53 protein-coding genes, 1 pseudogene and 1 riboswitch (2 of these 55 cut by a window edge) are annotated in these 56,156 nt (G+C 74.0%); of the genes and pseudogenes, 33 read left to right on the forward strand and 21 right to left on the reverse strand.

The window, feature by feature from the left end; all coding sequences use genetic code 11:
- Positions 1-338, forward strand: the end of a protein-coding gene (locus ACLJTM_RS24935; RefSeq protein WP_411105946.1) for an aminotransferase class V-fold PLP-dependent enzyme. It extends 1,069 nt beyond the left edge of the window; 338 of the gene's 1,407 nt are visible here — the last part of the coding sequence; the start codon falls outside the window, past its left edge; it ends in the stop codon at positions 336-338.
- 70 nt (positions 339-408) lie between these two features.
- Here the strand turns inward: ACLJTM_RS24935 and ACLJTM_RS24940 are convergent, their stop codons facing one another.
- Both ACLJTM_RS24940 and ACLJTM_RS24945 read right to left on the reverse strand, forming a co-directional pair.
- Positions 409-690, reverse strand: coding sequence for an Lrp/AsnC family transcriptional regulator (locus ACLJTM_RS24940; protein WP_008738815.1), 282 nt, complete (start codon positions 688-690; stop codon positions 409-411).
- Positions 687-1,409 (reverse strand): rhomboid family intramembrane serine protease, encoded by a 723-nt coding sequence (locus ACLJTM_RS24945; RefSeq protein ID WP_411105947.1) that lies wholly within the window; start codon positions 1,407-1,409, stop codon positions 687-689. The genes ACLJTM_RS24940 and ACLJTM_RS24945 overlap by 4 nt, the downstream gene beginning before the upstream one ends.
- A gap of 135 nt (positions 1,410-1,544) precedes the next feature.
- Here ACLJTM_RS24945 and ACLJTM_RS24950 point away from each other — a divergent pair, with 135 nt between their 5' ends.
- From ACLJTM_RS24950 to ACLJTM_RS24980, 7 genes are all read left to right on the forward strand, one after another.
- Positions 1,545-1,784, forward strand: coding sequence for a hypothetical protein (locus ACLJTM_RS24950; protein ID WP_008738811.1), 240 nt, complete (start codon positions 1,545-1,547; stop codon positions 1,782-1,784).
- A 40-nt stretch (positions 1,785-1,824) separates the two neighbouring features.
- Positions 1,825-3,189 carry an NYN domain-containing protein gene (locus tag ACLJTM_RS24955; protein WP_411106248.1) on the forward strand — a complete coding sequence of 455 codons (1,365 nt, stop codon included), beginning with the start codon at positions 1,825-1,827 and terminating at the stop codon, positions 3,187-3,189.
- A 252-nt stretch (positions 3,190-3,441) separates the two neighbouring features.
- Positions 3,442-4,467, forward strand: coding sequence for an NlpC/P60 family protein (locus ACLJTM_RS24960; RefSeq protein WP_411105948.1), 1,026 nt, complete (start codon positions 3,442-3,444; stop codon positions 4,465-4,467).
- 253 nt (positions 4,468-4,720) lie between these two features.
- Positions 4,721-5,770 carry an NlpC/P60 family protein gene (locus ACLJTM_RS24965; protein WP_411105949.1) on the forward strand — a complete coding sequence of 350 codons (1,050 nt, stop codon included), beginning with the start codon at positions 4,721-4,723 and terminating at the stop codon, positions 5,768-5,770.
- A 40-nt stretch (positions 5,771-5,810) separates the two neighbouring features.
- Positions 5,811-6,929: a hypothetical protein gene (locus ACLJTM_RS24970; RefSeq protein WP_411105950.1), complete on the forward strand. Its 1,119-nt coding sequence runs from the start codon at positions 5,811-5,813 to the stop codon at positions 6,927-6,929.
- Between the two features lie 24 nt (positions 6,930-6,953).
- The gene (locus ACLJTM_RS24975; protein ID WP_411105951.1) at positions 6,954-8,096 is read left to right on the forward strand and encodes a glycosyltransferase family 4 protein; all 1,143 of its coding nucleotides are present in this window, start codon (positions 6,954-6,956) and stop codon (positions 8,094-8,096) included.
- Positions 8,097-8,259: 163 nt separating this feature from the next.
- Entirely contained in the window at positions 8,260-9,879 is a 1,620-nt protein-coding gene (locus ACLJTM_RS24980) for a GMC oxidoreductase (RefSeq protein WP_411105952.1), read from the forward strand.
- Between the two features lie 28 nt (positions 9,880-9,907).
- Here the strand turns inward: ACLJTM_RS24980 and ACLJTM_RS24985 are convergent, their stop codons facing one another.
- Positions 9,908-11,704 carry an AMP-dependent synthetase/ligase gene (locus ACLJTM_RS24985; RefSeq protein WP_411105953.1) on the reverse strand — a complete coding sequence of 599 codons (1,797 nt, stop codon included), beginning with the start codon at positions 11,702-11,704 and terminating at the stop codon, positions 9,908-9,910.
- A gap of 228 nt (positions 11,705-11,932) precedes the next feature.
- On the opposite strand from ACLJTM_RS24985, the gene ACLJTM_RS24990 reads away from it, so the two are divergent.
- The 6 genes from ACLJTM_RS24990 (at position 11,933) to ACLJTM_RS25015 (ending at position 16,899) form a co-directional block, all read left to right on the forward strand.
- On the forward strand, positions 11,933-12,718 hold the full coding sequence (locus ACLJTM_RS24990; protein ID WP_411105954.1) for a metallophosphoesterase family protein: 786 nt from the start codon (positions 11,933-11,935) through the stop codon (positions 12,716-12,718).
- A 107-nt stretch (positions 12,719-12,825) separates the two neighbouring features.
- Positions 12,826-13,269 carry an SRPBCC family protein gene (locus ACLJTM_RS24995; protein ID WP_411105955.1) on the forward strand — a complete coding sequence of 148 codons (444 nt, stop codon included), beginning with the start codon at positions 12,826-12,828 and terminating at the stop codon, positions 13,267-13,269.
- Positions 13,270-13,271: 2 nt separating this feature from the next.
- Positions 13,272-14,489, forward strand: coding sequence for an ArsA family ATPase (locus ACLJTM_RS25000; RefSeq protein ID WP_411105956.1), 1,218 nt, complete (start codon positions 13,272-13,274; stop codon positions 14,487-14,489).
- A 74-nt stretch (positions 14,490-14,563) separates the two neighbouring features.
- Entirely contained in the window at positions 14,564-15,064 is a 501-nt protein-coding gene (locus ACLJTM_RS25005) for a DUF5304 domain-containing protein (RefSeq protein WP_411105957.1), read from the forward strand.
- Positions 15,065-15,125: 61 nt separating this feature from the next.
- Positions 15,126-16,067 (forward strand): ROK family glucokinase, encoded by a 942-nt coding sequence (locus ACLJTM_RS25010; protein WP_411105958.1) that lies wholly within the window; start codon positions 15,126-15,128, stop codon positions 16,065-16,067.
- A 76-nt stretch (positions 16,068-16,143) separates the two neighbouring features.
- Positions 16,144-16,899, forward strand: coding sequence for an endonuclease/exonuclease/phosphatase family protein (locus tag ACLJTM_RS25015; RefSeq protein WP_411105959.1), 756 nt, complete (start codon positions 16,144-16,146; stop codon positions 16,897-16,899).
- A gap of 32 nt (positions 16,900-16,931) precedes the next feature.
- Here ACLJTM_RS25015 and ACLJTM_RS25020 read toward each other — a convergent pair whose 3' ends face one another.
- Complete coding sequence (locus ACLJTM_RS25020) at positions 16,932-17,609, reverse strand: hypothetical protein (RefSeq protein WP_411105960.1); 678 nt, start codon at positions 17,607-17,609, stop codon at positions 16,932-16,934.
- Positions 17,602-18,381, reverse strand: coding sequence for an alpha/beta hydrolase (locus ACLJTM_RS25025; protein ID WP_411105961.1), 780 nt, complete (start codon positions 18,379-18,381; stop codon positions 17,602-17,604). Before ACLJTM_RS25025 ends, ACLJTM_RS25020 begins: the two co-directional genes overlap by 8 nt.
- 166 nt (positions 18,382-18,547) lie before the next feature.
- Here ACLJTM_RS25025 and ACLJTM_RS25030 point away from each other — a divergent pair, with 166 nt between their 5' ends.
- From ACLJTM_RS25030 to ACLJTM_RS25050, 5 genes are all read left to right on the forward strand, one after another.
- Entirely contained in the window at positions 18,548-19,318 is a 771-nt protein-coding gene (locus ACLJTM_RS25030) for a lysophospholipid acyltransferase family protein (RefSeq protein ID WP_411106249.1), read from the forward strand.
- A 33-nt stretch (positions 19,319-19,351) separates the two neighbouring features.
- On the forward strand, positions 19,352-20,569 hold the full coding sequence (gene macS / locus ACLJTM_RS25035) for a MacS family sensor histidine kinase (RefSeq protein WP_411105962.1): 1,218 nt from the start codon (positions 19,352-19,354) through the stop codon (positions 20,567-20,569).
- Positions 20,566-21,264 (forward strand): response regulator, encoded by a 699-nt coding sequence (locus tag ACLJTM_RS25040; RefSeq protein ID WP_411105963.1) that lies wholly within the window; start codon positions 20,566-20,568, stop codon positions 21,262-21,264. Before macS ends, ACLJTM_RS25040 begins: the two co-directional genes overlap by 4 nt.
- 163 nt (positions 21,265-21,427) lie before the next feature.
- Positions 21,428-22,456, forward strand: a complete 1,029-nt coding sequence (locus ACLJTM_RS25045) for a 6-phosphofructokinase (protein WP_411106250.1) — start codon at positions 21,428-21,430, stop codon at positions 22,454-22,456.
- A 72-nt stretch (positions 22,457-22,528) separates the two neighbouring features.
- Positions 22,529-23,518, forward strand: coding sequence for a 2-hydroxyacid dehydrogenase (locus ACLJTM_RS25050; protein ID WP_411106251.1), 990 nt, complete (start codon positions 22,529-22,531; stop codon positions 23,516-23,518).
- A gap of 21 nt (positions 23,519-23,539) precedes the next feature.
- Here the strand turns inward: ACLJTM_RS25050 and ACLJTM_RS25055 are convergent.
- Positions 23,540-25,440, reverse strand: a pseudogene (locus tag ACLJTM_RS25055) (anthranilate synthase family protein).
- Between the two features lie 319 nt (positions 25,441-25,759).
- Between ACLJTM_RS25055 and ACLJTM_RS25060 the strand changes: the two are divergent.
- A complete protein-coding gene (locus tag ACLJTM_RS25060) occupies positions 25,760-27,115 on the forward strand; it encodes a class II 3-deoxy-7-phosphoheptulonate synthase (RefSeq protein WP_411105964.1) in 1,356 nt (451 codons plus the stop codon).
- A gap of 169 nt (positions 27,116-27,284) precedes the next feature.
- Positions 27,285-27,548 (forward strand): bacterioferritin-associated ferredoxin, encoded by a 264-nt coding sequence (locus tag ACLJTM_RS25065; RefSeq protein ID WP_411105965.1) that lies wholly within the window; start codon positions 27,285-27,287, stop codon positions 27,546-27,548.
- Positions 27,549-27,591: 43 nt separating this feature from the next.
- On the opposite strand, the gene bfr is transcribed toward ACLJTM_RS25065, so the two are convergent.
- Entirely contained in the window at positions 27,592-28,068 is a 477-nt protein-coding gene (gene bfr, locus ACLJTM_RS25070) for a bacterioferritin (RefSeq protein ID WP_411105966.1), read from the reverse strand.
- A 174-nt stretch (positions 28,069-28,242) separates the two neighbouring features.
- Here bfr and ACLJTM_RS25075 point away from each other — a divergent pair, with 174 nt between their 5' ends.
- Positions 28,243-28,875 (forward strand): sulfite oxidase-like oxidoreductase, encoded by a 633-nt coding sequence (locus ACLJTM_RS25075; protein WP_411105967.1) that lies wholly within the window; start codon positions 28,243-28,245, stop codon positions 28,873-28,875.
- A 9-nt stretch (positions 28,876-28,884) separates the two neighbouring features.
- Here the strand turns inward: ACLJTM_RS25075 and ACLJTM_RS25080 are convergent, their stop codons facing one another.
- The 5 genes from ACLJTM_RS25080 to thiO form a co-directional block, all read right to left on the reverse strand.
- Positions 28,885-29,781 (reverse strand): deoxyribonuclease IV, encoded by an 897-nt coding sequence (locus ACLJTM_RS25080; protein ID WP_411105968.1) that lies wholly within the window; start codon positions 29,779-29,781, stop codon positions 28,885-28,887.
- Positions 29,782-29,787: 6 nt separating this feature from the next.
- Positions 29,788-31,695 (reverse strand): Stk1 family PASTA domain-containing Ser/Thr kinase, encoded by a 1,908-nt coding sequence (gene pknB / locus ACLJTM_RS25085; protein WP_411105969.1) that lies wholly within the window; start codon positions 31,693-31,695, stop codon positions 29,788-29,790.
- Positions 31,696-31,839: 144 nt separating this feature from the next.
- The gene (locus ACLJTM_RS25090; RefSeq protein WP_411105970.1) at positions 31,840-32,673 is read right to left on the reverse strand and encodes a thiazole synthase; all 834 of its coding nucleotides are present in this window, start codon (positions 32,671-32,673) and stop codon (positions 31,840-31,842) included.
- 1 nt (position 32,674) lies between these two features.
- Positions 32,675-32,875: a sulfur carrier protein ThiS gene (gene thiS / locus ACLJTM_RS25095; RefSeq protein ID WP_411105971.1), complete on the reverse strand. Its 201-nt coding sequence runs from the start codon at positions 32,873-32,875 to the stop codon at positions 32,675-32,677.
- Positions 32,872-34,044: a glycine oxidase ThiO gene (gene thiO, locus ACLJTM_RS25100; protein WP_411105972.1), complete on the reverse strand. Its 1,173-nt coding sequence runs from the start codon at positions 34,042-34,044 to the stop codon at positions 32,872-32,874. The genes thiS and thiO overlap by 4 nt, the downstream gene beginning before the upstream one ends.
- A riboswitch (TPP riboswitch) is annotated at positions 34,042-34,154 on the reverse strand. Its footprint overlaps the gene before it by 3 nt.
- 99 nt (positions 34,155-34,253) lie before the next feature.
- Between thiO and ACLJTM_RS25105 the strand changes: the two genes are divergently transcribed.
- The 5 genes from ACLJTM_RS25105 to ACLJTM_RS25125 all read left to right on the forward strand — a co-directional run bounded on the left by ACLJTM_RS25105 (position 34,254) and on the right by ACLJTM_RS25125 (position 38,647).
- Positions 34,254-35,456 carry an NAD(P)/FAD-dependent oxidoreductase gene (locus ACLJTM_RS25105; RefSeq protein WP_411106252.1) on the forward strand — a complete coding sequence of 401 codons (1,203 nt, stop codon included), beginning with the start codon at positions 34,254-34,256 and terminating at the stop codon, positions 35,454-35,456.
- Between the two features lie 96 nt (positions 35,457-35,552).
- Complete coding sequence (locus ACLJTM_RS25110) at positions 35,553-35,918, forward strand: Rv2175c family DNA-binding protein (RefSeq protein ID WP_031148455.1); 366 nt, start codon at positions 35,553-35,555, stop codon at positions 35,916-35,918.
- A gap of 86 nt (positions 35,919-36,004) precedes the next feature.
- Positions 36,005-36,673: a thiamine phosphate synthase gene (gene thiE, locus ACLJTM_RS25115; protein WP_411105973.1), complete on the forward strand. Its 669-nt coding sequence runs from the start codon at positions 36,005-36,007 to the stop codon at positions 36,671-36,673.
- Positions 36,674-36,773: 100 nt separating this feature from the next.
- A complete protein-coding gene (gene metF, locus ACLJTM_RS25120; protein ID WP_411105974.1) occupies positions 36,774-37,688 on the forward strand; it encodes a methylenetetrahydrofolate reductase [NAD(P)H] in 915 nt (304 codons plus the stop codon).
- A 41-nt stretch (positions 37,689-37,729) separates the two neighbouring features.
- Positions 37,730-38,647, forward strand: coding sequence for a hypothetical protein (locus tag ACLJTM_RS25125; protein ID WP_411105975.1), 918 nt, complete (start codon positions 37,730-37,732; stop codon positions 38,645-38,647).
- Between the two features lie 49 nt (positions 38,648-38,696).
- Here ACLJTM_RS25125 and ACLJTM_RS25130 read toward each other — a convergent pair whose 3' ends face one another.
- From ACLJTM_RS25130 to ACLJTM_RS25150, 5 genes are all read right to left on the reverse strand, one after another.
- Positions 38,697-40,118: a phytoene desaturase family protein gene (locus ACLJTM_RS25130; RefSeq protein ID WP_411105977.1), complete on the reverse strand. Its 1,422-nt coding sequence runs from the start codon at positions 40,116-40,118 to the stop codon at positions 38,697-38,699.
- Positions 40,119-40,173: 55 nt separating this feature from the next.
- A complete protein-coding gene (locus ACLJTM_RS25135) occupies positions 40,174-40,800 on the reverse strand; it encodes a DUF4126 domain-containing protein (RefSeq protein ID WP_411105978.1) in 627 nt (208 codons plus the stop codon).
- A gap of 139 nt (positions 40,801-40,939) precedes the next feature.
- Positions 40,940-41,344 carry a DUF3040 domain-containing protein gene (locus ACLJTM_RS25140; protein WP_411105979.1) on the reverse strand — a complete coding sequence of 135 codons (405 nt, stop codon included), beginning with the start codon at positions 41,342-41,344 and terminating at the stop codon, positions 40,940-40,942.
- Positions 41,345-41,620: 276 nt separating this feature from the next.
- Positions 41,621-42,379, reverse strand: a complete 759-nt coding sequence (locus ACLJTM_RS25145; protein ID WP_411105980.1) for a methyltransferase domain-containing protein — start codon at positions 42,377-42,379, stop codon at positions 41,621-41,623.
- A gap of 94 nt (positions 42,380-42,473) precedes the next feature.
- Positions 42,474-42,992: an SAV_6107 family HEPN domain-containing protein gene (locus ACLJTM_RS25150; RefSeq protein ID WP_411105981.1), complete on the reverse strand. Its 519-nt coding sequence runs from the start codon at positions 42,990-42,992 to the stop codon at positions 42,474-42,476.
- 200 nt (positions 42,993-43,192) lie between these two features.
- On the opposite strand from ACLJTM_RS25150, the gene ACLJTM_RS25155 reads away from it, so the two are divergent.
- Genes ACLJTM_RS25155 through ACLJTM_RS25165 form a run of 3 tightly spaced genes read left to right on the forward strand, consistent with a single transcriptional unit; the run spans position 43,193 to position 46,864 of the window.
- Entirely contained in the window at positions 43,193-44,149 is a 957-nt protein-coding gene (locus tag ACLJTM_RS25155) for an ATP-binding cassette domain-containing protein (RefSeq protein WP_411105982.1), read from the forward strand.
- A complete protein-coding gene (locus ACLJTM_RS25160; RefSeq protein ID WP_411105983.1) occupies positions 44,121-46,208 on the forward strand; it encodes a YhgE/Pip family protein in 2,088 nt (695 codons plus the stop codon). Before ACLJTM_RS25155 ends, ACLJTM_RS25160 begins: the two co-directional genes overlap by 29 nt.
- Before the next feature lie 29 nt (positions 46,209-46,237).
- A complete protein-coding gene (locus ACLJTM_RS25165; RefSeq protein ID WP_411105984.1) occupies positions 46,238-46,864 on the forward strand; it encodes a TetR/AcrR family transcriptional regulator in 627 nt (208 codons plus the stop codon).
- Positions 46,865-47,229: 365 nt separating this feature from the next.
- Here ACLJTM_RS25165 and ACLJTM_RS25170 read toward each other — a convergent pair whose 3' ends face one another.
- The 4 genes from ACLJTM_RS25170 to ACLJTM_RS25185 all read right to left on the reverse strand — a co-directional run bounded on the left by ACLJTM_RS25170 (position 47,230) and on the right by ACLJTM_RS25185 (position 52,733).
- Positions 47,230-49,647: a transglutaminaseTgpA domain-containing protein gene (locus ACLJTM_RS25170; protein ID WP_411105985.1), complete on the reverse strand. Its 2,418-nt coding sequence runs from the start codon at positions 49,645-49,647 to the stop codon at positions 47,230-47,232.
- Positions 49,644-51,035: a DUF58 domain-containing protein gene (locus tag ACLJTM_RS25175; protein ID WP_411105986.1), complete on the reverse strand. Its 1,392-nt coding sequence runs from the start codon at positions 51,033-51,035 to the stop codon at positions 49,644-49,646. The genes ACLJTM_RS25170 and ACLJTM_RS25175 overlap by 4 nt, the downstream gene beginning before the upstream one ends.
- On the reverse strand, positions 51,035-52,045 hold the full coding sequence (locus tag ACLJTM_RS25180; RefSeq protein WP_411105987.1) for an AAA family ATPase: 1,011 nt from the start codon (positions 52,043-52,045) through the stop codon (positions 51,035-51,037). The genes ACLJTM_RS25175 and ACLJTM_RS25180 overlap by 1 nt, the downstream gene beginning before the upstream one ends.
- A 136-nt stretch (positions 52,046-52,181) precedes the next feature.
- Complete coding sequence (locus ACLJTM_RS25185; protein WP_411105988.1) at positions 52,182-52,733, reverse strand: beta-class carbonic anhydrase; 552 nt, start codon at positions 52,731-52,733, stop codon at positions 52,182-52,184.
- A gap of 463 nt (positions 52,734-53,196) precedes the next feature.
- On the opposite strand from ACLJTM_RS25185, the gene rsmH reads away from it, so the two are divergent.
- From rsmH to ACLJTM_RS25200, 3 genes are all read left to right on the forward strand, one after another.
- Positions 53,197-54,126, forward strand: coding sequence for a 16S rRNA (cytosine(1402)-N(4))-methyltransferase RsmH (gene rsmH / locus ACLJTM_RS25190; RefSeq protein ID WP_411106253.1), 930 nt, complete (start codon positions 53,197-53,199; stop codon positions 54,124-54,126).
- On the forward strand, positions 54,123-54,776 hold the full coding sequence (locus ACLJTM_RS25195; RefSeq protein ID WP_411105989.1) for a hypothetical protein: 654 nt from the start codon (positions 54,123-54,125) through the stop codon (positions 54,774-54,776). Before rsmH ends, ACLJTM_RS25195 begins: the two co-directional genes overlap by 4 nt.
- Before the next feature lie 75 nt (positions 54,777-54,851).
- A protein-coding gene (locus tag ACLJTM_RS25200) for a peptidoglycan D,D-transpeptidase FtsI family protein (protein WP_411105990.1) crosses the window boundary here: on the forward strand, positions 54,852-56,156 show its 5' portion. 705 nt of this gene lie beyond the right edge of the window; only the first 1,305 of its 2,010 coding nucleotides appear in the window; the start codon lies at positions 54,852-54,854; its stop codon lies off the right edge, out of view.

The raw sequence follows: 56,156 nt of genomic DNA on the forward strand, positions 1-56,156 counted from the left end.
GGGTCGGGGTCATCTCCTTCGTCGTGGACGGCTGGAACAGCTCGCACTTCGCGGCGGCCCTGTCCGCGGAGTACGGCATCGGCGTGCGCGACGGGCTGTTCTGCGCCCACCCGCTGGTGCGCACCCTGCTCGGGAGCGAGCCGCAGGCCCAGGGGGAGTGCGGTGCGCCGGAGGCCGCGCCGGGGGAGCGCTCGCTGAATGCGATCCGGGTCAGTTTCGGTGCGGGGACGCCGGACGAGCACGTGGAGCGGTTCGTCCGCGCCGTGAAGGAGCTCGTCGCGGACGGCGCGAAGTGGCAGTACCGCACCGAAGAGGGCCGCTGCGTCCCGGCCGTCTGACCCGGCGCCCCGCGCCCCGCGCCTCGACCCCCCGGCCGCCGCCGGGCGGGTCCCCCGGGCGGGGCCGGGGTCAGGCGTCCAGGCCGATGGCGAAGGCGGCTTCCAGGTCGTGCTGCGAATAGGTGCGGAAGGCCACGTGGGTGTCCGTGGCCTCGACGCCCGGGATCTTGCTGATGCGGCCGGGGATGATGTCCGCCAGGTTCTCGTGGCGGGCCACGCGGACCAGCGCGATGAGGTCGTACGTGCCCGTGACGGAGTAGACCTCGCTGACACTGTCCAGCGCGGCGATGGACTCGGCGATCTCGGGGATGCGGTCCACGCTGGTCTTGATGAGCACGATCGCGGTGATCACGGCTGGCTGTCTCCCTCGGTGGCCGTCGCTGGTCGCCTCACTCTAGTCGTACCCCGGTACCGCACCCAGGCGTAGGCGAAGCCGAGGGAGAAGCCCACCAGGTGGGCCAGGTAGGCCACCCCCGGGCCGCTCTCCGCGCGCTGCGCGGCCACCCCCTGCAGGGCGAACCAGAACAGCAGCACCATCCACGCGGGGAACCGCAGCGGCAGGAAGAACAAGAAGGGGAACAGGCTCGTCACCCGCGCCCGCGGGAGCAGGCACAGGAAGGCGCCCAGCACCGCGGAGATCGCCCCCGAGGCCCCGACCAGCGTCTGGTCGGACCCGGCGTTGGCCGCCGCGTAGGCCGCCAGCGCCAGGTAGCCCGTACAGACGTAGAAAGCCAGGAAGGCCGGCCGGCCCATCCGCTCCTCCGTCATCGCGCCGAAGACGTGGAGGAAGAGCATGTTGCCGAGCAGGTGCAGCCAGCTCCCGTGGACGAACAGGGCCGTCAGCGGGGTGAGCCAGGCGCGCGGGGCGCCCGTGAAGAGCTCGTCCGGGACCACGCCCCACCGCCGGAAGTACGCCGTCCCGGCGGACAGCAGGCTTTCGCCGGTCCCGTAGGCCGGGTTGAGACCCGAGGCGGGACCGAGGACGAACACCACACAGCAGCCGGCGATCAGCGCGCGGGTGACCACCGGTCCCCGCGCGGCCTCGCGGACGGCCCGCCACCTTACGATCATGCGACCGAGCATGACTCAACGGGGCCCACCTGAAGCGGTGGCAGGCCGTAGGGTTACGAGCTGCGGTCCCGGAGCGACGCATACGGCCCCGCGGACGGCTTTAATTGAAAGAGCTACGAAGGAGAGAGCGGCCTGATGACGGTTCCCCTGCCGACCGACACCACCCGGTGGCGCTGCACCCTGTGCGGCAACCTCACGCGCTTCGACGTCACCCGTTCGTCGAAGGTCGTGGAGTACGTCCACCTGGACCTCGCCGGGGAGCCCAAGGTCGAGGAGCGCGAGGTGGTCAATGAGACCATCGAGTCGGTCCGCTGCCGCTGGTGCAATGCAGTGGACCAGATCGAGCTCGTGGACAGGCCGGGCGCGGACTCCTGAGGGAGGAGCGCCCACAGGTAGATCACGGTAGGGGTGACGGATTGTGGAGCCAGCAAGCGGCGCTGAGCCGGCCGACGCGGCCGGCGACGCCGCCGAGGTGCTCGACCGCCCGCTGCCGGAAGGCGTGCGGCGCCGGGTCGTCGCGCTCGTCTCGGACGCCTTCGGCGGGCTGACGGTCGCGGACCTCCCGGCGCAGCTGCGCCAGTACGCCCGGTTCACCCCGACCCGGCGCGCCAAGTTCGCGGGCACCGCCATGGCCGCGGCGGTGGAGACCGACCCCGTGTTCCGCGGGCGGGTCGCCGAGAAGCTGCGCGAGGCCCAGGTGGACCTCGCCGGGGCGGTGGAGGCCGGTGCGCCGCCCGCCGCCGCGGACCCGCTGGACGTGGCGGCCGCCGCCTACGTGCTGCGCCCGGCCGGCTGGGTGAAGCTGGTCGCGGCCGCGGGCGAGGAGGCGCAGCGCGCGGACGCCGAGCGGGTGGGCGAGGAGACCCGCCGCGAGCTGGACCGGCTCCGCGAGGAGCTGGACCACGTACGGGACCTGCAGCGCACGGGCGGCGAGCAGGTGCGGGCCGAGCTGGAAGGGGCCCGCAAGGAAGCCGAATCGCTCCAGCGCAAACTGCGCAGCGCCCTCAGCGACGTCAAGCGCGGCGAGGCGGCCCTGCGCAAGCTGAACGCGGAGGTCGACGGGATCCGGCAGGACGCCGCGACCCGGGTGGCGGCCGCCGAGAGCGAGAGCCGGCGGCTCAGGTCCCGCCTCGCGGAGGTGGAGACGGCGCTGGAGACCTCGCGCCGGGCCACCCGCGAGGGGCGCAGCATCGAGGACATGCGGCTGCGGCTGCTGCTGGACACCGTGCTGGACGCGGCGCAGGGGCTGCGCCGCGAGCTGGCCCTGCCGCCGGTGTCGACCCGTCCCGCGGACACCGTGGAGGCGGTGGAGCCGGGCCGGATGACGCCGAAGGACATTGCGGCCCGGGCCCTGTCCGAGACCGATCCGGCGCTGCTGGACCAGCTGTTGGCGCTGCCGCAGGCCCATCTGGTGGTCGACGGCTACAACGTGACCAAGACCGGCTATCCGACGATGCCGCTGGAGAAGCAGCGGCTGCGGCTGCTGGGCGGGCTGTCGATGCTGGCCGCGCAGACGGGCGCCGAGATGACCTGCGTGTTCGACGGGGCGGAACTGGCGGCCCCGGTGCTGCTGGCGCCCCCGCGGGGGGTGCGGGTGCTGTTCTCCAAGGCCGGGGTGACGGCGGACGAGCTGATCCGCCAGCTGGTGCGCGCCGAACCGTCCGGCCGGCCGGTGGTCGTGGTCTCCACGGACCGGGAGGTCGCCGACGGGGTGGCCAAGGCCGGGGCGAGGCCGGTGGCGTCCGCCTTGCTGCTGAAGCGGCTTTCGCGTGTTTCGTAACTCCTGTGCCTGATGTCGGAATTGGCAGGACCTGTGGAGGACGCACCGTCAACTGCCCCGCACGGAGCGTGCGCTGAAGGTAAAGAAGCTGGTGGGGCGGCGATTTTTTGCCCGGCAGGATTTGAACTGATCACAGCTCGGTCACTAGGGTCTGCTCAAACCTTCGTGCGGTAGATCACCCATTCGGGGTGGCAGCGGAGGTGCTGCCGAGTTGCGTTCCTCGGCGGTTCGAGGAAGAAGGAGCTCGCCTTCGTGGCGTCCCACCGTCGACCCAAGCAGCCGAACCGCACGCGCGTGACCGTCCTCACCGCGACCGCGGCCGCGGCCGTCGCCCTCTCCGCCCAGGGCGCTTCCGCCGCCCCGGCCAAGCCGGGCAAGGACGAGGTCAAGTCCCAGGTCGACGCGCTCTACGAAGAGGCGGAGCAGGCCACCGAGAAGTTCAACGGGGCCAAGGAGCGCCAGGAGAAGCTCGAAAAGGAGATAGCCCAGCTCCAGGACCAGGTCGCCCGCGGCCAGGGCGACCTCAACGAGCTGCGCAACGGGCTCGGTTCGATGGCCAGCGCGCAGTACCGCAACGGCGGCATCGACCAGTCCCTCTCCCTGTTCCTCTCCGCGGACCCCGACAGCTACCTCGACAAGGCCTCCACCCTGGAGCACTTGAGCGGCAAGCAGGTCGAGGCGGTCCAGAAGATCCAGGGCAAGCAGCGCAGCCTCGCGCAGCAGCGCCAGGAAGCCGCCGGCAAGCTCGCCGACCTCGACGCCACCCGCAAGGAGCTGGGCGAGAAGAAGAAGGTCGCGCAGGACAAGCTCGGCGAGGCCCAGGCCCTGCTCAACACCCTGACGGCCCAGGAGCGCACGCAGCTCAAGGAGGAGGAGTCCCGCGCCAGCCGCAGCGCCGGCGACCGCGTCGACCTCGGCGACGTGAAGGCCTCCGGCCGCGCCGGAGCCGCCCTCGCCGCCGCGAAGACGAAGCTCGGCTCCGCCTACGTCATGGGTGCCACCGGCCCCAGCGCCTACGACTGCTCCGGGCTCACCCAGTGGGCCTACAAGCAGGCCGGCGTCACCATCACCCGCACCACCTACACCCAGGCGGAAGAGGGCCGGCGCGTCAGCCGCAGCGAACTCCAGCCCGGCGACCTGGTCTTCTTCTACGGGGACCTGCACCACGTGGGCCTGTACGCGGGCAACAACATGACGCTGCACGCCTCCAACCCGCGCGGCGGCATCAAGTACGAGTCGATGGACAACATGCCGTTCCAGTTCGGCGTCCGCATCTGACCCCCTCCCCCTTCCGCACCCCCGGCCGGGGACGCGCCGCAAGCCGCCCATCCGGGCGAATTACCGGGCCGCGCCCCGACCGCACGCCCCGCCGGTGACCTGCGTCTCCAGCGGGGCGTCGCCGTGTGCGGCCGTCGGAGGTCGTTGGCCGGTGCGTAGCGCTGCGGTTACTGTCTGCCAGCGCGCAACCCGGCACACGGCCGTCCACGGTGGACGGCCCCGGGCCCCGCGCAGCGGAAGGGAGCGGTTCCACGTGGCGTCCCATCGCCGGACCGGGCTCAGCGGCCCCGACCGGAACACCAAGGTCACCGTCCTCACCGCCGCGGCGGCCGGCGCCGCCGTCGTCATGGCCGGCGCCCCCGCGGGCGCCGCCCCCGGCCTGCCGTACGAGCCCGCGGGCGCCGCCCGCGCCCAGGTCGACCGCCTCTTCGAGGAGGCCGAGCAGGCCACCGAACGCTTCAACGAGGCGGGCGAGAAGGCCGACCGGCTCCGCGCCGAAGTCGGCCGGGCCCAGGACGCGGTGGCCCGCGGCCAGGACCGCATCAACACCATGCGGGGCGTCCTCGGCACCTTCGCCGGAGCCCAGTACCGCAGCGGCGGCATCGACCCCACCGTCGCCCTGATGCTCGCCGAGGACCCCGACGACTACCTGGAGCGGGCCGCCGTACTGGACCGCCTCACCGGCCGCCAGGCCCGGCAGCTGGACGAACTCCGCGAGGAGCAGCGCCGGCTGGGCCAGGAGCGCCGCGAAGCCTCCCGCAGGCTCGCCGAACTCGACGCGCTGCGGGCCGACGTGGCCCGGCACAAGCGGGCGGTGACGGCGAAGCTGGCGGCCGCCCGGCGGCTGCTCAACGCGATGCCGTCCGAGGAGCGGGCCGACTTCGAGCGCGCCTCGCGCTCCGGCGGCCGCGCCGACGAGCTGCCCGACCTGTCGGCCGCGGGCGCGGGCGCCTCCTCGGGGCGCGCCGCGACCGCCGTGATGGCCGCCCGGGCCGCGGTCGGCAAGCCGTACGTCTGGGGCTCGACCGGCCCGTCCGGCTTCGACTGCTCGGGGCTCATGGTGTGGTCCTACCGGCAGGCGGGCGTCTCGCTGCCGCGGACCTCGCAGGCCCAGCGGCACGCCGGCCGCCAGGTCCCGCTGTCGCAGGCACGGCCCGGGGACCTGGTCACGTACCGCTCGGACGCCAGCCACGTCGGCATGTACGTGGGCAACGGCCAGGTGGTGCACGCCCCCTACCCGGGGGCCCGGGTGCGCTACGACCCGGTCGGGATGATGCCGGTGTCCTCCGTGACCAGGCCCTGACCCGCCCCGGACCCGCCCGGGCCGTGCGTACGATCGGCGGGTGCTCCCGGGTCCCCGCGCCGTACGCGCCCTGCCGCTCCTGCTGTGCCTCTGCCTCCTGGCGGCCGGGTGCGGCGGCGGGCGCCCGCCGGCCGCGGCCGCCGAGCGGGCGGTGCGGCAGGCCGTGGTGCACTGGTCCGCGCGGCCGCCCGGTCGGCTCGCCGGGCTCCCGCTGGAGGGCTGGTCCTACGAGGTCCTCTCGGTGCGCCGGGACGGCCCGCGGGCCTCGGTGCGGGCCCGGCTGGACTACCGGCTGACCGGCTACGACGCGGCGCCCGCCGGCGGCGAGCGGGAGCTCGCCCTGGCCGAGGACGGCGGCGGCTGGCAGGTCCGGTCCGACCGGCCGGCCCCCGGGGCGCTGCCGCAGCTGTGGGACCAGGGCCCGGTGGAGGCCGTACGCGGGGAGCGCGCGCTGGTGCTCGGCGCCGCCGGCCGGGGGGACCTCGCGGCGGTCGCCGCCGAGGCGGACCGGGCCGTGCCCGCGGTGAGTGCGGCTTGGCCGCGCCCCTGGGCGGGCCGGGTCGTGGTGCTGGTCCCCGGCTCGCTGGAGGCCATGGCGGAGCTGCTGGGCCGCCCCGCTGACGCCTACCGCGGCCTGGGCGCCGTCACCACGGGCCGGGTCGGCTCCGCGCCGGCCCCCGCCGACCGGGTGGTGGTCAACCCGGAGGGGTACGCCGCGCTGAGTGCGGAGGGCCGGCGCGTGGTGCTGACCCACGAGGCCACCCACGTCGCCACCCGGGTGGCGACCACAGCGACCACCCCGCTGTGGCTCTCCGAGGGGTTCGCGGACTGGGCGGCCTACCGCGGCACGCCCACCACCCCCGCGCAGGGCGCCCCCGCGCTGGCCCGGGAGGTCCGCCGCGGCGCCCTGCCCGCCGCCCTCCCCGGGACGGAGGCCTTCGCCTTCGGCGGTGATCCGCAGGCGCTGGCCCGGGCGTACGAGGGGGCCTGGCTCGCCTGCCGGCTGGTCGCGGACCGGTGGGGCGAGGAGGCACTGGCGGACCTGTACGGACGGGCGGGCCGCGAGGCGTGGCCGACGGCGCTGGAGGGGTCCCTGGGAATGGATCCGGACGCCTTCACCCGGGCCTGGCAGGAGGCCCTGCGGGCGCAGCTGGGCTGAGTCCGTCCGGTACGTTGGCAGGCGATGCACAAGACGCTGATCGTGACCAACGACTTCCCGCCGCGCCCCGGCGGCATCCAGGCCTTCCTGCACAACATGGCGCTGCGGCTGGATCCCGACCGGATCGTCGTCTACGCCTCCACCTGGAAGCACGGCGAGGAGGGCCGCGCGGCCACTGCCGCCTTCGACGCCGAGCAGCCCTTCACCGTGGTGCGCGACCGTACGACGATGCTGCTGCCGACCCCGCGCGTGACGCGGCGGGCGGTGGGGCTGCTGCGCGAACACGGCTGCGAGTCCGTGTGGTTCGGGGCCGCGGCCCCGCTCGGGCTGATGGGTCCGGCGCTGCGCCGGGCGGGTGCCCGGCGGATCGTGGCGACCACGCACGGGCACGAGGCGGGCTGGGCGCAGCTGCCGGGCGCGCGGCAGCTGCTGCGGCGGATCGGAGAGGGCACGGACACCCTGACCTACCTGGGGGAGTACACCCGGTCGCGGATCGCCCCGGCGCTGACGGACCGGGCGGCGGCGCGGATGGTGCACCTCCCGCCGGGGGTCGACGAGAAGAGCTTCCACCCGGGGTCGGGCGGCGCGGACGTCCGGGCGCGGCTCGGACTGGCCGACCGGCCGGTGTCGGTGTGCGTGTCCCGCCTCGTCCCCCGCAAGGGGCAGGACACGCTGATCGCGGCCATGCCGCGGATCCTGGCATCGGTGCCGGACGCGGTGCTGCTGGTCGTGGGCGGCGGGCCGTACGAGGCGGACCTGCGGGCGCTGGCCGCGGCCACGGGGGTCGCGGACTCGGTGGTCTTCACGGGCGCGGTCCCGTGGTCGCAGCTGCCCGCCCACCACGGGGCCGGGGACGTCTTCGCCATGCCGTGCCGGACCCGGCGCGGCGGCCTGGACGTGGAAGGGCTCGGCATCGTGTACCTGGAGGCGTCGGCGACGGGCCTGCCGGTGGTCGCGGGTGACTCCGGCGGTGCGCCGGACGCCGTCCTGGACGGCGAGACGGGCTGGGTCGTACGGGGCGGCGAGCCCGAGGAGGCGGCGGACCGGATCGCCGTCCTGCTGCAGGATCCGGGGCTGCGCGAGCGGATGGGCGGGCGCGGCCGCGCCTGGGTCGAGGAGCAGTGGCGCTGGGACCTCCTGGCGGACCGCCTGCGCGCGCTGCTCTGACGCGAGGGGCGTGCCCAACCCCCCGGCCCCCGGCCCCCGGCCCCCGGCTCCGGCTCCCGGCCCCCGGCTCCGGCCGGGGCCGGGGAGCCACGGCTGACTGTGCCTCGGATGTCTGGCGGTGCGCCGTATGGGTGGAGGGGCGGATTCCGCCCATGATGCGCCCATGACACCCAACCTGACGCGCCGTCACCTTCTGGGTCTCGGCGCCCTCCAGACCGCCGCCGCCCTCGGATTCACCCGGATCGGCGCGGAATCCGCCGCCGCGGTGGAGCCCCCCGCCGCCCCGTACGCCCCCGCGATCGTCGTCGGCTCCGGCTACGGCGCGGCCGTCGCCGCCCTGCGCCTGGGCCAGGCGGGCGTACGGACCGTCGTCCTCGAAATGGGCCGGCTCTGGAACACCCCCGGGCCCGACGGCAAGGTCTTCCCCGCCACCTCCGCCCCCGACCACCGCTCGATGTGGTTCCGCACCCGCACCGAGGCGCCCCTCGCCCAGTTCCTCTGGCTCGACGTGGTCAACCGGAACATCAGCCCGTACCCCGGCGTCCTGGACCGCGTGCACCACGGCGACATGTCCGTGTACGTCGGCCGGGGCGTCGGCGGCGGATCGCTCGTCAACGGCGGCATGGCGCCCACGCCCCGCCGCTCGTACTTCTCCGAGGTGCTGCCCCGGGTCGACGCCGACGAGATGTACGGCACCTACTTCCCCCGCGCCCGCGCCATGCTCGGGGTCAACGACATCGACCCGGCCTGGTTCGAGTCCACGCCCTGGTACCGCTTCGCCCGCATCTCCCGCAAGCACGCGCGGAACACCGGCCTGAAGACCGTGTTCGTCCCCAACGTCTACGACTTCGCGCACATGGAACGCGAGGCGGCCGGCGCCGCCCCCCGGTCGGCGCTCGCCGGAGAGGTCATCTACGGCAACAACCACGGGAAGAAGAGCCTGGACAAGACCTACCTCGCGGCCGCCCTCGGCACCGGCAACGTCACCATCGAGACGCTGCAGCGGGTGGTCGCCGTACGCCAGGACCCGGCCGGCGGGTACGTGCTGACCGTGCGCACCATCGACCTCGCCGGGAAGGTCACCCGGGTCCGCGAACTCGGCTGCAGGCAGCTCTTCCTGGGCGCGGGCAGCCTCGGGACGACCGAGATCCTGCTCCGGGCCCGCGAGACGGGGGCGCTGCCCGCGCTCAGTGAGGCGGTCGGGCTCGGCTGGGGGCCCAACGGCAACGTCATGACCGCCCGCGCCAACCACCTGTGGGACACCGTCGGCGCCGACCAGGCCACCATGCCGGCGATGGGCATCGACGACTGGGACAACCCCTCGCACCCGGTCTTCGCCGAGATCGCCCCGCTCCCCATGGGCATCGAGCACTGGATCTCCATGTACCTGGCGATCACCAGGAACCCGGAGCGCGGGCACTTCACCTATGACGCGGCCACCGACGCGGCCCGCCTGAACTGGCGCCGGGAGCAGAACACTCCCTCGGTCGACGCGGCGAAGAACCTCTTCGACCGCATCAACCGGCGGAACGTCACCGTCTACCGCCACGACCTGTTCGGGGGCAACCGGGCCTTCGCCGACGACTTCACCTACCACCCGCTGGGCGGCTGCGTCCTCGGCGAGGCCACCGACGCGTACGGCCGGGCCAAGGGGTACCAGGGGCTGTACGTGGTCGACGGCTCGCTGGTGCCCGGCTCGCTCGGGGTGAACCCGTTCGTGACGATCACGGCCCTCGCCGAACGCACCATGGCGCGGATCCTCGCCGAGGACCCGCGCCGGTAGCCGTGCTCTCCTTCGCCCGCCCGCGGCGTCAGCCGCGGTAGAGCGCTTCGATCTCGTCCGCGAAGTCCTTCGCCACCACGTTGCGCTTCAGCTTCAGCGACGGCGTGATGTGCCCTGACTCCTCGGTGAACTGGGAGCCGAGGATGCGGAATTTCCGCACCGATTCCGCCTTGGACACCGCGGCGTTGCCCTCGTCGACGGCCTTCTGCACCGCGGCGATCAGCTCCGGGTCCTCGCGCAGCTCCGCTGCCGTGACCCCGGCCGGCTTCCCGTTGTCGGCCGCCCACCGGCCGAGGAACTCCTCGTCGACGGTGACCAGCGCGGCCACGAACGGCCGCCCGTCGCCCACCACCATGCACTCCGCGACCAGCGCGTGCGCCCGGATCCGGTCCTCGATCACGGCAGGGGCGACGTTCTTGCCGCCGGCCGTGACGATGAGCTCCTTCTTGCGGCCCGTGATGGTGAGGTAGCCGTCCTCGTCGAGGGTGCCGACGTCACCGGTGTGGAACCAGCCGTCGGTCAGCGCCTCGGCGGTCGCCGTCTCGTTCTTCCAGTACCCGGTGAAGATCTGCTCGCCGTGCAGCAGGACCTCGCCGTCGTCCGCGATGCGCACCACGGAGCCCGGCATGGGCTGCCCGACCGTACCGATCTTCTGCTTGTCCCACGGGTTGAAGGTGGTCGCCGCACAGGACTCGGTCAGTCCGTAGCCCTCCAGCACCGTGAACCCGATGCCGCGGAAGAAGTGGCCGAGGCGCTCGCCCAGCGGGGCGCCGCCGGAGATCGCGTACTCGCCGCGGCCGCCGAGGACGGCGTGCAGTTTGCTGTAGACCAGCTTGGTGAAGAGCTTGTGCTTGAGCTTCAGCCCGAAGGACGGCCCGCGCGGGGTGTCCAGCGCCCGGCTGTACGCGATGGCCGTCTCGGCCGCCGCGTCGAAGATCCGGCCCTTGCCCTCGGCCTGCGCCTTGGCGCGGGCCGAGTTGTAGACCTTCTCGAAGACCCGGGGGACACCGAGGATCAAGGTGGGGCGGAAGGACTGGAGTTCCTCGGTGAGGTTCTTGATGTCCGGTACGCAGCCCAGCCGGATCGGCGCCAGCACGGCCGCCACCTCCACCAGGCGGCCGAAGACGTGCGCGGCCGGCAGGAACAGGAGCACCGAGCACTCGCCGGTCTTGAACAGCGGGCTCAGGCGCTCCACCGCGTTGCCGCACTCCGCGAAGAAGTTGCGGTGGGTCAGCACGCAGCCCTTGGGACGGCCGGTGGTGCCCGAGGTGTAGACGATGGTGGCCGGGTCGTCGGCGCCCGCGAGGGTGCTGCGCTCGTCGAGCTCGGCGTCGGTGACGCCCTCGCCCGCGGCCTTCAGCTCCGCCAGGGCGCCCCGGTCCAGCTCCCAGACCTCGCGCAGCTCCGGCAGGCGGTCGCGCAGGGCCTCCACCACCGCGCTGTGCCCGGCGCTCTCGACGACCACGGCCACCGAGCCGGAGTCGCCGAGGATCCACTGGACCTGCTCGGGGGAGCTGGTCTCGTACACGGGGACGGTGACGGCGCCCGCGCTCCAGATCGCGAAGTCGACCAGCACCCACTCGTAGCGGGTGCGGGAGATCAGCGCGACCCGGTCGCCGGGGCGGACGCCCGCCGCGATCAGGCCCTTGGCCGCGGCGCGCACCTCGGCGAGGAACTCCGTCGCGGTGACGTCCTGCCACGCGCCGCCGACCTTGCGGGCCATGACGGCCGTGTCGGGATGCTGAGCGGCGTTGCGGCGGATGAGATCCGTCAGGTTCCCGTCCGACGGGACCTCGTACAGGGCCGGAAGGCTGAACTCGCGCAAGACTGCTGCTCCTCTGGGCGCCATCGCCACCGTGTGGACCGACCGGACGTTACCCACCGGTAGTGGGTTCCGATAGAGGGAACCGGCCAGATGTTCCATGCGTCACATGACGCGGCCTTATCGCGTCGACCCTAGTCGAACCCCTCCGAGACTCGGAAGTAACCGCAGGTCCGGCCGGTGGCAGGACCCGCCCTACCCGCCGGCCCCCGACACCCCTAGGGTGTCGGCATGGGTGGCAGGAACAGGCGCACGCGAGTCCACGTCGTCAGCGACGTCCACGGCAACACCGAGGCCCTCGCCCGGGCCAAAGACGGCGCCGACGCCCTCATCTGCCTCGGTGACCTGGTGCTCTTCCTCGACTACGCCGACCACTCGCGCGGCATCCTCCCCGACCTGTTCGGCGTCGGGGCCGCCGACCGGATCGTGGAGCTGCGCACCGCCCGCCGCTTCGAGGAGGCCCGCGCCTTCGGCCGGCAGCTCTGGGCGGGCCTGGACCGCGACCGGCTGGTGGAGGAGGCCGTACGCCGCCAGTACGCCGAAATGTTCGCCGCCTTCCCCACCCCCGCGTACGCCACCTACGGCAATGTCGACATCCCGGCGCTGTGGCCGGAATACGCTGACCGTCCCGGCCTCACCGTCCTCGACGGCCAGCGGGCCGAGATCGGCGGCCTGGTCTTCGGCTTCGTGGGCGGCGGACTGCCCTCCGCGATGCGCACCCCCTACGAAGTGGACGTGGAGGAGTACGCCGCCAAGGTCGAGGCCCTCGGCGCGGTGGACGTGCTGTGCTCGCACATCCCCCCGGAGGTCCCCGAGCTCTGCTACGACACGGTCGCCCGCCGGTTCGAACGCGGCAGCGAGGCCCTGCTGGCCGCCATCCGCCGCACCCGCCCCCGCTACGCCCTCTTCGGCCACGTCCACCAGCCGCTGGTGCAGCGCATGCGGATCGGCGGCACGGAGTGCGTGAACGTCGGGCACTTCGCGGCGACCGGGAGGCCTTGGGCCCTGGAGTGGTGACCTCTGCACGCGCGGTAGCCTTCACGCGGCGGCCGGAGGCTGCACATTTCCTCGAACTCCCCCAGCTACCGCTGGGAGGTGCCCCCTTCCCCGGAGGAGCGACCGCGATGGCGGAACACACCAGCTCAAGCATCACCATCGAGGCCGCGCCCGCAGCCGTCATGGCCGTGATCGCCGACTTCGCCCGCTACCCCGAGTGGACCGGCGAGGTGAAGGAGGCCGAGGTGCTGGCCACCGACGCCGAGGGCCGCGCCGAGAAGGTCCGCCTGCTGCTCGACGCCGGCGCCATCAAGGACGACCACACCCTCGCGTACTCCTGGAAGGGCGCCGACGAGGTCAGCTGGACCCTGGACAAGTCGCAGATGCTGCGCCAGCTCGACGGCTCCTACCGGCTGGCCCCGCTGGACGGCGGCCGGAGCACCGAGGTCACCTACCAACTGACCGTCGACGTCAAGATCCCGATGCTCGGCATGATCAAGCGCAAGGCCGAGAAGGTCATCATCGACCGCGCCCTGGCGGGCCTGAAGAAGCGCGTGGAATCGACCGGCTGACCGTGCAGACCCTGCTGATCAGCGGCCCGGGCGGGGCCGGCCGGAGCACCGTGGCCGCCGCCACCGCCCTCGCCGCCGCCCGGGACGGGCACCGCGTGCTGCTGCTGTCCGCCGACCCCGGCGAACCGCATGCCGCCCTCGGCGGCGAGCCGGCCGGGGACCTCGCCGAGGCCGCGCCCGGACTGCGGGCCGTCCCGGTGGCCGGCGGGTACCGGGTGGCCCGGGTCGACCCCGGCGCAGGGTTCCGCGAGGAGTTCGCCGCCCTCCAGGAACGCGGCTCCGCCCTCCTCGGCATGCTCGGCGCCCGACCGCTCGGGGCCGAGGAGCTGACCGAACTGCCCGGCGCCGCGCAGTTCGCCCTGCTGCGCGCCCTGCGCAGGGCCGCCGCCGCGCCGGCCACCGACCTGCTCGTCGTCGACCTGCCCCCGCTCCACCAGGCCCTCGCCACCCTGGCCCTGCCCGCCCAGCTGCGCCGCTACCTCGCCCGGCTGCTGCCCGCCGAACGGCAGGCCGCCCGCGCCCTGCGCCCCGTACTCGCCCAGCTGGCCGGCGTACCCATGCCCGCGCCCTGGCTGTACGAGGCCGCCGCCCGCTGGGACGAGGAGCTCGCCGCGGTCCAGGCCGTCGTCGAGGCCGGCACCACCTCGGTCCGGCTCGTCGCCGAACCCGGCCCGGCCGCCGCGGACGCCCTGCGCACCGGGATGCTCGGACTGGCCCTGTACGAACTGGGCACCGCCGACCTGGTAGCCAACCGGCTCGTGCCCCGCGACGGCGCCGACCCCTGGACCGTGTCCCTCGCCGCCCAGCAGGACGAGTTCCTGAAGGACCCGCCCGGGCAGCTCCCCGTGTGCCGGCTCCCGCACCTCGGCCGGGACCCGCAGGGCCTCCAGGACCTCGCCGAGCTGGCCGCCCGGGCCGCCGGCGGGCCCCTCGCCCCCGGGACGCCCCCGCAACGGCGCCCCTGGCCCGTCGAGGACCGGACCGCCGAGGACGGGGTGCTCGTCTGGGCCGTCCCCCTGCCCCACGCCCGCAAGGGCGACCTCGACCTGGTGCGCCGCGGCGACGAACTGCTGCTGACGGCGGGCCCGTACCGCAGGATCGTCGCACTGCCCGCGGCGCTGCGCCGCTGCACCGTCTCCGGGGCCGGCCTGGCCGACGGCGTGCTCCGGATCCGCTTCACCCCCGACCCGGGCCTGTGGCCCCGCCGGGACGGCGCCTGAGCCGCCACCGCCGTTCGGGTACCGTCGAAGGTAGTCCGTCCGCACGCTCCGCACCTGCCGCAGGAGAGTCCGCCATGAGCGAGGCCACCGACCGCCCCACCGACGACGACGCCTGGGCCCGGGCCTGCGCCGAGGACCTCGCGGCGGAGCAGGAGCGCCGGCGCGGCCAGGGCGGCGGCCGGGAGCCCGGCACCGCGGCCGAGGAGCTGTTCAAGCTGTTCGAGGCCGTCGCCGACAAGGTCTCGGGCCTGAACGGCCCGCTCCTCGGCGGCGCCGCCCAGGGCGCCGTGCGGCAGTTCGTCAACCAGGCGAAGACCGCCGCCCAGCCCGTCGTCGAGCGCAACCCGGAGGTCTTCGGCCACCTGGCGGCGGCGGGGTCCGAGCTGCTCGCCGCCTACCGCTCGGCCGTCGAGGGCCACGAGCGCCGCTGGACCCGCGACACACCGCCCGCTCCGCGCCGCCCCGACCCGCACCGGCCGCAGGACGGTCCGGGCGAGGGTCCGGGCGGCGGTCCGGGCGACCCCCGCGGCGAGGACCCGGGAGACGGCCCGGCCCAGCGGATCGATCTCGACTGAACTGCGCCCTCCCTCGGGTACCGTGGGCCGTGGCGGGGTTTGACCGGAAACCGAGGGACTAATGGGACTCACCATCGGCGTCGACATCGGCGGCACGAAGATCGCGGCCGGCGTGGTCGACGAAGAGGGCACCATCCTTGAGACGTACAAGGTGCCCACCCCGCCGACCGCGGACGGGGTGACGGACGCGATCTGCGCCGCCGTCTCCGAAGTCAGCAGCAACCACACCATCGAGGCCGTCGGCATCGGCGCCGCCGGATACGTGGACGACAAGCGGGCGACGGTGCTCTTCGCGCCGAACATCAACTGGCGGCACGAGCCGCTCAAGGACAAGGTCGAGCAGCGGATCGGCCTGCCGGTCGTCGTCGAGAACGACGCGAACTGCGCCGCCTGGGGCGAGTACCGCTTCGGCGCGGGCCAGGGCCACGAAGACGTCATCTGCATCACGCTCGGCACCGGCCTGGGCGGCGGCATCATCATCGGCAACAAGCTGCGGCGCGGCCGCTTCGGCGTCGCCGCGGAGTTCGGCCACATCCGCGTCGTCCCCGACGGCCTGCTGTGCGGCTGCGGCAGCCAGGGCTGCTGGGAGCAGTACGCCTCCGGCCGGGCGCTCGTGCGGTACGCGAAGCAGCGGGCCAACGCCACCCCCGAGAACGCGTCGGTCCTGCTGTCCCTGGGCGACGGCACCCCCGAGGGCATCGAGGGCAAGCACATCAGCGAGGCCGCCCGGCAGGGCGACCTGGTGGCCGTCGACTCCTTCCGCGAACTGGCCCGCTGGGCCGGCGCGGGCCTGGCCGACCTGGCCTCCCTCTTCGACCCGTCGGCCTTCATCGTCGGCGGCGGGGTCTCCGACGAGGGCGACCTCGTCCTCGACCCGATCCGCAAGTCCTTCAAGCGCTGGCTGATCGGCGGCGCCTGGCGCCCGCACGCCCAGGTGCTCGCCGCCCAGCTCGGCGGCAAGGCCGGACTGGTCGGCGCGGCGGACCTGGCGCGCCAGGGCTGAGCCGGCCGCCCACCCGTGAGCGGGACTGCCCGCCGCGCCCCTTGGGGAGCGGCGGGCAGCTGCGTATCGTGCCGTCATGGACCAGTTGCCGCCCCCGCTGCCGGCCTCCCGGACGGAGCCCGACGGCTCCGCCGTGATCCGGGTGCTCAGCTACAACATCCGCTCCCTGCGCGACGACGAGGACGCCCTGGCCCGGGTGATCCGGGCGTGCGCCCCCGACCTGGTGTGCATCCAGGAGGCCCCGCTGTTCTTCCGGTGGCGCAAGCACGCGGCGCGGCTGGCCGCGAAGAGCGGCCTCGTGGTCCTCGGCGGGGGCGCCACGGCCGCCGGGCCGCTGCTGCTCTGCTCTCTGCGGGCCTTCGTGGAACGCACTGAGGACGTGCTGCTGCCGCGGACGCCCGGCCTGCACCGGCGCGGTTTCGCGACCGCCGTGGTCCGCTTCGGGGCGGCCCGTACCGGGGTGCTCAGCGCGCACCTCTCGCTCCAGCGCGAGGAGCGCCGCGCCCAGGCGGAGCTGCTGCTGGACCGCCTCGCCGCCCTGGACGCGCCGTACGCGGTCGCGGCGGGCGACCTGAACGAGACCCCGGACGGCCCGGCCTTCGCCCGGCTCGCCACCGAGCTCCAGGACTGCCGGGCCACGGCCCCGTGGGGCGCCGGACCGACCTTTCCCGCGGCGGCCGCCGACCGGCGCATCGACGCCGTGTTCGCGACGCGCGGGGTGCAGGTACTGGGCTGCGGCGTCCCCCTGGACCTGCCCGGAGTGCGCCCTGCGGACCTGCGGGCGGCCACCGACCACCTGCCGGTCCTGGCCGCCCTGCGCCTCCCGGTCTGACCCGGGGTGCCCCCCCGGGCACCGCCGCCCGGTCAGACGACCGCGCCGCGGCCCGGGTCGTCGTCCTCGTCGTCCTCGTGCGCCATCCGGCCCACCAGCGTGGCGAAGCCGCCGAGGAAGCCGCCGATGCCCAGGGTGGTCAGCCACCAGGTCATGTCCCACTGGAGCAGCACCGCCAGCAGCAGCAGCACCGGACCGCCCACCACCGCCAGCCATGCGAACTTCGCGGTGGTGTCCGCGGGCGGCAGCTCCGGCTCGGGCGGGACGAAGTGCCCCTCCCCGTCCGGGCCGAGGTCCTCGTCCTTCGGCTCGGCCAGCGAATGGTCGCGCGGACCCGCACCGCCCACCCCCGGGGCGAAGACCACCGAACTGCCGAGCGCCGCCGCGGGCGCGGAGGCCGCGCCCGGGCCGGATGCCGCCTCCGGGTCCTTCACGGCGTCCTCGGCCTGCACCGGGCCGGGCTCCGCCGGGGCCGGTGCGTCGGAAACGGGGCCTGGGCCTGCGCCGGGGCCGGGGCCGGAACCTGAGCCGGGCTCCGCGGGGAAGGGCTTCACGTCCTCCTCCGGCAGCAGCAGGTTCTCGATCGGTTTGAACGGCCGCGACCCCGGCGGGTCCGGCGGTTCCTGCCCGTACCCGGCGACGATCGCCGCCCACGCCGCGTCCTCGTCGAGCGGCGGCACCCCGCCCGACTGCTCCTCGTGCTCAGCCACCGGCCTGCGCCCCCTCCCTGCCCACGCTCTCCGCCAGTCGGCCGACGAACGCATAGCTGTCCGCGAAGATCCGCTCCGCATCGTGGTCCAACGTCGCGACGTGGTAGCTCTGTTCCAGCAGGGTCTCGGTGACGTCCGTGGAGGAGATCCGGGACAGGATGCGCGCCGAGTCCACCGCCGGCACCACGTGGTCCTGCGGGCTGTGCAGCACCAGCACCGGCTGGGTGACCTGCGCCAGCTCCGCGTCCACCAGCCGGAAGAACGTGCGCAGCGAGTGCGCGGCCCGGGTCGGGACCCGGTCGTACCCGACCTCCTCCGAGCCCGGCTTCGCGATGTCACTGGCGATGCCCGGAGTGGACCGGACGAAGTGCCGGGCCACCGGGAGCGCGAACGCCAGCGGGTCGTGCATCTTGTTGGCCGGGTTGACGAGCACGATGCCGCTGACGGCGTCCCCGTGCTTGGCCGCCAGACGCAGGGTCAGCGTGCCGCCCATCGACAGTCCGAAGACGAAGACCTGCGTGCACCGGTCGAGCAGCTCCCGCAGGGCGCGGTCGACCTCGGCGTACCAGTCCTGCCACCCCGTGAGCTGCATGTCCTGCCAGCGCGTCCCGTGCCCGGGCAGCAGCGGCAGCGACACCGTCAGTCCCCGCTCGGCCAGGTACTCGGCCCAGGGGCGCAGCGACTGGGGGGAACCGGTGAAGCCGTGGCAGAGGAGGACGCCGACCTCTCCGCCCTCGTGGCGGAAGGGCTCGGCTCCAGGGAGGACGGGCACCAGGGTCTCCTTGGTCATGAGGGTTGGCGGGTGCGTTGCTCTGTGTGACTTCACCGTACGCGACCGGGGTGGCACCGACCAGGGTCGTCGGGTCCCTGCACGGGGAGCCACGGGTTAAGGTCATTGCGACAAGCACAGGAAGGCTTTCGAGTTGATCTACGGCGCAATGAAGTTCTCCATCGGCGGTTCCCTGAAGCTCGCCTTCAGGCCGTGGGTGGAGGGCCTCGAGAACATTCCCGCGGAGGGGCCGGCGATCCTCGCGAGCAACCACCTGTCCTTCTCCGACTCCTTCTTCCTGCCGGCCGTGCTGGACCGGAAGGTCACCTTCATCGCGAAGGCGGAGTACTTCACCTCCCCGGGGGTGAAGGGCAAGCTGACGGCCGCCTTCTTCAAGGGCGTCGGCCAGCTCCCGGTGGACCGCTCCGGCGCGCGCGGGGCCGGCGAGGCCGCGATCAAGAGCGGCATCGAGGTCATCGAACGCGGGGAGCTGTTCGGTATCTACCCCGAGGGGACGCGTTCACCCGACGGACGCCTCTACCGGGGCAAGCCCGGCGGCCTCGCCCGGGTGGCGCTGGCCACCGGGGCGCCGGTGATCCCCGTCGCGATGATCGACACGGAGAAGATCCAGCCGCCCGGCAAGGTCGTCCCCAAGCTGATGCGCCCGGGCATCCGGATCGGCAAGCCGCTGGACTTCAGCCGCTACCACGGCATGGACGGCGACCGGTTCATCCTGCGCTCGGTGACCGACGAGGTCATGTACGAGATCATGAAACTGTCCGGCCAGGAGTACGTGGACATCTACGCCACGGCCGCCAAGCGCCAGATCGCCGACGCCGACAAGGCGGCCAAGGCCGAGAAGGCGGAGTCCGAGAAGGCGGAGAAGGCCGCGAGGGCCGAGGCCGAGAAGGCCGCCCAGGCGGACAGAACAGCCGAGTAGCGCGGGGCGGGACCGCCCGCGGGGGGTGGGGAGATGGCGAAGCGCGAGCGCGTCGTACGGATGTCGGTGGAGCAGCCGCTGTGGCGCGCCCTGACGTTCTACCGGCTGCTCACCGTGGTCTACGCGGTGCTGCTGTTCGCCTCCTCCTACCGGGAGTTCGCCCGCCCCCGCATCGCGGTCGGCTACCTCGCCCTCCTCGTCGTCTGGACCCTGGCCACCCACCCGAGGGTGGCGGGCGCAGCCAGCTGCACCCGGCGCTTCCTCGGCGCCGACCTGGCCGTCGCCCTCGCCGGGATCCTGCTCACCCCGCTCGCCGACACCTCGGCGCGGATCGCCGCCGGCGGCCCGACCCTGCCCGGCATCTGGACCGCCGGCTCGGTCCTCGCCTTCGCCATCAAGGGCGGCTGGCGCTGGGCCTGCTTCGCCTCCACCTTCGTGGCCGCCGCCAACATCGCCGTCCACGGCGGCGACCCCACCCGCGACACCCTGCACAACGTCCTGCTGGTCTGGGTCGCCTCCGTCGCCATCGGCTACGTCGTCGAGGTCGCCCGGGCCAGCGAGGCCACCCTCGCCCGCGCCCTGGAGATCGAGGCCGCCACCCGCGAGCGCGAGCGCCTCGCCCGCGACATCCACGACGGGGTCCTACAGGTCCTCGCCATGGTCCAGCGCCGCGGCACCGACCTGGGCGGCGAGGCCGCCGAACTCGGCCGGCTGGCCGGCGAGCAGGAGGTGGCGCTGCGCACCCTGGTCTCCAGCGGGCTGGTGCAGCCCTCGCGGGTCTCCCGCGACGGGTCGCACGGGGCCCTCGTGGACACCTGTGAGGAGGGGGAGCCCGGCGCCGGCGAAGGCGAACTGGACCTGCGCACGCTGCTCGCCCCGCACGCCGGCTCGCGGGTGTGCTTCGCCGAGCCGGGCGGCCCGGTGCCGCTCCCGGTGCCCGCGGCGCGGGAAGTGGCCGCCGCGGTCGGCGCCGCCCTCGACAACGTCCGCCGGCACGCGGGGGAGGGAGCCCAGGCCTGGATCCTGGTCGAGGACTGGGGCGAGGAGGTGGTCGTGACCGTACGGGACGACGGCCCGGGCATCCCGGCGGGACGGCTCGACCAGGCCGAGGGCGAGGGCCGGATGGGCGTGGCCCTCTCGATCAGGGGGCGGCTGCGCGATCTGGGCGGCAGCGCCGAGCTGCTGTCCGTCCCCGGACAGGGCACCGAAGTGGAACTGAAAGTACCGAGGGGCAGGACGGACAACCGATGAGCGAACGGCACGAGGCGCACCGGACGGACACGCCGGACGGGATCAGGGTGATGGTCGTCGACGACCATCCGATGTGGCGCGACGCGGTCGCCCGCGACCTGGCCGCCGCCGGCTTCGACGTGGTGGCCACCGCCGGGGACGGCCCCGAGGCGGTGCGCCGGGCCCCGGCCGCGGCCCCCGACGTGCTGGTCCTCGACCTCAACCTGCCCGGCATGCCCGGGGTGCAGGTCTGCAGGGAGCTGGTCGGTGCCCGCCCCGCCCTGCGGGTCCTCGTCCTGTCGGCCAGCGGCGAGCACGCCGACGTGCTGGAGGCGGTGAAGTCCGGGGCGACGGGCTACCTGCTGAAGTCCGCCGGCGCCCAGGAGCTGATCGAGGCGGTACGGCGCACCGCCGCGGGCGACCCGGTGTTCACCCCGGGGCTGGCCGGCCTGGTGCTCGGCGAGTACCGGAGGCTGGCCACCGGGCCGGCGCCGGCCGCCTCCGACGAGCCGAAGGCCCCGCAGCTGACGGACCGCGAGACCGAGGTGCTGCGGCTGGTGGCCAAGGGGCTCTCGTACAAGCAGATCGCGGAGCGGCTCGTCATCTCCCACCGGACGGTGCAGAACCACGTCCAGAACACCCTGGGCAAGCTCCAGTTGCACAACCGGGTGGAACTCGTCCGGTACGCGATAGAGCGCGGCCTGGACGACGCCTAGCGCCCCGCCCCGTCGAACACGGCGGCGTCAATCGCACGTACTTCCCCGTACGAGTGAACGGGTGTGCCCAACGGCCCGCGATTTCACCGGAATTGCCCTGACCGGATCCCTTGCTGTGACCTGGGTCACCACTAGCGTGGCCGTCATGGCGAAGGAGGATTCCATGAAGGTCGGAGTGCTGACCGGCGGCGGCGACTGCCCCGGGCTCAATGCGGTGATCAGGGCCGTCGTCCGCAAGGGCGAGCAGGAGTACGGCTACGGGTTCATCGGCTTCAAGGACGGCTGGCGGGGTGCGGTCGAGGGAAGGACCGTCCCCCTCGACATCCCCGCCGTCCGCGGGATCCTGCCCCGCGGCGGCACCATCCTCGGCTCCTCGCGCACCAACCCGTTCACGACGGACCACGGGGTGCGGAGCATCAAGGAGAACCTGGCCAAGTACGAGGTGGACGCACTCATCGCGATCGGCGGGGAGGACACCCTCGGCGTCGCCGCCCGGCTGCACGGGGAGTACGGCATCCCCTGCGTCGGCGTCCCCAAGACCATCGACAACGACCTGTCCGCCACCGACTACACCTTCGGCTTCGACACGGCCGTCGGCATCGCCACCGAGGCCATCGACCGGCTGCACACCACCGCCGAATCGCACATGCGGGTCCTGGTCGTCGAGGTCATGGGCCGCCACGCGGGCTGGATCGCCCTGCACTCGGGGCTGGCCGGCGGCGCCAACGTCATCCTCATCCCGGAACAGCGCTTCGACGTGGACCAGGTGTGCGCCTGGGTCACCTCCCGCTTCCAGGCCAGCTACGCGCCGATCGTGGTGGTGGCCGAAGGGGCCATGCCCAAGGACGGGGACATGGTCCTCAAGGACGCCACGAAGGACTCCTTCGGCCACGTCCGGCTCTCGGGCGTCGGCGAATGGCTGGCCAGGGAGATCGAGGCCCGCACCGGCAAGGAGGCCCGCACCACGGTGCTCGGGCACATCCAGCGGGGCGGCACCCCGAGCGCCTTCGACCGCTGGCTCGCCACCCGCTTCGGCCTGCACGCGATCGACGCGGTGCGCGACGGCGACTTCGGCACGATGGTCGCGCTCCAGGGGACGGACATCGTGCGGGTGCCGATCGGCGAGGCCACCGCGAAGCTGAAGACGGTGGACCCGAAGCTGTACCAGGAGGTCGGGGTCTTCTTCGGCTGAGCCGCCGGACGCGGGCGGACCATGGGTCGTATCGTGACGAAACGACCCATGGTTCGACGTACGGGAGCAAGCGTGGAGATCCTGGCCTTCGGTGTGACCGCGGACGAGAAGCCCCTGCTGGAACGGGCTTTCGCGGGACACCACGCGATCCGGTGCCTCGACGTCTTCCTGAGCGAGGACACCGCGCCGATCGCGGCCGGGTACGAGATCGTCTCCTCCAGTGTCAACGCGGACCTGGACGGCCGCGTGCTGCGCACCCTGGCGGCCGGCGGGACGAAGATGATCGCCCAGCGCTCCACCGGCTTCAACAACATCGACCTGGACGCGGCCCGGCAGCTCGGCATGACCGTCGGCCGGGTCTCCTTCTACTCCCCTTACTCGGTGGCGGAGTTCGCCTGGACCCTGGCGATGGCCGTGAACCGGCGCATCGTCCGGGCCTCCCACCGCACCCGGGACTTCGACTTCCGCCTGGACGGGCTGATGGGCCGGGACATGCGCGGCCGCACCGTCGGCGTGCTCGGCACCGGGAGGATCGGTGAAGCCTTCACGCGGATCGCCCGGGGCTTCGGGATGAACCTGCTGGGCTGGGACGTGGTGCAGAACCCGGCGTGCGTGGAGCTCGGCATGAAGTACGTGGACAAGGAGGAGCTGTTCGCCTCCTCGGACCTGGTCAGCCTGCACGTCCCGCTGCTGGAGGGCACCCACCACATCGTGGACGCGGCGGCCCTGCGGCTGATGCGGGACGACGCGATCCTGGTGAACTCCAGCCGGGGCGGCCTGATCGACACCGAGGCGCTGGTCGCCGAACTGCGGGCGGGCCGCTTCGCCGGGGTCGGGCTCGACGTGTACGAGGCGGAGGCAGGGGTCTTCTTCCTGGACAAGTCCCTGGAGGCGGTCGAGGACGACACCCTGGCCCGGCTGGTGACCTTCCCGCACGTGGTGGTGACCTCGCACCAGGCGTACTACACGCGTGACGCGGTGGGCCAGATCATCGACACCACCGTCGCCAACGTCCTCGACTACCTGGCCGGCCGGAGCTCGGAGAACACCCTGGTGCCCTGACCGCCGGCGCCCGGGCGTGCCCTACCGGCCCCGGGCGCCCGCCGCCGTTCCCACCGCCCCGGCCAGCAGGGTGCGCAGCAGCTCCGCGCCCCGCAGGGTCAGCACCGACTCCGGGTGGAACTGCACCCCCGCGAAGCCCGCTGCGACCGAGCGCAGGGCGTGGACCTCGCCGCCGGCGGGGTCCCGGGACACCTCCACCCCGCCGCCGCGAGGCGGGCGGCCGCGGCGTCGTCGCAGTGCGCCGCGTACGTGTTGTAGAAGCCGACCACCTCCCCGGCCCCGAACAGGTCGATGCGGGTCTGCGCGCCCTGCGCGGGCTCCGCCTTGCGGACCAGCGGCAGGCCCAGTTCGGCCGCGAGCAGCTCATGGCCCAGGCACACCCCGAGCAGGCCGTGGCGGTGGCCGGCCAGCAGCCGGGCGGCCAGGGCGCGCAGCGTCCGCATCCTCGGGTCGCCGGCGTCCGCCGGGTTCCCCGGGCCCGGCCCCAGGACGACCGGCCCCTCCCAGGCCAGGGCCGCCTCCTCCAGCCCGGGGTCGTCGTGGCGGCGTACGGTCACCTCCAGCCCGGCCACCCGCAGCACGTGGGCCAGCATCGCGGTGAAGGTGTCCTCGCCGTCCACCACGAGGGCGTGGCCGGCCGGGGCCGGCGGCTGCTCCTGCATCCGGAGCCAGAACGGGGCCAGGTCCGCCCGCCGGGCCTCCAGTGCGGCCCGCACCCGGGGGTCGTCCGCCAGCCGGGCGCCCTCGTGGCCAGGCCGGGGAGCGGCCGGCCGCACGCCGAGGGCGGCCAGCACCCCGGCGGCCTTGGCGTGGGTCTCGGCGACCTCGGCCGCCGGGTCGGAGTGCCGCACGAGGGTGGCGCCGACCGCCACCCGCAGGGCGCCGTCCGCGGCGATGTCGGCGGTGCGGATCAGGATGGGGGAGTCCAGGGTCTGGGCCCCGGAGGCGTCGGTGGCGAGCAGGGCCAGTGCGCCCGCGTAGTAGCCGCGGCCCCCGGCCTCGTACCGCTCGATGACCCGGCAGGCGTTCTGCACCGGGGAGCCGGTGACGGTGGCCGCGAACATCGTCTCGCGCAGCACCTCCCGCACGTCCAGCGAGGACCGGCCGCGCAACTCGTACTCGGTGTGCGCCAGGTGGGACATCTCCTTCAGCCGCGGTCCGACCACGACCCCGCCCCGGTCGCCGACGGTGCACATCATCTTGAGCTCCTCGTCGACCACCATCGACAGCTCCTCGGTCTCCTTGCGGTCGCCGAGGAAGGCGAGGAGGGACTCGGCGGTGGGGCCCCCGGCCGGGTAGCGGTAGGTGCCGCTGATCGGGTTCATGACGACGGTGCCGCCGCTCATCCGCACGTGCACCTCGGGGCTGGCCCCGACCAGGGTGCGCACGCCGGTGTGCACGACGTACGTCCAGTACGCGCCGCGCTCGCCCAGCAGCAGCCGGCGGAAGAGGGCGAGGGCGTCGGCGCGGCCGAAGCCCTCGATCCGCCCCCCGTAGGTGCGCCGGATGACGAAGTTCGCGCCCTCCCCGCGGCCGATCTCCTCCCGGACCACGCGTTCCACGGTGGCCGCGTACTGCTCGTCGGGGACGTCGAAGCCGCCGTCCTGCACCCGCACCCGGTGGCCGGGCAGCGCGGCCAGGGCCTCGGCGAGCGGGACCTCGTACGCCTCCTCGGCGACCAGCACGCTCAGCGGGGTGCCGTCGTCGCGGACGTCGAAGCCGCGCTCGCGGATCTGGCGGAAGGGGACGAGGGCGAGGGCGGGCTGCGCGCCGACGGGCAGGTCGGCGAGGTGCTCGGCCTCGTGGACAGCGCCGAGGAGGACCTCGACGGTGTCGTGGTCACGGCCGGGGGTCCGGCGCCGGAGCAGGGCGAACGGGGGGCAGTCGGCGTCGAGCAGCCGGTGGAGTCGGCTGGTTTCCATGGGCGGGCGTCCTTCCGGTGGGAGGGGCGGCCCGCGCCGGAGAACGCGGAAGGCCGCCCCTCGGGGCGGCCTTCGCGTCGGTCGTGTTCTAGGTGCGCGCGAGGAGTGGGCCGCCGGGAGCGGGCCACCACCAGTTCTTGCCGGTCTGCGCGTACACGGGAGCGACCCTAGCCCACCACGGCGGCGGAGGCGAGGACTCCGTACAGTCCCGCCTGCCGGAATCGTCCCTTCCGTGCGCAAGGGCCTGGTTCGGGGGATATCTGTCTCACCTGGTGGGCGCTCGGCTGGACAGGTCGTGCGACGCCGTAGTGTGTACGGGGTGACCGTGAACGCTGAAACCCAAGCCCCCGCCGCCAAGGCGACCTGGCGAGACCTTCCCGCGGCGCAGCAGCCTTCGTACCCCGATGCCGAGGCCCTGCGCGCTGTCGTCGCGGACCTCGAGTCGTATCCTCCCCTCGTCTTCGCGGGTGAGTGCGACCAGCTGCGCGCCCGTCTGGGAGCCGTCGCCAAGGGCGAGGCGTTCCTCCTGCAGGGCGGCGACTGCGCCGAGGCCTTCGACGGCGTGTCCGCCGAGCACATCCGCGCCAAGCTGAAGACGCTGCTCCAGATGAGCGCCGTCCTCACCTACGCGGCCTCCGTGCCCGTGGTGAAGGTCGGCCGCATCGCCGGCCAGTACTCCAAGCCGCGCTCGAAGGACACCGAGACCCGCGACGGCGTGACGCTGCCGACCTACCGCGGCGACTCCGTCAACGGCTTCGCCTTCACCGAAGAGGCCCGGATCCCGGACCCCGAGCGGCTGAAGCGGATGTACAACGCCTCCGCCTCCACGCTCAACCTGGTACGCGCCTTCACCACCGGCGGCTACGCCGACCTGCGCCAGGTGCACGCCTGGAACCAGGACTTCGTGAAGTCCTCCCCGTCCGGCCAGCGCTACGAGCAGCTCGCGCGCGAGATCGACAACGCGCTGAACTTCATGAAGGCCTGCGGCACCGACCCGGCCGAGTTCAAGGCCGTGGAGTTCTTCTCCTCGCACGAGGCGCTGCTGCTCGCCTACGAGGGCGCGCTGACCCGCACCGACTCGCGTACCGGCAAGCTGTACGACACCTCCGGCCACATGGTCTGGATCGGTGAGCGCACCCGCCAGCTGGACCACGCGCACATCGAGTTCTGTGCGCAGATCGCCAACCCGGTCGGCATCAAGCTCGGCCCCACCACCACGGTGGACGAGGCCCTGACGTACATCGACCGACTCGACCCGGACCGCGAGCCGGGCCGGCTGACCTTCGTCGTCCGGATGGGCGCCGACAAGGTCCGCGACAAGCTCCCCGAGCTGGTCGAGAAGGTCACCGCCTCGGGCGCGACCGTGGCCTGGGTCACCGACCCGATGCACGGCAACACCTTCGAGGCGGCCTCCGGCCACAAGACCCGCCGGTTCGACGACGTGCTGGACGAGGTCAAGGGCTTCTTCGAGGTCCACAAGGCGCTGGGTACCCACCCGGGCGGCATCCACGTCGAGCTCACCGGTGACGACGTCACCGAGTGCGTGGGCGGCGGCGACGAGATCTTCGTCGACGACCTGCACCAGCGCTACGAGACGGCCTGCGACCCGCGCCTCAACCGCAGCCAGTCCCTGGACCTGGCGTTCCTGGTGGCGGAGATGTACCGCGACCAGTAGGCGCGATCAGCAGGCGGCTTCCTGCGAGGACGGGGCGCGGATCCATGTGATCCGCGCCCCATCGTCGTGCAGGGGGCTTTTAGGGTTGCCTAAGTTTGGGTACGGTTAGGTAAGCCTCACCGAATAGGGGATGGCTGGCCGAACCATTCCTGCCAGGGAGGTGAACCGCGTGTACGTCTGCTCGTGTTTCGGGATCACCGACCAGCAGGTCAAGCAGCACGCGGCCGACGGGGCCTGCACCCCCCGCCAGATCGCCTCGGCGACCAAGGCCGGCACCGACTGCGGTTCCTGCGTGCGCACCATCCAGGGCCTCCTCGGCCGCGGTGCGTGCCCGCGCCGGGAGCTGCTGGAGAAGGGCAACGCGGCGGCCGTCCTCACCGCCGACGTGGCGCCCGAGCCCGCGGCCGGCCCGCGCCTGGTGGAAGCGGCCTGAGCCGCCCCGCGCGAGGCGTCCGGAGCCTGCGCCACCCGGCCGGTCAGCTGGGCTGCTCGATCAGCTGCGCGATGTAGAGCGCCTCACCCAGGGACTCGATCAGTTCGAGCTGGGTGTCCAGGTAGTCGATGTGGTGCTCCTCGTCCTCCAGGATCTCCTCGAAGAGGCGCGCCGAGGTGATGTCCCCCTTGCCGCGCATGACCTCGATGCCCCGCTTGAGCCGGTCGATCGCCTCGACCTCCACCTGGCGGTCCGCCTGGAACATCTCGGTGACCGTCTGACCGACGCGCACGTGGAAGAGGCGCTGGTAGTTCGGCAGGCCGTCGAGCATCAGGATGCGCTCGGTGATCTTGTCCGCGTGCTTCATCTCATCGATGGACTCTTCACGCGTGTACTTGGCGAGCTTGGTCCAGCCCTTGTTGTCCTGGATGCGGTAGTGCAGCCAGTACTGGTTGATGGCCGTCAGCTCACCGGTCAGCTGCTCGTTCAGAAACTCAAGGACCTCGGGGTCGCCCTGCATCGCAGAGGCTCCTTCCAGGCAATGTCAGCTATGTGACGGGGCAGTTGCGCGCATCCTTGCACCGCCGTCCGGGACCGTCCAGTAAGTGCCTCCTTAGTGGGAGTTGCCCTGACTTGCCGGAATCGGCTGCGCGGCTGGTCATGACCACCCTGCCCAATCTGTCACCATGGACGCATGGGTCAGCCGGAAAGCCGGGAATCTCCGGGAGCAGAGCAACTGGAGCTCCCCCCGGGGCAGCGGTTGCAGCGGGGCTGGCCGGTCACCCACTACGGGCCCGTACCCAAGTTCAAGCCGGACCGCTGGGAGTTCCGCGTCTTCGGGGCGACGGCCGACGGGGAGAAGCACTGCTGGAACCACGAGGAGTTCGCGGCCCTGCCGTTCGACTCCGTCGTGGCGGACCTGCACTGCGTCACGAAGTTCAGCATGCAGGGCGCCGAATGGGGCGGTGTGCTCGCCCGCACCCTCCTCGCGCTCGCCCCGCCCGCGCCCCAGGCCACCCATGTGATGGTGTGGGCCGAGTACGGCTTCAGCTCCAACCTGCGGCTGGCCGACTTCTCCTCCCCGCGGACCGTCTTCGCCACCCACCAGGGCGGTGAACTGCTCACCGCGGAACACGGATTCCCGCTCCGGCTGGTGGTCCCGCACCTGTACGCCTGGAAGGGCCCCAAGTGGGTCCGCGGCGTCGAGTACATGACCGCGGACCGCCGGGGCTTCTGGGAGGAGCGCGGCTACCACAACATCGGCGACCCCTGGCGGGAGCAGCGCTTCTCCTACCAGGAGGAGCCCGGGGACGGCCCGGAACTCTAGCCGTACGGGTCAGTGGACGGAGCGCAGCTCCTTGAGCAGGGCCACGTCCGCCGCGTGCCCCTCCTTGCCGCCCGGGGTCTCGATGACGAGCGGAACCCCGTCCGTCGCCGGGTGCGCGAACAGCTCGGCGAAGGCGTCCCGGCCGATGTGCCCCTGGCCGATGTTCGCGTGCCGGTCCTTGTGCGCCCCGGCCCCCTCCTTGGAGTCGTTCGCATGGATCAGCTTCAGGCGTCCCTCGCCCACGGTGTCCACGAGCAGGTCCAGCATCTGCTTGGTCCCGCCCGGCTCGGCCAGGTCGTGCCCGGCCGCGAAGATGTGGCAGGTGTCCAGGCAGATGCCCAGCCGCGGATGGTGGTCGAGCGCCTCGAAGTACGGGCCGAAGTCCCAGGTCCGCGAACAGAGCGAGGAGCCCTGCCCGGCCGTGGACTCCAGCAGCAGGACGGGGTCGTCCGGATGCGTCAGCTCATCCAGCAGCGGCAGCATGTGCTCCCTGACCTGCGCGTACGCCGCCTCGCGCGGGCGGCCGCCGGTGGCCGAACCGGTGTGGACGACCACCCCCAGCGCGCCGATCTCCCGGCCGCGCCGCAGGGAGTGGCGCAGTGACTCCACCGACTTCTCCACCGTCGCCTCGGTGTGCGACCCGAAGTTGATCAGGTAGGGCGCGTGCACGTAGGCCGGGAGGGACCCGGCCGCGCACTGCGCGCGGAACTGCTCGTCCTGCGCCGGGCTGCCGGCCGGGGTGGCCCAGCCCCGCGGGTTGGCGACGAAGACCTGGACGGCCTCCGCCCCCATCTCCCGGGCGTACGCCAGCCCGACCGAGGCGAGCCCGCCGGCGACGGGCACGTGCCCGCCCACGGGGTTGCGCAGGGCCTGCGCCGGCCGTTGCGGGTGTTCCGGCTGTTCCATGTACGCCTACAGTCCCTTGGTCCTGACGGTGATCGTGCTGCCCTCGGGGGCGTTCTGGCCGGCGGGCACCGACTGGGCCTCCACGGTGTTGCTGAAGGACAGGAACGGCCGGTCCACCTTGACCTTGAAGCCCGCCCCCTCCAGGGTGCGCCGGGCCGCGTCCACGTCCTGGCCGGTCACATCCGGCACCGGCAGCTGGCGGGGGCCCTTGGAGACGGTCAGGGTGACGGTGTCCCCGGCCGCGGCCTGGGTGCCCGCGCCCACCGACTGGTTGGCGACCGTGCCGGCCGCACCGGCCGAGTTGACCTGCTCGGGGGCGACCGCCACCTTCAGGCCGAGGCCCTCCAGCCCGGAGCGCGCCTGCTCGACGGGCAGCCCCGCCACGCTCGGCACCGGGACCGGCCGGCCCTTGCTGACCAGCAGCGCGACCGCCGTGTCCGGAGCCCGCTTCTCCCCGGACGCGGGGTCGGAGCTGATCACCGAGCCCTGCGCGATGTCCTGGCTGAAGGCCTGCGTGACGATGCCGGGCGCGAGACCCGCCTTGGCCAGCTCCGCCTTGGCCTGCTCCAGCGGCCTGCCCTTGAGGAGGGGCACGGCCACCACCTCGGGGCCGCGGGAGACCGTGACGGTGACGGCCCCGTTGCCCCGGATGCGCCTGCCTCCCGGCGGGTCGGTGTTCATCACCGTCCCGCGGTCGAAGGAGTTGCTGAACTTCCGGTCGATCCGCTTCACGCCGAGACCCGCGGCGGACAGCTGCTCCTTGGCCTGCTGCTCGGTCTTGCCGAGCAGGTTGGGGACCTTGGTGAACTGGCCGGAGTTGATGTACCAGACCCCGGTGCCCAGGCCCAGGGCCAGCAGCACCCCGGCGACGACGAAGACGGTCCGCCGGCGCGGGCGCAGCCCGCCGCGCGTCCGCCGCCGGGCGGGCGGGAGCGGAGCGGGGGACTCCAGACGGGAGGTGTGGTGCACCGGCTCGGCCTCGACCGGCCGGGGGATCACGCTGGTGCGGTCCTCGGCGGAGCTGCGGACCGCGGGATTCGCCTGCGGCGGTACGGCGTCCAGCTCGGCGTCGCTGAGCCGGGCCCGGACCTCCAGGGCCAGGCCCAGCAGCGAGGCGGCGTCGGAGGGCCGCAGCTCCGGCTTGCGGGCGGTGGCGTGCAGGACGAGGTCGTCCAGGCCGGCGGGGAGTCCCGCCACGGCGGCCGAGGGCGGCGGCACGTCCTCGTGGAGGTGCCGGTAGAGCACCTGGGCGGCGCTGCCGCCGGTGTGCGGCTTGGCGCCGGTCAGCATCTCGTACAGCACGACGCCGCAGGCGTAGACGTCCACGCGGGTGTCGGTGATGCCGTTCTCGATCTGCTCGGGGGCGAGGTAGGAGACGGTCCCCAGCACCGAACCGGTGGTGTGGGTCACCGAGTCCACCGACCGGACCAGGCCGAAGTCGGCGACCTTCACCCGGCCGTCGTCGCCGATCAGCACGTTCTCGGGCTTCATGTCGCGGTGGACGAAACCGGCCCGGTGGGCGGCGCCGAGGGCCGCGAGCACCGGTTCGAGGATGTCGAGGGCGGCCCGCGGCTGGAGCGCACCGCGCTCGCGCAGCACGTCGCGCAGGGTGCACCCGGAGACGTACTCCATGGCCAGGTAGACGTACGGGCCGTCCGCGCCCTGGTCGAAGACGGCCACCACGTTGGCGTGGGCGAGCCGGGCCACGGACTTCGCCTCCCGGATGAACCGGTCGACGAAGGCGGCGTCGGCGGCGAGGGCCGGGTGCATCACCTTGAGGGCGAGGACGCGGTCCAGGCGGGTGTCGAGGGCCCGGTAGACCGTGGCCATGCCGCCGGCCGCGATGCGGGCGTCGATGCGGTAGCGGCCGTCGAGCACGCGCCCGACGAGGGGGTCATCCAGGGTCGTATCCACCCGGCGATTCTACGAGCGGCCCGGGGCGCCCCGGCCGGGGCGGGTCGCCTTGCAGCGCAGCTGTGACGGACCCGACTGCCGGCCGGGTTCCGCCGGACCCGGCCGCCGCGGGGCCCGAGGGCCCGGTGGGGGCCCCGCGGGGCCTCAGAAGGCCGGCCGCTCCGGGTCGAGCGCGGCCCGCCCCCGTACCGGGGACGAGGGCTCGGCGAAGCGGCGCTGCGGGATGCGGCCCGCCCGCCGCGCGAGGCGGCCGGCCGCCACCGCGTCCCGCATGGCCGCCGCCATCAGCACCGGCTCCTGCGCCCGGGTCACGGCGGAGGCCAGCATCACCGCGGCGCAGCCCAGCTCCATCGCCAGCGCCGCGTCCGAGGCCGTACCGGCCCCGGCGTCCAGGATCACCGGCACCGAGGCCCGCTCGGTGATCAGCTCGAAGTTGTGCGGGTTGCGGATGCCCATCCCGGAGCCGATCGGCGAGCCCAGCGGCATGATCGCCGCGCAGCCCGCGTCCTCCAGCTTCCGCGCCAGCACCGGGTCGTCGTTGGTGTACGGGAGCACCGTGAAGCCCTCGTCGACCAGGACCTCGGCGGCGTCCAGCAGCTCGACGCCGTCCGGCAGGAGGGTCCGCTCGTCCGCGACGACCTCCAGCTTGATCCAGTCCGTGCCGAGGGCCTCCCGGGCCAGCCGGGCGGTCAGGACGGCCTCGCCCGCCGTGAAGCAGCCCGCGGTGTTCGGCAGGACGGCGATGTCCAGCTTCGCCAGCACGGACAGCACGGACCCCTGGACCGTGGGGTCCAGCCGGCGCATGGCCACCGTGGTGAGCTCGGTGCCGGAGGCCGCGAGGGAGCGTTCCAGGACGTCCAGGCTCGGCGCCCCGCCCGTACCCATGATCAGGCGCGAGGAGAAGGTCCGGCCGCCGAGGACGAACGGGTCCTCGCACCGGGCGGGGGCGGCCGGCGCGGGGGGAGTGCGGAAGGTCATGTCAGCCTCCCTGGACCGCGGTGAGGACCTCGATGCGGTCGCCTTCGCCCACCGGGGTCGCGGGCCACTGGCCGCGGGGGACCACGGTCTCGTTGAGGGCGGCGGCCACACCGGACGGCGCCGCGGTCAGGGTGGCGACCACCGAGTCGAGGGTGGTGCCGGCCGCGACCTCGCGCGGCTCGCCGTTGACGGAGATGGTCATGCGTAGGACTCCTGACGTGCGGCGGAGAACCGGCGGGGGGTGAAGGGGAGCGCGATGCCCGGCAGTTCGCCGGTGGTCAGCAGGTCCGCCATCACCTCGCCGGTGAGCGGGGTCAGCAGCACCCCGTTGCGGTAGTGGCCGGTGGCCAGGTGCAGGCCCGGCAGTTCGGTCGGGCCGAGCAGCGGGGCGTTGTCGGGCGACCCGGGCCGCAGCCCGGCCCGGGTCTCGGTGAGCGGGAGTTCGGTGATGCCGGGGACCAGTTCGTGGGCGTCGCGCAGGAGTTCGTAGACCCCGCCCGCGGTGACCGTGGTGTCCCAGCCGAGTTCCTCGCTGGTGGCCCCGATGACCAGTTCGCCGTTCTCCCGCGGGACCAGGTAGACGTGGCTGCCGCGGACCACCGCGCGGACGGTCCGCGACAGGAACGGCGCGCAGGCCGCCGGCACCGTGAGCCGCAGGACCTGCCCCTTGACCGGCCGTACGGGGGCCACGGCCTGCGCCGGTACCCCCGCCAGCCGCCCGCTCAGCGAGCCCCCCGCCAGGACCACCTGGTCGGCGCCGAGCTCCGTGCCGTCGTCCAGCACCGCGCCCGCCGCCCGGTCGGCGATGACCAGCAGCCGCTCCGCCCGCGCCCGGTGGACCACCACCCCGGCGCGCTCGCAGGCGGCCAGCAGGGCGGCCGCCAGGCGCCGCGGATCGACCTGGTGGTCGCCGTCGACGCGCAGCCCGCCCCGGACCCCCGGCGCGAGCATGGGCTCCAGGCGGCGGCACTCGCGGCCGGTGAGCCACTGGGAGTCCAGACCGCAGCGGCGCTGCAGGGCGTGCAGCTCCCGCAGGTGGAGGCGGTCGTCGGAGTCCAGCGCCACGGCGAGGGTGCCGCAGGCCCGGTAGCCGATGTCCAGGCCGCCGCTGGCCTCGGCGAGTTCGGCGGCGAACTCCGGATAGCGCTCCGCCGAGGCCAGGCCCAGGGCGAGCAGGGCCTCCTCGCCGTAGTGCAGTTCGGTGACGGGGGCGAGCATGCCGGCGGCGACCTGGGCGGCGCCGCCCCCGGGGGCCGGGTCGGCGAGTACGGCGGCGAGGCCCCGCCGGGCGGCCTGCCAGGCCGTGACCAGGCCGATGATCCCGCCTCCGATGACGAGGACGTCGGAAGCTGTCCTTCGAGATGCGTGCATGGGCGTCCAGCCCCTCCCTTCGCCGGCATGACCCGGATCAGGTTCGTACGGTCGGAGGCCGGCCAGCCTCCCTCTCAGCCCGGTGCGTCCGGACTCCCGCGATAGGTACGGTGGCCAGACTAACCCCGCCGTCCGCGGCGGGTAAGGCGGCACCTGTTCCTGACGGCTCATCAGATGATTAGGGTGGCCGGGTGAACGAGCAGACGGAAATGACTCAGAACGGCGTGGTCGTCGTCGGCGCCGGAATGGCCGGCGTACAGACGGCCGTCGCCCTGCGCGAGCAGGGCTTCGAGGGCCCCGTGACCCTGCTGGGCGCCGAGCCCCACCAGCCCTACGACCGGCCGCCGCTCTCCAAGGCGGTGCTGCTGGGCAAGGCCGAGGACTCCGCCTTCGACGTGGACTTCGAGGGCCTGGGCATCGGGCTGCGGCTCGGCACCGAGGTCACCGGACTGCGCGCCGCGGCCCGCGAGCTGGACACCGGGGCGGGCCCGGTCCCGTACGGGGCGCTCGTCCTGGCCACCGGCGCCCGGCCCCTGGTCCTGCCCGGCACCGAAGGCGTCCCCGGCGTCCACCTGCTGCGCACCCTGGACGACGCGGCGCGGCTGCGCCCCGTCCTGGCGGCCGCGCCCCGCGTCGTGGTGGTCGGGGCCGGCTGGATCGGCGCCGAGTTCGCCACCGCGGCCCGCGCGGCGGGCTGCGCGGTGACCGTGGTCGAGGCGGCCGACCGGGTCCTGCCGGGCGCGCTGCCCGCCGAGGTCGCCGAGCCGATGGGCCGCTGGTACGCACAGGCCGGCGCCGAGCTGATCACCGGTGCGCGGGTCGCCGGGACCGCGCAGGGCCGGGTGCTGCTCGCCGACGGCCGGGAGCTGGAGGCCGGCGCCGTGGTCGTCGGCATCGGGGCCCGGCCCGCCACCGCCTGGCTGGCCGGCACGGGTGTCGCACTCGGCCCCGACGGCTCCGTCACCGCCGACGCCCACCTGCAGACCTCGCTGCCCGGGGTGTACGCCGTCGGCGACTGCGCCTCCTTCCCCTCGGCCCGCTACGGCACGCGGCTGCTCGTGCACCACTGGGACAACGCCCTCCAGGGCCCGCGCACCGTGGCGGCCAACATCCTGGCGGGGGAGGCGGCCGCGGCCTACGACCCGGTGCCGTACTTCTGGTCGGAGCAGTTCGGCCGCTTCGTCCAGTACGCCGGGCACCACGCCGGAGCGGACACCCTGCTGTGGCGGGGCGACCCGGACCAGGACGCCTGGTCGGTGTGCTGGCTGCGGGGCGGCGCCCTGGTCGCGGTGCTGGCCGTCGGCCGCCCCCGCGACCTGGCCCAGGGCCGCCGGCTGATCGAGACAGGCGTCCCCCTCGACCCGGCCCGGGCCGCGGATCCGGCGGTCCCGCTGAAGTCGGCGACGGCCTGACGCGCCGCGGCCCGGCGCGGGCCGCCGGCCCCGGCCGCGACCCGGACGGGGCCGCCCAGGTACCGGGCACGCGGCCGAGGTGGCAGGCTTGTGCCCGTGACCGAGATTGACGCAAAGATCGATGCCCTCGTCCCCGACTGGCTGTACCTCCCCGACATCGCGGAGATGCTCGACATCGAGGTGACCCGGGTCCGCCAGATGGTCAAGGAGGGGCAGCTGATCGCCGTACGCCGGGGCGAGAACCGCTCCCTGCAGGTGCCGGCCCCCTTCATCGACGGCGACAAGGTCGTCAAGGGGCTCGTGGGCCTGCTGACCGTGCTGCGCGACGACGGCTTCTCCGACGAGGAGATCCTGGAGTGGCTCTTCACCGCCGACCCCACCCTGCCCGGCACCCCCGCGCAGGCGCTGAGCGAGAATCGCGGCACGGAGGTGAAGCGCCGCGCTCAGGCGCTCGCCCTCTGACCGGCTCCACCTGATCCGCGATCCGCTCCACCGCGGTGCACGGGCCGCCTCCGGCCCGTGCACCGCCCACCCCGGGGGGTATTCCCATGTCCGCGAACGACGCGCGCGCCCAGCTGGCCGACGCCCGGCTCTACCTCTGCACGGACGCCCGCAAGCGGCAGGGAGACCTCCCCGAGTTCCTGGACGCCGTACTGGCCGGAGGCGTGGACATCGTCCAGCTCCGCGACAAGGGCATGGAGGCCGGCGAGGAACTCGAGCACCTCGCGGTCTTCGCGGAGGCCGCCCGCCGCCACGGCAGGCTCCTCGCCGTGAACGACCGGGCCGACGTCGCCCACGCCATCGGCTCCGACGTCCTGCACCTCGGCCAGGGCGACATCCCCGTCCCGGCCGCCCGCGCCATCCTCGGCGGCCCCGGCTGCGTCCTCATCGGCCGCTCCTGCCACGCCGAGGACGAGGTCGACGCGGCCGTCGCCGAGGCCGGCGTCGACTACTTCTGCACCGGCCCCTGCTGGCCCACCCCCACCAAGCCCGGACGGTTCGCCCCGGGCCTCGGCCTCGTCCGGTACGCGGCCTCCCTGGAGCAGTCCCGGCCCTGGTTCGCCATCGGCGGCATCGACCGCACGAATCTGGACGAGGTGCTCGACGCGGGAGCGACCCGCGTCGTGGTGGTCCGCGCCCTCACCGAGGCCGCCGACCCCGGCGCCGCCGCGGCCGAACTCGCCGAGCGGGTCCGGGGCCGCGTGCTCCAGGCCTAGGCCCTCTCCGGCCGCGGCGGCCGCCCGGCAGGTGTCCAAAAACGTGTCCAATGGGTGGACGCGGCTTCGGTGTCCCCCGGGCCGCGTCTAACCTGCCGGTATGGCCCTTGGTACCTCCTCCACCTGGTCGGACCGTGCACACACGGTCCGGGACCTCCTCGCGTCCGGGCACTCGTACTCCTTCGAGTTCTGGGCCCCGAAGACCGAGAAGGGCGAGCGCAACCTGTGGAACGCGCTCCGCCGGGTCGAGGCGGTGGCCCCCAGCTTCGTCTCGGTGACCTACGGAGCCGGCGGCTCCACCCGCGGCGGCACCGTCCGCGCCACGGAGCGGATCGCCGCCGACACCACCCTGACCCCCGTCGCGCACCTCACCGCCGTGGACCATTCGGTCGCCGAGCTGCGCAACGTCATCGGCCAGTTCGCCGACGCCGGCATCCGGAACATGCTCGTCGTGCGCGGAGACCCGCCGGGCGACCCGATGGGCGAGTGGGTGGCGCACCCCGAGGGCGTGCACTACGCCGCCGACCTCGTACGGCTGGTCAAGGAGTCCGGTGACTTCTGCGTGGGCGTGGCCGCCTTCCCCGAGATGCACCCGCGGTCGACCGACTGGGACACGGACATCCGGCACTTCACGGACAAGTGCCGTGCGGGCGCCGACTATGCGATCACCCAGATGTTCTTCGATCCGGAGAACTACCTGCGGCTGCGCGACAGCGTCGAGAAGGCGGGCTGCGACACCCCGATCATCCCCGAAGTCATGCCCGTTGTGGGCATCAAGCAGCTCGACCGGCTGCCGCAGCTCAGCAACGCCCTCTTCCCCGACGATGTGAAAGAACGCATGCTCGCGGTCAAGGACGACCCGGCGGCTGTACGCTCCATTGGCATCGAGTTCGCCACGGAGTTCTGCGCGCGGCTGCTGTCCGAGGGTGTCCCGGGCCTGCACTTCATCACGCTGAACAATTCCACGGCGACCCTCGAGATCTACGAGAACCTGGGCCTGCACCAGCGGGCCTGATCGGCCGTATCCGTGTGCGGCCGCACCGAGAGGGGCCATGCATGGGAATGACGGTCCTCTACATCGCGTTCGGTTTCGTCGCGCTGTGGCTGCTTGCCGAGGTCCTGATGCAGTACAAGGCCCGGCTGCGCTGGCGCCTGCTCGCCTTCGCCGGCTTCCTCGGCGTGGTCGCCGGGGTGATGCTCCCGTCCGTGCCCGTCATCGGCGCCGGCGCGGCCGCCTTCGCCGCGGGCCAGATCCTGGTGACGCTCTCCTTCCGCAAGGGGTTCGTGGCCGGCTGGGCGCTGCGCCGGGGGGGCGAGCCCGTCCGCAAGGGCGGACGGCGCCGGTCCGGTGGCGCGGCCCGCCCCGAACCCGCCCTCCGGGTCACCGCGTTGGAGTACGGCGCCGGTTCCGCGGAGGCGGCCGGGGACGGGTCCTCGGCCCAGGAGGTCCGGGACAGCCCCGAGGAGGTCTACAGCCCGGAGCCGGTACCCGAGGAGACCGGGTCCTACGGGATCCAGAGCTTCACCTCGGCGCCCCCGGTCGTCGGCGTGCCGGAAGCCTTCGCCTCGCCGTTCACCACCGCGGAGCAGGACGCCCACCAGTACGCCGCCTACGACTCCCCGCAGGGCCCGGGCGGCTCCGGCGGCTACGACTACACCGCGGGGTACCCGGCGGGCGAGCAGCAGGTCTACGCCGCCTACTCGGACCCGTACATCGGCACCGGCGGCGTCCTGCCGCAGGCGCCCGGGGACTACTCCGCCCCGTCCGGCTACTCCGCCTACCCGTCCTACCCGCCGTACGAGGGGTACGGACAGCAGCCCTCGTACTCCACGGACACCCCGCCCGGCGGGGTCTGGGTCCCGCAGCAGCGCGACGCCGCCCAGCCCTACCCGGCGCAGGAGCAGGACGAGGCTCCGCAGCACTACCCGTACCCCCAGCAGGGCACCGGGGAGTACGAGCAGTACCGCTACTGACCTCGCCGGGGCCCGCCCGGGAGCGCCGCGGTCCGCCGCGGTCAGGCCGTCATCGGGATCCGCGGAAGCCCGCGCCCTCCACGACCAGTCCCGCGACCAGGGCCCCGGTCATCCCGGCGTGCGCCGTCCCGCCGCCGGGATGCGCCCAGCCGCCCGCCAGGTACAGCCCGGGCAGGGCCGTGGTGTTCGCCGGGTGGAGCAGCCGTCCGCCGGCCCCGGCGAGGGCCGGTGCGGGCACGGCGCCGCCCGGGGCGCCCGTCGCCGCCTCGACGTCCGCGGGAGTGCGCACCTCCTGCCACAGCAGCCTCTCCTCAAGCCCCGGCACGGCCTGTGCGGCGAGCTCCAGCAGCGTGGCGGGCCCGGCGGCCCCCGGGCCGCCGACGGCGCTCACGGTGACCGCCTCGTGGTCCGGGTCGGGCCGGGTGGCCGGGTCGTCGGGGCGCAGCACCGTGACCACGGGCCCGGTGCCGGGGGCGTGCACCAGGGTGCGGTGGACGGCGTCGGCCGGCCGGGCGCCGCGCAGGGCCAGGAAGAGCGTCAGGCGGCTCGTCCCGGGCTCCTCCCGGACCGCAGGGCCGCCCGGCGGCAGGGCGGCGGCCACGGCGGGCAGCAGCCGCGGGTGGATCCCGCAGACGACGAGGTCGGCGGCGGCCTCGCTGCCGTCGGCCAGCAGCAGCCCGGCCGCCCGGCCGTCCTGCAGCAGGACGTCCCGCACGTCGGCGCCGAAGACGAATGCGACCTTCCGCTCCCGGCACCGTTCGTGGACGGCGGCGGCCAGCGCCCGCATCCCGCCCCGCGGGTACCAGCTGCCGAAGGTCTGCTCCATGTACGGCAGCACGGCCGCGGAGGCAGGCGCGCGGCCCGGATCCACCCCGTAGGCGCCCACCCGGGCGGTCAGCAGCTCGCCGAGCGGCCCGCCCAGCTCACGGGCGGCCACCTCGGCCAGGGTCGGCGGGCGTCGGCGCAGCAGTCCGCTGCCGCGCAGCGCGGGGTAGGGGTCGCGGCCGAGGAGCTGCCAGTCGGGACGCAGCGGCTCCTCCAGCAGGGGGCGGCGGGTGGCGTCCCAGGCGTCCCGGGCCCGGCCCAGGACGCCGTTCCAGCGCTCGCCCGCGCCCGGGCCGAAGGCCGCGTCGAGGGCGGCAGCGACGCCGCCGCGGGAGGCGCCCGGGAGGGTGGCCCCGATGCCGTGGCCGGGCAGGACGTGCCGGAGCGCCGGGTCCACCTGGACCAGGTCGACGCAGTCCTCCAGGGTGCGCTTGCCGGTCTTGACGAACAGGTCGCGGTAGACCGCGGGAAGGTGCAGCAGCCCGGGGCCGGTGTCGAAGGCGAAGCCGTCGCGCTCGTACCGGCCCAGCGCGCCGCCGTGGTCGCCGCCCCGTTCGTACACCGTGACCCGGTGCCCCGCCACAGCCAGCCGGGCCGCCGTCGCCATCGCGCCCATCCCGGCGCCGATCACCGCAATTCGTGCCATGGGGGGACCTTATCGAGGCGGCGGCCGCGGGCGGCGGGGTGGTCGGGGCCGGCGGTCAGCGGGGCGGGGGCCCGGTGGCCTCGCGGACCTCGGCGGCCAGCCGCTTCTCTTCGCGCCGCTGGGCCCGGCGGCGCAGGAAGCGGCGGATCCGGGTCCACAGGTAGACCAGCAGGGCCAGCCCGGCCGCCAGCAGCACGGCGGCGATGGCCGCGGCGGCCTCCGGGTTGAACATCGCGAAGGTGACGATGCCGGCGACGCCGAGGTCCTCGGCGGTGCTCATCACGATGTTGGTGAACGGCTCGGGCGAGGTGTTGATCGCCATCCTGGTGCCGGCCTTCACGAAATGGCTGGCCAGGGCGGTGGAGCCGCCGACGGCCCCGGCGGCGAGGTCCGGCAGCGAACCGCTCTGCCCGGCGAGCAGCGCGCCGATCACCGCCCCGGCGACCGGGCGGATCACGGTGTGGACGGAGTCCCAGGCCGAGTCCACGTAGGGGATCTTGTCGGCCACCGCCTCGCAGAGGAAGAGCACGCCCGCGGCGATGAGCACGTCGGGCCGTTGCAGCGACGCGGGGACCTCGTCGGTCAGTCCGGTCGCGCCGAAGATGCCGAGCAGGAGGACCACCGCGTAGGCGTTGATCCCGCTGGCCCAGCCGCTGGTGAAGACCAGGGGGAGCACACTCACCGGATCATCATGGCGCAGAACGGGTGATCCGGCAGGCAGCGGGGCGGACGGGGGCCGCGGCGGGCGCAGCAGCGGCCGGGATACGCCGAGGGGACGGCCGCCCGGCGGCCGTCCCCTCGGTCAGGTCTGGAAGGGGGGCTCACTGCCCCTGTTCGTCACGGCGGCGCTGCCACCGATCCTCGATGCGGGTCATCATCGACCGACGCTGCCGGCCTCGGCCAGGGGCCGGACCGTCTGCACTACTGCCGGAGACGGGCTGCTCGCCAGGCTTGGGTGCCTTGCGCCAACCGGTGACCACGAGGACCGTACAGCCCAGCATGACGAGGAATCCCACCACGCTGACCCAGAGTACGTTCGGAATGATCACGCCGGTCATGAGGAGCGCGATACCCACCACAATGCCTGCGACTGCCTGGTAGACCCGTCGCCGGGTATACGTACGCAGTCCGCTTCCCTCAAGCGCTGTCGCGAACTTGGGATCTTCGGCGTACAGCGCTCGCTCCATCTGCTCGAGCATGCGCTGCTCGTGCTCCGAGAGCGGCACGGGAGTCCTCCTCATCCGTCGGTCGCGGGGGTGGCGACCAGGGGTCCCCTTCAGGATAGGCGGGGAATCGCCCCCGTGACACCCGCCCTCTACGCCACGTTCCAAAAAGACACAGCCCACAAACCGTACCGCCGCGGGGGCGGCCGCTGAGGCGGTTATTCCCCAGTGGTCCGTCCGCCATGCCGGTCACTGCCCACGATCATACGGGGCGCAGCGCCGGTTCGGAGGGTCTGCGGCCCACCGCGTCCACGGAAGGACGCAGACCAACGGCGCAGATCAGGACTGCTTCTCGCCCAGGACGTGCAGTTGCGTGGCGACCGCATGGAAGGCGGGCAGCTCGGCGGCGGCCTCCTCCAGACGCAGCAGCGCCTCGACCGCGCCCGGCTCGGTGTCCACCAGGACCCCGGGGACGAGGTCGGCGAAGACCCGGATCCCGTGCACCGCGCCGACCTCCAGGCCCGCGCCGCCGACCAGCTCGGCGAGCTGCTCGGCGGTGAACCGCCGGGGCACCGGGTCGCCGGAGCCCCAGCGGCCGGCCGGGTCGGCGAGGGCGGTGCGCGCCTCGGTGAAGTGCCCGGCCAGTGCGCGGGCGAGCACCGCGCCGCCGAGGCCGGCGGCGAGCAGGCTGAGGGTGCCGCCCGCGCGCAGCGCCGCCTTCGCGTTGGCCACGCCCTCCGCCGGGTCGTCCACGTACTCCAGCACGCCGTGGCAGAGCACCACGTCGTACGCGTCGCGCTCGACCACGTCCAGCAGCCCCTGGGCGTCGCCCTGGACGCCGCGGACCAGGTCCGCGACCCCGGCCTCGGCCACCCGGCGCTCCAGCCCGAAGAGTGCGTTGGGGCTGGGGTCGACGACCGTGACCCGGTGGCCCAGCCGGGCCACCGGCACGGCGAACTTTCCGGTGCCGCCGCCGGTGTCGAGCACGTCCAGCACGTCCCGCCCGGTCGCCTTCACCCGGCGGTCGAGGGCCTCCTTGAGGACCTCCCACACCACGGCGGTGCGAAGGGAGGCGCGGGGGCGGGAAGTGTCCGACACGGCTGTTGGCTCCTCGGCGCGGTGGGAAGAGAGGGGGTTGAGCGGCGCGTGCCCGACCCGTGCCCCACCTTATGGCCTTCCGCTGCCGGGCAGCTCATCGTGCGTCCGGACGCTCCGGCGGCGGCTGCGGCAGGGGCTGGGACGGGATCTGCGGCGGGCCTGCGGGCCCGTCCTGCGGGGGCGGCGGCAGGGCCAGCATGCGCTCCACCAGGCGCACGAACATCGCCACGGCCCGCACGAGGTCGTCCGCGTCCCGCCCGCTCGCCGCGTCGGCTATACCGGCCTCGGCCCGGGCCCGGCGCTCGGCGCCGGAGGCGAACAGCGCGCTCCACTCGGCGAGCTCCGGCGCCATCTCCGGCAGCAGCTCCCAGGCGCTGCGGATCCGGGGCCTGCGCCGCCCGGAGGCCGGCTCCGGCCGTCCGCGGGCGGCGAGCACCGCCGCGGCCGCCCGCAGGGCGGCCAGGTGGGCCGTGGCGTACCGCTCGCCGGGCCGGGTCAGCGCGGCGGCCTCGGCCAGTCCGGAGCGTGCCTTGGCGAGCAGGTCGAGGGCGGCCGGGGGAGCGGCGGACCTCCGCAGGACGGGATGGACAGGGGACGGAGACGGTGTGGCCATGACGAACCTCCTGTCGTTGCGTTGCCTTCGGTGCGGGCTGTTCCTCGCGTTGCACCCATCGTGACGGGCCCCACTGACAATGGCGCTGAGCTGCGGGTTCTTCGCTGACGACCGGACAACTACCCCCTGATGCACGCCGGATGCGCCCAAGGGTGCTAGTTTTTGAACTGACCGGTCAGTTCAAAAAGAAGGGGGACGGTGTGGACAGCCCGCACGGCGCGGCCGTCAAGGCCGTGGACTTCGGACTCAAGGGCCCCCGCGGCTGGGCCTTCCGGGGCGTCGGCATCGAGGCGGCGCCCGGCTCGCTCATCGCGGTCGAGGGTCCTTCCGGAAGCGGCCGTACCTGCCTGCTCCTTGCCCTCACCGGACGGATGAAACCCACCGAGGGCCACGCCGAGATCGGCGGCCACCGGCTGCCGAAGCGCATGGCCGCGGTCCGCCGGATCGCCGCCCTCGGCCCGGTCCCCGGGGTGAACGACCTCGACCAGGCCCTCACCGTCGCCGAACAGCTGCGCGAGGGCGCCTTGCTGCACCGGCGCTACGACGCCCCGGTCCGCGCCCTGCTGCGCCCGCGCGCCGAACGCCGCGCCGCGGCCGCGGCCCGGATCGACGAGGCCCTGGCCGCAGCGGGACTGGACCTCGCCGCGCTGCCCAAGGGCGGCCGCACCTCCGTACGGGACCTGGAACGGCTGGAGTACGTACGGCTGTCGGTGGCCATCGCCCTGCTGGGCGCGCCGCGGCTGCTGGCCCTGGACGACCTCGACCTCAAGCTCTCGGACGGCGAACGCGAGGCTGCCTGGGACCTGTTGCGCTCGATCGCGGCGAGCGGCACCACCGTGCTCTTCGTCTGCAGCGAGGCCCCCGACGACGCGACCGTCCTGCGCACGGTCGCACCCGCGACCGGCGCCGACGGCCCGGACGCGAAGCCGGACGAGGCGCCGGACGCGAAGCCGGACGCGGCGCCCGACGCGGACGGGGCGCCGGGCGGAACCGGACCCGCGGCGGACGCCGGCGTGGCCGCGGCCGCCGGCGGACCCGGTGCACACGACGGCGCTGAAGACGACGCGGAACACGACGCGGAAGACGGCGCGGAAGACCACGCGGAAGACGACACGAAGGGGGCGGACGATGCGCTCGCCGAAACTGGCCGCGCTTGAGCTGAAGCGGTTCGGGCGGGGGAAGCTGCCCCGGGCCGCCCTCGTCGCGCTGCTCCTCCTGCCGCTGCTGTACGGAGCCCTGTACCTGTGGTCCTTCTGGGACCCCTACAGCCGCCTCGACAAGGTGCCGGTGGCCCTGGTCAACTCCGACCGCGGCACCACCGTGGACGGCAAGGCCCTCGACGCGGGCGGGGAGATCACCCGGAAGCTCCACGAGAGCAAGACCTTCGACTGGCACGAGGTCAGCGCCGAGGAGGCGGCGAAGGGGCTGGAGGACGGCACCTACTACCTGTCGCTCACCATGCCCGCCGACTTCAGCGAGAAGATCGCCTCCAGCTCCGGCGAGGACCCCGCCACCGGCGCCCTCCAGGTCCGCACGAACGACGCCAACAACTACATCGTCGGGTCGATCTCGCGGACCGTCTTCGCCGAGGTCCGCTCGGCGGCGTCCACCAACGCCTCCCGCGGCTTCCTCGACAAGATCTTCGTCTCCTTCTCCGACCTGCACGACAAGACCGCCGAGGCCGCCGACGGCGCCGACAAGCTCAAGGACGGCGCGGACAAGGCCCAGCGGGGCGCCAAGGACCTCGCCGACGGCCTCGACACGGCCAAGGAGAAGACCGGCGAGCTGAACGGCGGCCTGAAGAAGCTGAACACCGCCAGCGGCCAGCTGAAGACCGGCTCCCAAGGCGTGGCCGACGGCACCCAGAAGCTCGCCGACAAGGTCAACGACGCCTCCGCCAAGGCCCGCCCCTTCGTCAAGGACCCCAAGAACCTCGCGGACACCGCCGAACTGGTCGCCGACACCGCCCAGGTGGTCCGCAACCACCTCGACACATTCGCCGAGAAGGCCCCGGCCGCCGCGTCCGCCGCCAAGCGCGCCGCCTCCGGGAGCGACGCCTACTACACCCGCCACTGCGTCACCCCCGGCGCGGAGCCGCACCTGGCCTCCTGCCCCGACCTGAAGAAGATCAAGGACGACACGGCCGAGGCCGCCGAGCTCACCGGCGACGTCAGCACCCTGGTGCGGAACGCGAACGGCGACGTCGGCAAGCTCCGCACCCAGCTGACCGACCTGGAGAACAAGGCCCGCGAACTCGTCGTCAAGGCACCTGCCCTGGCCGGCGATCTCGACGCCGCCGTCTCCCAGGTCAACGCCCTCAACGAGGGGGCCCACAAGGTCGCTTCCGGCATGGCCCGGCTGCACACCGGCCTCGGCACCGCCACCAACGGCTCCGGCGCCCTCGACGAGGGCGTCGGCAAGCTCGGCGACGGGGCGCACAGCCTCGACGGCGGGATGTACAAGCTCGTCGACGGCAACCGCGACCTCGCCGACGGCCTGCACGACGGCGCCGGCAAGATCCCCGACTACGACCAGCAGCAGCGCGACGCCCGGACCGAGGTCATGGCCGACCCCGTCCGCCTCGCCAACCAGTCCCTCCACAAGGCGCCCAACTACGGCACCGGCTTCGCCCCCTACTTCATCCCGCTCTCGCTGTGGGTCGGCGCGATGGTCGCCTACATGCTGATCGCCCCCATGAACCGGCGCGCCCTGTCCGCAGGCGCCTCGCCCTGGCGCATCGCCCTCGCGGGCTGGCTGCCCGTGGCCGCCCTCGGCGCCGTCCAGGTGGGCCTGCTGATGTCCGTACTGCACTGGGGCCTCGGCCTGGAGATGGCCCGCCCGGCCCTCACCCTCGCCTTCCTGATGCTGGTCACGGGCTGCTTCGCGGCGATCGTCCAATGGCTCAACGCCAAGTTCGGCGCGGCCGGCCGGATCCTCGTCCTCGCCTTCCTGATGCTCCAGCTGACCTCGGCCGGCGGCACCTACCCCGTGCAGACCAGCCCCGGCTTCTTCAACGCGGTCCACCCCTTCCTGCCGATGTCGTACGTCGTCGAGAGCCTGCGACGGCTCATCACCGGCGGCGACCTGGCGCCCGTCTGGCAGGGCTGCGCAGTCCTGGCGGCCTTCACCGCCGGGGCGCTCGCGCTCTCCGCCCTCGCCGCCCGCGGCAAGCAGGTATGGACCATGGACCGGCTGCACCCGGAACTGAGCCTGTAGGAAGCGGTCGACCTGTGAGAATCAGCGCCATGGACAGCAGCAGCACCGGTACCGGCGGCGCCCGCCGGCAGGCGACCCGCCAGAAACTCTACGAAGCGGCCGTGACGCTCATCGCCGAGAAGGGGTTCTCCGCGACCACGGTCGAGGAGATCGCCGAACGGGCGGGCGTGGCCAAGGGCACCGTCTACTACAACTTCGCGAGCAAGAACGACCTCTTCGAGGAGCTGCTGCGGCACGGGGTGGGCCTGCTGACGGCCTCGCTGCGCACCGCGGCGGAGGAGACCGAGGCCCGCGGCGGCAGCCGCGTCGAGGCGCTCGACGCGATGATCCGCGCGGGACTCGTCTTCATCGACCGCTACCCGGCCTTCACCCAGCTCTACGTCGCGGAGCTGTGGCGGACCAACCGGACCTGGCAGTCCACGCTGATGGTGGTCCGCCGGGAGGCGGTGGCCGTCGTGGAGACGGTGCTGCGCGAGGGCGTGGAACGCGGTGAACTGAGCGCCGAGATCGACGTGCCGCTGACCGCGGCGGCCATGGTCGGCATGGTGCTGGTGGCCGCCCTGGACTGGCAGTCCTTCCAGAGCGAGCGGTCCCTGGACGACGTGCACTCGGCGCTGTCCCTGCTGCTGCGCGGCCGGGTCAGCGGCAACCGCTGACCCGGCCCGCCCGACCCGGCCCGCTCCCGCCGACCCGTACCCCGGTCGGCGGTGCCGCGCGGCCCCGCCGGCCCGTACAACTGGTGGGGCCGCCGGACGACTGAGTACCCGTACCCAGACGCACAGATGAGTACGGGCGCGGATGGGCGCCCCCGCACGGGGACGACAGACTGGGGGCAACGGGCAGGAGGCCCGGTCCGCACCGCCGGCACGGGGCTGCGGAGCGGACCGGGAACCTCCGTCCGGAACCGGGAGGGGGAGACGCCACAACCCGGTGACGCGGTACAGCGGTGGGGCGGGGCTCGGGGGGATCGAGCCTCGCCCCACCGGTGCGTCCGGGCCCGGACCGGCCCCGGCCGGCCGGGTCAGCCGCGGCCGCGCAGCGGGAGCCGCCCCCGTACGGAGGCCAGCCGGGCCGAGAGCGCCGAGGCCGCGCCCGACCAGCGGGCGGTCGCCGCCCAGGAGAGGCGCGCCGCCGACCGCGGCAGCAGCAGCGCGCGCAGCCGGGTGCGGCGGCCCACCCCGGCCAGCAGGCCGGCCCGGGCGGTGCGGACGTCCTCGGCCAGCTCCGGGTAGGCGGCCCCGGTGCCCGCCGGGGCGTACAGCGCGCGTTCCAGTGCGGCCGTGATCCGGTGGACGGCCGCGGCCGCCCCGCCCTCCAGACGGCCCCGCTCCACCATGCGGGCCGCGGCCCGGCGCGGGGACAGCGCCTCGTCCGGGACGGTGCCCACGTCCCAGGCCGCGTCACCCAGCTCCAGCCAGGCCGCTGCCACCCCGCCCGACGCCAGCCTGCGGTTGCGCAGCCGGGTGCGCCACAGCAGCGGCAGGAACGGCAGGCCGAGGAGCGCCAGCACCGCCGCGGTCCAGCCGAGGACGGCCACCGGGGAGGCGCCGCCGCCCCCGGACGCGGAGTCCTGGGCCGCGGCCGCGCCGCCGCACTCGCCGAGCTTCCTCTGGTCCGGCGGGCAGTCCTCGGCCTGCGAGGGCCCGGCCGACGGCTGGGCGGCGCCCGGCGTGGGCAGCGTCGAGGGGGCCGACGGCTGCGCCACCGGTGTCTGCGGCCGGGCATAGTCCGGCACCGAGATGCCGGACCGCGGCGTCGGCTCGAAGCGGGTCCAGCCCACGCCCTCGAAGTAGAGCTCCGGCCAGGCGTGCGCGTCGCGCATCGACACGTTGACCGTGCCGTCGGTCTGCTTCTCGCCCGGGGTGAAGCCCACGGCCACCCGCGCCGGGATGCCGAGCGCCCGGGACATCGCCGCCATCGAGAAGGCGAAGTGGACGCAGAAGCCCTCCTTGTCCTCAAGGAACCGGGCGACCGCGTCGGGACCCGTTCCCGAGGCCGTCTTCGTGTTGTAGCGGAACCCGCCGCTCACGGCGAAGTAGTCCTGGAGCTTCACGGCCCGCGTGTAGTCGTCCCGGGCGCCCTGCGTCACCTTGCGGGCGGTGTCGGCGACGACCGGCGGCAGGTTGTCCGGCAGCTTCGTGTACTCCGCCCGCACCCCCTCGTCGGCGGGCAGGGCGTTCTGGAGCTGCGCGGCCGTGGGCCGGAGCAGCAGGCTCCGCACCCGGTACTGGGCGCCCTGGACGTTCTGGAACCGGTCCTTGCCCAGCTGGTCCCCGACCAGGGTCCGGCCGGCCGGCTCGAAGCGCCAGTTCCCGCCGATCTCCACGGCCGTCGCCGGGTATGGCATGGGCAGGTAGCGCTGGCTGTAGCCGTCGGAGGCCGACACGTTGGTCGACACCTCCACGGCCGTCCCGCGGACCTGCGCGTCCAGGCCGGGCGGATTCGGCAGCTGCTTGGGCACATCGGCCAGGGCCCGCCCGGAGGCCTCCCACTTGACCCCGTTGAACTCGTCCAGCGCCAGGATCCGCAGGTACTGGTCGCCCTGCTGCGGACTGTCCGTCCGGTAGCGGAGCACCACCCGGTTGTCCTGCGCGTTCAGGTTGCTCTGCAGGGAGACCAGCGGGTTGACCGCGGAGATCGTCCCCCCGACCCCGCTGCCGCCGCCCTCGCCGTCGCCCTGCGCGCCCAGCATCCCGCCGCCGAGCGCGGGCAGCGCCGCCGGCACCGCCAGCGCCACCCCCAGCGCCACGACACCGATCCGCCGTCCGGTCCGCACCGGGGCCGTGGCGTGCCCGCCCGTGGAGGCCAGGCCCGAGGCCACCGGGCCGCGTTCGCGGGAGCCGGCGCCGAAGACCCGGCCCCACTGCGCCAGCCGGTCCCGGCCCTCGGCCAGCAGCAGCATCAGGTAGCCGCAGCCCGCCAGCAGGAAGGAGACCCACGAGGCCTCCCCGCCGCCCGACAGGCCCGCGGCCACCGAGTACAGCGCGAGCAGCGGCAGTCCGGCCGCGGCCGCCGTCCGCACGGTCACCGCCAGCACGTCCACCAGCAGCCCGATCAGCAGCACCCCGGACACCAGCAGCAGCCGGATGCCGTCCGTCAGCGGGGCCGGGATGGCGTACTCGCCCACGTCCTGGACGCCCTGCCGGAACAGCGCCCCCAGGTCGGTCACGAGGTACGCCAGCGGGCCGGTCCCGGAGGAGCCGGCCTTCCCGCCGAAGAGGAACGCGAGCAGCAGCAGCGACACCAGCAGTTGGGCCGCCACCGTCAGGAACCGCGCCAGCGGCACCCGCCGGGCCCCCGCCCCCACCGCGCTCTGCACGGCCAGCAGCAGGGCCGCCTGCAGCAGCCAGCCCGCCTCCTCCACCAGCGGGACCAGCGACCAGGCGGTCAACAGGGTCGCCAGCGCCGCGAACAGGGTCAGTCTCGCGCGCCCGCTCATCGCCGTCCTCCGGAAGTGCCCGTGCCGAGCGGGGCGGTCCCGGCCTGTCTCCACAGCTCTCCGAAGCCGGCCCCGGGCGGGACGGCCAGCGCCGTCCAGCCCGCGTCGCGCAGCCTGCGCAGCCGCTCGTCGACCGACGGCAGGGTGTGCGCCCGCGCGGGCTGCCCGGCCCAGGCCGCGGAGTCCAGTACGAAGGCCACCGCGCCCGCGGCCCGCTGGCGCAGCTTGGCCGCCAGCTCGGTCTGCACCTCGTCCAGGTCGCCGAGGAAGGCGATGAGGAGCCCGTCGCCGCCGGTCGCCCCGAACCCGCCGCCGCCACCGGCGCGCACCGCGTCGTAGGCCCGGGAGAGCCCGGCCCCGTCGGAGTGGCCGACGACCGCCAGGGTGTCCAGCATCAGTGCGGCCGCCGGGGCGGAGTCCTGGCCGCCGGAAGTGCCGTAGCCGTCGCCGCCGCCGGGCACCGAGTCCCCGGTGTCCGTCAGCAGCCGCGTCGCGAAGCCCTGCTCCAGCAGGTGCACCAGGGTGGAGGCGGCCGCCGAGACGGCCCATTCGAAGGCGGAGTCGGGCCCGGCGCCCTCGAAGGCGAGCCGCCGGGTGTCGAGCAGGACGGTCGCGCGGCTGCGCTGCGGCTGCTCCTCGCGGCGCACCATCAGCTCGCCGTAGCGGGCGGTGGAGCGCCAGTGCACCCGGCGCAGGTCGTCACCGCGCCGGTAGCCGCGCGGGATCACGTCGTCGTCGCCTGCCAGGGCCAGTGAGCGGCGGCTGCCGTCGCCGTAGCCGGAGGACTCGCCCGTGAGGCGGACCGCGGGCAGGGGCTCCGTGCGGGGTATCACGGTGAGGGTGTCGTGGGCGCTGAACGAGCGGGTGAGCTCCACCAGCCCGAACGGGTCGGTCAGCCGGAGCTGGAGCGGGCCCAGCCGGTAGCGGCCGCGCAGGTCGGAGCGGACCCGGTAGGACACCTCGCGGCGGCCGCCGGGCTCGACCCGGTCCAGGACGAAGCGGGGCCGCGGCCCCAGCACGTAGGGCACCCGGTCCTGCAGCATCAGCAGTCCCGTGGGCAGCCGCGAGACGTTGTCCATCCGCAGCTGCACCCGGGCCTCCGAGCCCGCAGGGACCCGGCCCGGGGCCAGCCGGCGGCTGCCGGAGACCCGGTAGCGGGTGCGGTGCAGGGCGTACACGCAGATCAGCGGCAGTGCGGCGAGCAGCAGGCCGACCCGCAGCAGCTCGCCCTGCCCGAGGACGTACGCGCACCCGGCGGCGGCGATCCCGGCGGCCAGGAAGGAGCGGCCGCGGGTGGTGAGGCCGGACAGCGAGGACCGCAGGCCGTCGGAGGCCCGGCCGCGGTCCACCGGGCCGCCGGCGTCGCCGCCCGGGGCACCGGCGCCCATCAGAAGCCCCGGATGCCCGCGCCGGGCGGCATCTCGCCGCGGACGTGCGCGGCCGGGACGGGGGTGCGCTGGAGGATGTCGTGGACGACCTGCTCGGCACTGCGCCGGTTCAGCTGCGCCTGCGCGGTGGGCAGCAGCCGGTGCGCGAGGACGGGGCCGGCCAGGGTCTGGACGTCGTCGGGCAGCACGTAGTCCCGGCCGGAGAGCGCGGCGGAGGCCTTCACGGCGCGCAGCAGGTGCAGGGTGGCGCGCGGCGAGGCGCCCAGGCGCAGGTCCGGGTGGCTGCGGGTGGCGGAGACCAGGTCGACGAGGTAGCGCCGGACCGGCTCGGCGACGTACACCTCGCGGACGGCCTCGATGAGCTTGACGATGTCGTGGGCGTGCGCGACGGCCGCCAGGTCCTCCAGGGGGGAGGTCCCGCCGTGCACGTCGAGCATCTGCAGCTCGGCCTCGGGCCCCGGGTAGCCGACGGAGACGCGCGCCATGAAGCGGTCGCGCTGGGCCTCGGGCAGCGGGTAGGTGCCCTCCATCTCCACCGGGTTCTGGGTGGCGACGACCATGAAGGGGGTGGGGAGCGCGTAGGTGGTGCCGTCGATGGTGACCTGGCCCTCCTCCATCGACTCCAGCAGCGCGGACTGGGTCTTGGGCGAGGCGCGGTTGATCTCGTCGCCGATGACGATCTGGGCGAAGATCGCGCCCGGCTTGAACTCGAACTCGCGGCGCTGCTGGTCGTAGATGCTCACGCCGGTGATGTCGGAGGGCAGCAGGTCGGGGGTGAACTGGATGCGCTGCACCGAGCAGTCGATGGACTTGGCGAGGGCCTTGGCCAGCATGGTCTTGCCGACGCCGGGCACGTCCTCGATCAGCAGGTGCCCCTCGGCCAGCAGCACGGTCAGCGCGAGGCGTACGACCTCGGGCTTGCCCTCGATGACGCTCTCGACCGAGTGGCGCACCCGCTCCGCCGTGCTGGTCAGATCCGCGAGGCTCGCTCGGTCGTCGTACGTGGTCACCTGGTTCTCCTCGGTCCTGGCTCAGGGCCGACGCCCTTGGCGCATGAACCGGCCCACCCCGAAACACGGGCACGCCCCCGGGGTTCCCGGGGGGATGCCACCCCGCATTGTTGACGGCTTTGCGGCCTGGTGTCACTCAGGAGCCGGGATCGATCTCCCGCAGCAGCCCGGTGTGCACGTCGAAGACGAAGCCTCGCACATCGTCCTTGTGCGGCAGGAAGGGGTTCGTGCGGACCCGCTGCATGGACTGGCGGACGTCCTGGTCCACGTCGCGGAAGGCCTCGACGGCCCAGGCGGGGCGCTGGCCGACCTCGTCCTCCAGCTCGTGCCGGAAGTCCTCGGTCAGCCGCTCCAGGCCGCAGCCGGTGTGGTGGATGAGTATCACCGCGCGCGTGCCCAGGGCGCGCTGGCTGATGGTGAGGGAGCGGATGGTGTCGTCGGTGACCACGCCGCCCGCGTTGCGGATGGTGTGGCAGTCGCCGAGTTCGAGGCCGAGGGCGGCGTGCAGGTCGAGCCGGGCGTCCATACAGGCCACCACGGCCACCTGCAGTACGGGACGGGCGTCCATTCCCGGGTCGTTGAACCGGGACGCGTACGACCGGTTCGCCTCGACCAGACGGTCGGTGACGGAGCGGCCGCCGGGTGCCTCGGATGCGGACGCGGCGGGCAGGGATGCGGAAGTCGACATGGGTACGACGGTAGTGGTCACAGCTGGTGAAGGCCTCGCGTGAAGATGGACAAAGAACATCAACGAGGCGGGTTGTGAGCTAACCCACAGGGGTGGCCGGGGGCACCCGTCCGGGTGATTCGGGGCGGTCGCCGGTTCACGGCGAGCGTCCCGCACGGCGCGCGGGGCGGTTCGTTGACCGCGGCGACCGTTGCACTAAAGTGACGCGAACCGGCCGGAGCCCGGCCCTGACCGGCCGCCCGGCCCCCGATGAACACTCCGCGTGCGCGGCGCGTACGTACGGCCCGGCCGTCCTCCGCCCACCGGCCGGCCGGCGCCGTCTCCCGGCGCCGGCGGACCGGCCCCCCTCACGGGGCGCCTCCCGGCGCCAGCCGGGGAGGGCGGGGGACCCGGCGGTGCGTACGCCTGCCGCGCCGTTATCTGAGAGGGCGCTTTGACTAGCGAGTCCCGACACGTCCCGGTGATGCTCCAGCGGTGCCTGGACCTGTTGGCCCCGGCGCTGGAGAGGCCCGGGGCCGTCGTCGTCGACTGCACCCTCGGCCTCGGCGGCCACAGCGAGGCCCTGCTGACCCGGTTCCCCGAGGCGCGCCTGATCGGCCTCGACCGCGACAAGGAGGCCCTGCGGCTCTCCGGCGAACGGCTCGCCCCCTTCGGGGACCGGGCCACCCTGGTCCACGCGATCTACGCCGACCTCGCCGAGGTCCTCGACGGACTCGGCATCCCGGCCGTCCAGGGCATCCTCTTCGACCTCGGCGTCTCCTCGATGCAACTGGACGAGGCCGACCGCGGCTTCGCCTACGCGCAGGACGCCCCGCTGGACATGCGGATGGACCAGACGACGGGCATCAGCGCGGCCGAGGTGCTCAACACCTACGCGCCGGGCGAGCTCGTGCGGATCCTGCGCCAGTACGGCGAGGAGAAGCAGGCCAAGCGGATCGTGTCGGCCGTGGTCCGGGAGCGTGACAAGGAGCCCTTCACCGACAGCGCCCGGCTCGTCGAGCTGATCCGCGACTCCCTGCCGCAGGCGGCCAAGCGGACCGGCGGCAATCCGGCCAAGCGGACCTTCCAGGCCCTGCGCATCGAGGTCAACGGAGAGCTGTCCGGGCTGGAGCGGGCGATCCCGGCGGCGGTGGACCGGATCGCCGTCGGCGGCCGCATCGCCGTGCTCTCCTACCACTCGCTGGAGGACCGGCTCGTCAAGCAGGTCTTCGCGGCGGGCGCGACCTCCACGGCGCCGCCCGGGCTGCCGGTGGTCCCCGAGAAGTACCAGCCCAAGCTGAAGCTGCTGACGCGCGGCGCGGAGCTGCCCACGGAGGAGGAGATCGCCGAGAACCGGCGGGCCGCCCCGGCCCGGTTCCGCGGGGTCGAACGCATCCGGGCGGCCCACCTGTGAGCGCCGCGGGCGGGTCCGGGAGGGCGGGGAAGGTCGCCACGCTGACGCGCGGCCAGGCCGCCCGCCTCGGCCGGGCGCTCGGCAGCGGCCGTCCGGCCCGCCCCGGCGGACCCGCGGGCGCCGGCCCGGCCGGCCAGGCGGCCCGGATGCCGTTCGTCCTGCTGGTCGTGGCCCTGCTCGGCGGCGGGCTGATCAGCCTGCTGCTGCTCAACTCGGCGCTCAACGAGGGGTCCTTCCAGCTGAGCCGGCTGAAGAAGGAGACCACCGCCCTCACCGACGAGGAACAGGCCCTGCAGCGCGACGTGGACGCCCACTCGGCGCCGGACGCGCTCCAGCGGCGCGCCGTCGAGCTGGGCCTGGTCCCGGGCGGCAGCCCCGTCTTCCTCGGCCCGGACGGCAAGGTCAGCGGCGCCGTCTCGGTGGCCGAGCCCCCGCCGGCGCCCTCCCCGCCGCCGTCCGCCCCGGCGGCGGCCCCCTCCGCCCCGGCGGGCTCCGCTCCCGCGCCGGCGGCGGCCCCGTCCGCCCCGGCGGCCTCCGCTCCCTCCCCGGCGGGCTCGGCCCCCGCCTCCGCACCGGCGCCGGGTCGGTCGCCGGCCGGCCAGGCCGCCCCGCAGCCGCAGCAGCAGCCCAACCAGCCACCCGGAAGGTGACGTCGTGACGCGGATGCCCGCGGGGCCTTCCCCCGCTCCCTCCTTCCCCCGCCCGCCCGCCGGGGCGGTGGCCGCGTGAGTCCGCAGGAGCCGCCGCGGCGGCGGGTCCCCGGGCCCGGACGGCCCCGCCCCGGCGAGCGGGCCCGGGCCGGCTCCGCACGGCCGGCGGCCCGCTCCGGTACGCGCCGGCCCGCCCCGGCCCGCCGGCCCCACACCATCCGGCTCGGCAGCCCCCGGCCCCGGCTGCGGCTGGTCAGCGTCGGCCTCACCCTGGTCATGCTGGTGTTCGTGGTCCGACTGCTCCAGGTCCAGGCCGTCGACGCCCGCGCCTTCTCCGCGGAGGCCTCGAAGAACCGCTACACCAGCGTCAAACTGGCCGCCGAGCGCGGCGAGATCACCGACCGCAGGGGCGTGGCCCTGGCCACCAGCGTGGATGCGTACGACATCACCGCCGACCCCAAGATGTTCACCCCGCAGGACAGCAAGGCCCCCGACGCCCCCGAGCAGGCCGCCGCCCTGCTCGCGCCGATCCTCGGCAAGGACGCCGCGGAGATCGCCGGCCGCCTGAAGTCGCCGAACAGCCGGTACGTGGTCCTCGCGCAGCGCCAGACCCCCCAGGTCTGGAACCAGATCAAGGACCTCAAGCGGGTCTTCTCCGACAAGGCGGCCGCCGACAAGAAGAACAACGGCCCCGGCGCCAACGTCCTCGCGGGCGTGTTCAAGGAGGACAGCAGCAAGCGCGTGTACCCGGGCGGCGACCTGGCCGCCGGGATACTGGGCTACGTCAACGCCGAGGGCAAGGGCGGCGGGGGACTGGAGTCCTCCCTCGACAAGAAGCTCGCGGGCAAGGACGGCGAGGTCACCTACGCGCAGTCGGGCGGCCGCCGGGTCCCCACCGCCGGCTCCAGCGAGAAGCCCGCCGTGCCCGGTGACGACATCGAACTGACCATCGACCGCGACATCCAGTGGGCGGCGCAGAGCGCCATCGCCGAGCAGGTCCAGAAGTCCGAGGCCGACCGCGGCTACGTCATCGTCCAGGACACCCGCACCGGCGAGGTACTGGCCATGGCCAACGCCCCCGGCTTCGACCCCAACGACCTCACCCGGGCCAGTTCCGCGGCCATGGGCAACGCCGCGCTCCAGGACGTGTACGAGCCCGGCTCCACCGCCAAGGTGATGTCGATGGCCGCCGTCCTGGAGGAGAAGAAGGCCACGCCGCAGACGCACGTCGAGGTGCCCAACCGGCTGCACCGCGGCGACCGGCTGTTCAAGGACGACATCGACCACCCGACCTGGTACCTGACCCTCAACGGGGTCCTCGCCAAGTCCTCCAACATCGGCACCATCCTGGCCACCGGCCAGCTCGGGCCGACCCAGCCC

Source organism: Streptomyces sp. cmx-4-9 (genome assembly GCF_046548835.1).
GTDB lineage: Bacteria > Actinomycetota > Actinomycetes > Streptomycetales > Streptomycetaceae > Streptomyces.

Bases quoted from the DNA above. Each gene is read 5' to 3' on its own strand.
- ACLJTM_RS25075 (WP_411105967.1), top strand. From the start codon at position 28,243: ATGGGTCAGCCGGAAAGCCGGGAATCTCCGGGAGCAGAGCAACTGGAG.
- rsmH (WP_411106253.1), top strand. From the start codon at position 53,197: ATGCTCCAGCGGTGCCTGGACCTGTTGGCCCCGGCGCTGGAGAGGCCC.
- ACLJTM_RS25045 (WP_411106250.1), top strand. From the start codon at position 21,428: ATGAAGGTCGGAGTGCTGACCGGCGGCGGCGACTGCCCCGGGCTCAAT.
- ACLJTM_RS25015 (WP_411105959.1), top strand. From the start codon at position 16,144: ATGGACCAGTTGCCGCCCCCGCTGCCGGCCTCCCGGACGGAGCCCGAC.
- thiS (WP_411105971.1), bottom strand. From the start codon at position 32,875: ATGACCATCTCCGTCAACGGCGAGCCGCGCGAGGTCGCGGCCGGCACC.
- ACLJTM_RS24950 (WP_008738811.1), top strand. From the start codon at position 1,545: ATGACGGTTCCCCTGCCGACCGACACCACCCGGTGGCGCTGCACCCTG.
- ACLJTM_RS25040 (WP_411105963.1), top strand. From the start codon at position 20,566: ATGAGCGAACGGCACGAGGCGCACCGGACGGACACGCCGGACGGGATC.
- bfr (WP_411105966.1), bottom strand. From the start codon at position 28,068: ATGCAGGGCGACCCCGAGGTCCTTGAGTTTCTGAACGAGCAGCTGACC.
- ACLJTM_RS25130 (WP_411105977.1), bottom strand. From the start codon at position 40,118: ATGGCACGAATTGCGGTGATCGGCGCCGGGATGGGCGCGATGGCGACG.
- ACLJTM_RS25125 (WP_411105975.1), top strand. From the start codon at position 37,730: ATGGGAATGACGGTCCTCTACATCGCGTTCGGTTTCGTCGCGCTGTGG.
- ACLJTM_RS25150 (WP_411105981.1), bottom strand. From the start codon at position 42,992: ATGGCCACACCGTCTCCGTCCCCTGTCCATCCCGTCCTGCGGAGGTCC.
- thiO (WP_411105972.1), bottom strand. From the start codon at position 34,044: ATGCACGCATCTCGAAGGACAGCTTCCGACGTCCTCGTCATCGGAGGC.
- ACLJTM_RS25005 (WP_411105957.1), top strand. From the start codon at position 14,564: ATGAGCGAGGCCACCGACCGCCCCACCGACGACGACGCCTGGGCCCGG.
- ACLJTM_RS24975 (WP_411105951.1), top strand. From the start codon at position 6,954: ATGCACAAGACGCTGATCGTGACCAACGACTTCCCGCCGCGCCCCGGC.
- ACLJTM_RS24980 (WP_411105952.1), top strand. From the start codon at position 8,260: ATGACACCCAACCTGACGCGCCGTCACCTTCTGGGTCTCGGCGCCCTC.
- thiE (WP_411105973.1), top strand. From the start codon at position 36,005: ATGTCCGCGAACGACGCGCGCGCCCAGCTGGCCGACGCCCGGCTCTAC.
- macS (WP_411105962.1), top strand. From the start codon at position 19,352: ATGGCGAAGCGCGAGCGCGTCGTACGGATGTCGGTGGAGCAGCCGCTG.
- metF (WP_411105974.1), top strand. From the start codon at position 36,774: ATGGCCCTTGGTACCTCCTCCACCTGGTCGGACCGTGCACACACGGTC.
- ACLJTM_RS25165 (WP_411105984.1), top strand. From the start codon at position 46,238: ATGGACAGCAGCAGCACCGGTACCGGCGGCGCCCGCCGGCAGGCGACC.
- ACLJTM_RS25170 (WP_411105985.1), bottom strand. From the start codon at position 49,647: ATGAGCGGGCGCGCGAGACTGACCCTGTTCGCGGCGCTGGCGACCCTG.
- ACLJTM_RS25175 (WP_411105986.1), bottom strand. From the start codon at position 51,035: ATGGGCGCCGGTGCCCCGGGCGGCGACGCCGGCGGCCCGGTGGACCGC.
- ACLJTM_RS25090 (WP_411105970.1), bottom strand. From the start codon at position 32,673: ATGACCTTCCGCACTCCCCCCGCGCCGGCCGCCCCCGCCCGGTGCGAG.
- ACLJTM_RS25160 (WP_411105983.1), top strand. From the start codon at position 44,121: ATGCGCTCGCCGAAACTGGCCGCGCTTGAGCTGAAGCGGTTCGGGCGG.
- ACLJTM_RS24990 (WP_411105954.1), top strand. From the start codon at position 11,933: ATGGGTGGCAGGAACAGGCGCACGCGAGTCCACGTCGTCAGCGACGTC.
- ACLJTM_RS24995 (WP_411105955.1), top strand. From the start codon at position 12,826: ATGGCGGAACACACCAGCTCAAGCATCACCATCGAGGCCGCGCCCGCA.
- ACLJTM_RS25080 (WP_411105968.1), bottom strand. From the start codon at position 29,781: ATGGAACAGCCGGAACACCCGCAACGGCCGGCGCAGGCCCTGCGCAAC.
- ACLJTM_RS25185 (WP_411105988.1), bottom strand. From the start codon at position 52,733: ATGTCGACTTCCGCATCCCTGCCCGCCGCGTCCGCATCCGAGGCACCC.
- ACLJTM_RS24945 (WP_411105947.1), bottom strand. From the start codon at position 1,409: ATGATCGTAAGGTGGCGGGCCGTCCGCGAGGCCGCGCGGGGACCGGTG.
- ACLJTM_RS25105 (WP_411106252.1), top strand. From the start codon at position 34,254: ATGACTCAGAACGGCGTGGTCGTCGTCGGCGCCGGAATGGCCGGCGTA.
- ACLJTM_RS25010 (WP_411105958.1), top strand. From the start codon at position 15,126: ATGGGACTCACCATCGGCGTCGACATCGGCGGCACGAAGATCGCGGCC.
- ACLJTM_RS25030 (WP_411106249.1), top strand. From the start codon at position 18,548: ATGAAGTTCTCCATCGGCGGTTCCCTGAAGCTCGCCTTCAGGCCGTGG.